This is a genomic window from Kaistella rhinocerotis (assembly GCF_030243905.1).
Taxonomy (GTDB): domain Bacteria; phylum Bacteroidota; class Bacteroidia; order Flavobacteriales; family Weeksellaceae; genus Kaistella; species Kaistella rhinocerotis.
Window position 1 is genome coordinate 692,057 of the sequence record NZ_JASSYY010000002.1, and the last position, 57,671, is coordinate 749,727.

A 57,671-nucleotide genomic window follows, 5' to 3' on the forward strand; every position below is an offset into this window, starting at 1 on the left:
ACTTTTTAATCTACGGGCATCGTCCAATGGTAGGATACCGGTCTCCAAAACCGTTGATCAGGGTTCGAATCCTTGTGCCCGTGCAAATATCAGATAATGAGTTTAGTTGATTTTATTAAAGGTAGCTATACCGAATTTAAAGACAAAGTAGAATGGCCGAAGTGGCCGGATCTGCAGTCCTCTACCATCGTGGTTACTATTGCCACCGTGATCCTGGCACTGTTTACTTTCGGGGTAGATTCACTCTTCAGCAAGGCGATCGCTAATATGATTTCTTTGTTTATCGGTATATTCAATTAAAAATTATTTCCTAAAAAGATGAGTGACTTGAAATGGTATGTGCTGAAATCTATCAGCGGCCAGGAAAATAAAGTGAAGACCTACATTGAGAACGAAATGAAACATCATGGTTTCGAAAATTTCGTTACGCAGGTGGTTATTCCAATGGAGAAAGTTATTCAGCTTAAGAACGGTAAGAAAGTTCCAAAAGAAAAGCCTTACTATCCGGGTTATCTGATGGTGGAAGCCAACCTTGTTGGTGAGATTCCACACATCATCAAGAACATTCCAGGCGTGATTTCTTTTTTAAGTCTGACAAAAGGCGGCGATCCGGTACCGATGCGTAAATCTGAAGTGAACAGAATGCTCGGCAGAATGGATGAACTTTCCGAATTTGCTGCTGAAACACACATTCCGTTCGTTGTGGGTGAAAATGTAAAAGTAATTGACGGACCGTTCAACGGATTCAACGGTACCATCGAAAAACTTCACGAAGACAAGAAGAAAGTAGAAGTTTCCGTAATGATCTTCGGACGTAAAACGCCAATGGAGCTAAGTTACATGCAGGTAGAGAAAGTATAAAAACATTATTTTAATAAATAAATCCAAACCGCTCAATCATGGGTGGTTTTTTTAATTCTGATTCAATTTTTAAACCTATTTATGAAGAAAATTTTTATCTTTTTGGTAACAATGTTGCTCCCACTGCCCTTGGTGGCACAGATGTTTTTTGAAAATGCCTACGTGATTGATTCCTGGGGAAATAGAAGACATGTACAGATTAAGAACGAAGGCTGGATAGAGAATCCTACGACTATCATTATTAAAGATGAAAGTACTGGAAAAGAATCCGCTCTTGGTCTTACGGAGATTGATGAGTTTGGTTTGGAAAACGGTATTTCCTTCCGCAAATTTACCCTGCCTGTAGCACATTACGAAGATGATCTAAATAAAATAGATTCCAATCCGGATTTTAGCCCTCAGACGCAAACTGTATTTTTAAAACAACTGACCTCAGGTGCGGTGAGCCTGTATTCCTATCACCGGGGAACCACCAAGTTTTTTATCGGTAAAAACGGGGAGACCCCAACGCAGTTATGGTACAAAAGATATTATAATAGTAACAATGATCTGCAGAAAAACAGAACATACCAGACTCAACTTTCGCAATTGATTAACTGCCCAAACACCAGTTTTAACAATATAGATTATAAAACTGATTCGCTTACTAAATTGGTAATGACCTTCAATAATGGCTGCGTGGAGCCAGAGCAGAGTATGAAGACTAAAACGAAAATCAGGGTGCATATACTTGCCGAAGGTCACATGATTTCAACCACAGCCAACGCCAACGAATACTACTTGGATAATATTGAAATGGACCCAAAACAGGTTGCAAAAATAGGTATTGAATTGGAGTATGTCTTGCCAATACTCAGCAATTCATTTTCTGTTTTTACGGCACCTAAATATTACCGGTACAAAAATGATTTTGTTCGCGAATATTCTGTTGATCCGCACACGCAAACGGTGGCGATAGATGCCTCGATCCTGGAGATCCCGGTGGGATTCCGATACTATAATTACTTTAATGGTGGTAATGCGTTGTTTTTATCGTTTGCTTATGTCCTAAATAACACGCTGAAATCTACGATGCAGGTGAATGCGCTTGAATATGATCTTGCTGCGGGCGGTGTAGGAAGTTTTCACGTAGGCCTCGGATACAGATACAGAAAGTTCATGGCCGAAATGCAGTATGAAAGATCTGGTTTTCAGTCCACCAAACGAATTCGAAATATTCGCAGCACCGGTTTTGGAGTTTCGTTGAAGTATAACATGTTCTAATATGGTTTACAGTTTGTCGAATCTATAGACTCTGAAATTCTTTCTAAAAATCAACATCTTACACTTGCCCAATTAAAATTTATTCTTAATTTTGCAGTCCGAAATGTAAAGTTGTTAGGTGAGACAACGCTTTACAGGTTTATAAATGCTTCCACATTCATAAATTTCTTAATTTTTTAAAAAACAACAATGGCTAAAAAAGTCTTTAAAATGGTTAAGCTTCAGGTGAAGGGTGGCGCTGCTAACCCATCTCCACCAGTAGGCCCGGCTTTGGGTTCTGCAGGTGTGAACATCATGGAGTTCTGTAAACAATTTAACGGAAGAACGCAAGATAAGCCAGGGCAAGTTTTACCTGTAGTTATCACAGTATACGAAGACAAATCTTTTGAATTCGTTATCAAAACTCCTCCTGCTGCAGTTCAACTAATGGAAGCTGCTAAGATCAAGTCTGGCTCCGGTGAGCCAAACAGAGCAAAAGTAGGTAGCGTAACATGGGCTCAGGTTCAGAAAATCGCGGAAGATAAGATGACAGACCTTAACTGCTTCACGATTGATTCTGCGCTTACGATGATCGCAGGTACTGCAAGATCTATGGGATTGAGAGTAACAGGAACTAAACCCACAAACGCTTAATACGAATAGAAATGGCAAAATTGACGAAAAAGCAAAAAGAAGCTTTAAGCAAAATAGAAAAAAACAAAATTTACTCACTTGACGAAGCCTCTGCTTTGGTAAAGGAAGTAAACTTTGCAAAATTTGACGCTTCTGTAGATATCGCTGTTAGATTGGGTGTAGATCCAAGGAAAGCTAACCAAATGGTAAGAGGTGTAGTATCTCTTCCTCACGGTACGGGTAAAGACATCAAAGTTCTTGCTTTGGTAACTCCGGATAAAGAAGCTGAAGCTAAAGAAGCAGGTGCAGATTATGTAGGTCTTGATGAGTACTTACAGAAAATAAAAGACGGTTGGACAGACGTAGACGTTATCGTTACTATGCCGGCTGTGATGGGTAAATTAGGTCCGTTAGGTAGAGTGTTAGGTCCAAGAGGTCTTATGCCAAACCCTAAATCAGGAACTGTTACTATGGAGATCGGTAAAGCTGTAGCAGAAGTGAAAGCTGGTAAGATCGATTTCAAAGTTGACAAATACGGTATCATCCACGCAGGTATCGGTAAAGTATCTTTCGATGCTGCAAAGATCAAGGAAAATGCTCAGGAATTAGTACAGACTTTATTGAAGTTGAAGCCTACTGCAGCTAAAGGTACTTATGTGAAGAGTATCTACATGTCTTCTACGATGAGTCCGGGTATTGCAATCGATACTAAATCTGTAAACTAAAATCTGTAAGACAATGACAAAAGAAGATAAAGTATTAGTAATACAAGAGATAAAAGACATGCTGCAGGACGCGAAAGTGGTTTATGTAGCAAATCTTGAAGGCATGAATGCTTCTGCGACTTCAGATTTCAGAAGACAGGCGTTCAAGCAGAATATTTCCCTTAAAGTAGTGAAAAACACCCTTCTGCAGAAAGCAATGGAGCAGATCGAAGGTGTAGATTACTCGGAAATGTTCGAAAGTTTCAAAGGAAACTCTGCACTGATGATTTCTGAGACAGCTAACGCTCCGGCGAAACTGATCCAGAACTTCAGAAAGAAAGCAGAGATCCCTGCACTGAAAGCGGCTTACCTTCAGGAGACTATTTATGTTGGTGATGAAAACTTAGGTACTCTTGCAAACATCAAGTCAAGAGAAGAAATGATCGGAGAAATCATCGGATTGCTTCAGTCACCAATCAGAAACGTACTTTCTGCACTTCAGAACAAAGAAGAAGCTACAGGAAAAGCTGAAGAAACGGCTCCGGCAGAAGAAACCCCAGCTGCAGAAGCTGCTCCGGAAGCAAGCGCTGACGCTACAGATGCACCAAGTGCTGAGTAATAAGAACTCAAAAAAAAATCAAAATAAATCGTTCAACAATTAAAACATTATTAAAATGTCAGATTTAAAAAACTTAGCGGAAACGCTTGTAAACCTTACTGTAAAAGACGTAAACGAATTGGCAACTATCCTTAAGGATGAGTATGGTATCGAGCCTGCTGCTGCAACTGTAGTTGCTGCTGCTGGTGGTGCTGGTGAAGCTGCTGAAGAAAAAACAGAATTCGATGTAATTCTTAAAGCTGCAGGTGCTTCTAAATTAGCAGTTGTGAAATTGGTAAAAGATCTTACAGGTGCAGGTCTGAAAGAAGCTAAAGATATGGTAGACAGCGCTCCTGCTCCAATCAAGCAAGGTGTTTCTAAAGACGAAGCAGAAGCTCTTAAGAAGCAGCTTGAAGAAGCTGGTGCAGAAGTAGAATTGAAGTAATTCATTACCTACATACAATAGAACCTCACTTTTTTAAGTGGGGTTTTTTTGTGTTCTATAGTTTTTTAACTGTTTTTTAATACTTCGGGCGTACCCGCTTCATTTGCGTAACTCATTTAATCTGAGTATATTTGCACTCCTTTTGGCGCTAATTATTGTACATAAACCGGTAAATCATTATTAATCAGCTCTTTCCGTTTCGGAACAGAGGTTTTTTTGCATTCGCCCGTTTCTTGCTTTAAAAAGTTCCCGAAGGCCCAAAGAATATTTTGCACTACTCCGTGAAAAGATATACCGGCGTTGCAGTTAGAAAGGATTAAGAGCCAAGAGCCAAGAGCCAGGAGCCAAGACCTCACCACTGTATTTCTGAAAAGCGCCAATTTTTCAAGTGAAAGTCTTCCATCTCCCGTCTCCCGTCTCTCCAACTTCATTCTCTCTGATATTTTTTAAAACAAAATATTTTTTAACCCTCATTCTTTAAAATTTTTATGAGTAAATCTAAAGCCGTCGCTAAAACTCAGGGAAATGAAAGGATCAATTTCTCCGCTGCAAAGGGAAAGATTGAGACTCCTGACTTTTTGGACATTCAGATCCAGTCATTCAAAGAATTTTTCCAGCTGGATACCCTGCCGGAACAGAGAGTAAACGAAACTCTCTACAAAACCTTTGAAGAAAACTTCCCGATCACAGACTCACGAAACCAGTTTGTATTGGAGTTCCTGGATTATTTGGTTGATTCACCACGCTACTCCATTGACGAGTGTGTGGAAAGAGGACTGACGTATTCAGTTCCTTTGAAAGCCCGACTAAAACTTTACTGTACAGACCCTGAACACGAAGACTTTCAGACCGTTGTACAGGATGTATATTTAGGTCCGGTTCCTTATATGACGCCTTCCGGCTCATTTATCATTAATGGTGCCGAACGTGTTATCGTTACACAGCTTCACCGTTCGCCGGGTGTGTTCTTCGGACAGACCTACCACGCAAACGGTACCAAGTTGTATTATTCCAGAATTATCCCTTTCAAAGGATCTTGGATGGAATTTACAACGGATATCAACAGCGTAATGTACGCGTATATCGACCGTAAGAAGAAATTACCGCTTACTACGCTATTGAGAGCGATCGGATTTGAATCTGATAAAGATATCCTTCAGATCTTTGACCTTGCAGAAGAAGTGAAAGTTTCTAAAGCAGCGTTGAAGAAAGTGGAAGGAAGAACTTTGGCTGCGAGAGTCTTGAACACCTGGTTTGAAGATTTCGTGGACGAAGATACTGGTGAAGTGGTTTCTATCGAAAGAAATGAGATCATCCTTGACCGTGAAACGATTCTTGAAAAAGAACATTTAGATCTTATCCTGGATGCTGGTGTGAAATCTATCCTGATTCACAAAGAAAATTCAAACGAATTCTCTATCATCCAGAATACTTTACAGAAAGACCCTACCAACTCTGAAAAAGAAGCGGTGGAGTATATCTACCGTCAGTTGCGTAACGCAGATCCGCCCGATGAGGAAACAGCACGTGGAATCATAGAGAAGTTGTTCTTCTCAGAGCAGCGTTACTCATTAGGAGAAGTAGGCCGTTACCGCCTGAACAAAAAATTAGGCTTAAATATTCCTGAAAATACCGAAGTTTTAACGAAAGAAGATATCATCTCCATCGTTCGTCACCTTATCGAGTTGGTGAACTCTAAAGCAGAGGTAGATGATATTGACCACTTGTCAAACAGAAGGATTAAAACCGTAGGCGAGCAACTTGCTGGTCAGTTCGGTGTAGGTCTTTCGAGAATTGCAAGAACGATCCGTGAGCGTATGAATGTTCGTGATAACGAAATCTTTACGCCAATTGACCTTGTTAATGCGAAGACTTTAACATCAGTTATTAACTCATTCTTTGGTACCAACCAGCTTTCTCAGTTCATGGACCAAACCAACCCACTTTCAGAAATCACGCACAAGCGTCGTCTTTCTGCCCTGGGGCCTGGTGGTTTATCAAGAGAAAGAGCAGGTTTCGAGGTACGTGACGTTCACCATACTCACTATGGCCGTATCTGTCCCATCGAAACTCCTGAAGGACCAAATATTGGTTTGATCTCTTCGTTAGGTATCTATGCGAAGATCAATAACCTAGGTTTCATCGAGACACCTTACCGTAAAGTAACCAGCGGTAAAGTTGACCTTAAGACACCTGCAGTTTTCTTAAACGCAGAAGATGAGGAAGACAAAGTAATTGCTCAGGCAAACGTTGAAATGAACGAAGACGGTACAATCTCTACAGACCGTGTTATTGCCCGTCTTGACGGTGATTATCCGGTCGTGGAACCACAGCAGGTTGACTTGATCGATGTGGCACCAAACCAGATTTCTGGTATCTCCGCTTCATTGATTCCGTTCCTTGAGCATGATGATGCGAACCGTGCGTTGATGGGATCTAACATGATGCGTCAGGCCGTTCCATTGTTGAAGCCTGAAGCACCGATCGTAGGTACAGGTCTTGAAGATCAGGTAGCCAGAGATTCACGTATCCTTATCAATGCCGAAGGAAACGGTACGGTAGAGTATGTGGATGCTGACAAGATCACAATTAAGTACGAAAGAAGCGAGGATGACGATCTGGTATCGTTCGAATCGGCTACTAAGACATATAAACTTACCAAATTCAGAAAAACCAACCAGAGTACTACCATTACTTTGAGACCAAACGTAAGAGTTGGTGACAAAGTGCAGAAAGGTCAGGTTCTTTGCGACGGTTATGCAACTGAAAACGGTGAACTGGCATTGGGTAGAAACCTTGTGGTTGCCTTCATGCCTTGGAAGGGTTACAACTTTGAGGATGCGATCGTAATCAACGAAAAAGTTGTGCGTGAAGACTGGTTTACTTCAATCCACGTAGATGAGTATTCTCTTGAAGTTCGTGATACCAAATTGGGTATGGAAGAACTTACGGCAGACATCCCGAATGTTTCGGAAGAAGCGACTAAGGATCTTGACGAGAACGGTATGATCCGTATCGGCGCTGAAGTGAAGCCTGGAGACATCATGATTGGTAAGATTACTCCAAAAGGTGAATCAGATCCAACTCCGGAAGAGAAACTTCTTCGCGCGATCTTCGGTGATAAAGCCGGTGACGTGAAAGATGCTTCTTTGAAGGCAGATTCTTCGTTAAGAGGTGTTGTAATCAACAAAAAACTCTTCTCAAGAAACATCAAGGACAAGAAAAAGAGAACTGAAGAGAAGCTGAAGCTTGAGGAAATCGAAAATACGTACAAAGCGAAATTCGATCAGTTGAGAAACACACTTCTTGAAAAACTTGGAACCCTTGTAAACGGTAAAACTTCTCAGGGTGTAAACAATGACCTTGATGAAGAAATCATCGGAAAAGGTGTGAAGTTTACTACGAAACTACTTCAGAGTGTTGAAGATTACGTGAATGTAAGCGGAGCAGACTGGACGGTAGATGCCGATAAAAATGAGTTGATCAAGCAGTTGATCCACAACTACAAGATTAAATTCAACGATATCCAGGGTGTTAAAAACCGCGAGAAATTTGCAATCTCAATCGGTGACGAACTTCCTGCAGGTATCATCAAGCTTGCTAAAGTTTACATCGCTAAGAAGCGTAAACTGAACGTAGGAGATAAGATGGCGGGTCGTCACGGTAACAAAGGTATTGTATCAAGAATCGTTCGCGAAGAAGATATGCCATTCCTTGAAGACGGTACACCTGTAGACATCGTGCTGAACCCACTTGGGGTACCTTCACGTATGAACATCGGTCAGATCTACGAAACCGTTCTTGGATGGGCAGGTCAGAAATTAGGATTGAAATTCGCAACGCCGATCTTCGATGGTGCGAATATCGACCAGATTACAAGCTACACAGAGCAGGCAGGTCTTCCGGAATTCGGTTCTACTTATCTGTATGATGGTGGTACCGGTGAAAGATTCTCCCAGCCGGCAACAGTAGGTGTAATTTACATGCTGAAGCTTGGCCACATGGTAGATGATAAGATGCACGCACGTTCTATCGGGCCGTATTCATTGATCACGCAGCAGCCACTTGGTGGTAAAGCGCAGTTCGGTGGACAGCGTTTCGGTGAGATGGAGGTTTGGGCGCTTGAGGCATTTGGTGCTTCAAACATCCTGAGAGAGATCCTTACCGTGAAGTCTGATGACGTTATCGGTAGAGCTAAAACTTATGAAGCAATCGCAAAAGGCGAAGCAATGCCAGAACCTGGTATTCCGGAGTCCTTCAACGTATTGCTGCATGAGCTGCAGGGCCTTGGACTTGATATAAGACTGGAAGAATAGACAAGAGATTTTTAGACAGGAGACACAAGACCAAATATGGGTCAAGAGAAAAGCTCAAATCTCCAATCTTCAATCTCTCAATCTTTTAATCTAAACAAAAAAAAATGTCAAATAAAAATAAAACAAGTAATTTCAGTAAAATTACTATCGGTCTTGCTTCACCGGAATCCATCCTTCAGGATTCGCGCGGTGAGGTTTTAAAGCCCGAAACCATTAACTACAGAACCCACAAACCGGAACGTGACGGCTTGTTCTGCGAGAAAATCTTCGGTCCTGTGAAGGATTACGAATGTGCTTGCGGTAAATACAAGAGAATCCGATACAAAGGAATCGTTTGCGACCGTTGTGGTGTAGAAGTTACCGAGAAAAAAGTACGTAGAGAGCGTATCGGCCACATCGGCCTGGTAGTTCCTGTGGCTCATATCTGGTATTTCCGTTCTTTGCCGAACAAAATCGGTTATCTTTTGGGTCTTCCATCCAAGAAACTGGACATGATCATCTATTACGAAAGATATGTCGTGATTCAGGCCGGTATTGCCAAAAAAGCCGACGGTTCTGATTTTGAGGACAAAGAATTCCTTACTGAGGAAGAGTATCTTGATATTATGGATACGCTTCCGGCAGAAAACCAATATCTTGATGATTCTGACCCGAATAAATTCGTTGCCAAAATGGGTGCCGAAGCGGTAGAAGAATTATTGAGAAGAATTGATCTTGATACGTTGTCTTTTGACCTTCGTCACAAAGCACACAATGAATCTTCAAAACAAAGAAGAACTGAGGCATTAAAAAGACTGAATGTTGTTGAAGCCATCCGTGGTGCCAACACCAGGATGATCAACCGTCCGGAATGGATGATTATGCGTGTTCTTCCTGTTATCCCACCAGAATTGAGACCATTGGTTCCATTGGATGGAGGTAGATTCGCGACATCGGATCTTAATGACCTTTACAGAAGAGTAATCATCAGAAACAACCGTCTTAAGAGACTTTTAGAGATTAAAGCTCCGGAAGTAATCCTTAGAAACGAGAAGCGTATGCTTCAGGAATCTGTAGATTCACTATTCGATAATACAAGAAAATCATCAGCTGTAAAATCTGAATCGAACAGACCATTGAAATCACTTTCAGATTCATTGAAAGGGAAGCAGGGTCGTTTCCGTCAGAACTTATTGGGGAAACGTGTGGATTATTCAGCGCGTTCGGTAATTGTTGTAGGTCCAAACCTTCAGCTTCACGAATGTGGTATCCCTAAAGATATGGCTGCCGAGCTTTACAAACCGTTTATCATCAGAAAACTGATTGAAAGAGGAATCGTAAAGACCGTAAAATCTGCAAAAAGAATCATCGACAGAAAAGAACCTGTTGTTTATGACATCCTGGAAGGCGTAATGAAAGGCCACCCGGTTCTTCTGAACAGGGCACCTACACTTCACCGACTGGGTATCCAGGCGTTCCAGCCAAAAATGATCGAAGGAAAAGCTATTCAGCTTCACCCATTGGTTACCACGGCATTCAACGCGGATTTCGATGGTGACCAGATGGCGGTACACTTACCTTTAGGCCCAGAGGCTATTCTTGAAGCTCAACTATTGATGTTAGGTTCTCAGAATATCCTTAACCCTGCGAACGGTTCCCCAATTACCGTACCTTCTCAGGACATGGTATTGGGTCTGTATTTTATGACTAAGCAGCTTGATTCTACAGATACTATGAAAGTGAAAGGTGAAGGTCTTGCCTTCTATTCACCGGAAGAAGTAGAAATTGCTTATGCAGAAGGACAGGTTTCCCTCAATGCGAAAATAAGATGTAGAGTACCGGTAAAAGAAGAGGGCGAAATTGTTGTTAAACTTACCGAAACTACTGTAGGAAGAGTATTGTTTAACCAGATTGTGCCTAAAAAATCAGGATATGTAAATGAGCTGCTTACCAAGAAATCGTTGAGAAACGTTATTGGTAGAGTATTGGCAGATACAGATTTCCCTACGACAGTGAAGTTCCTTGATGATATGAAAGACTTAGGTTATTCAAATGCATTCAAAGGAGGACTTTCATTTAGTTTGGGAGATATCGTAATTCCGGCTGAAAAGAAAACCATGATCGCACAGGCGGTTGAGAACGTAGACGAAATCAAGGCCAACTATAACATGGGTCTTATTACCGATACAGAACGTTATAACCAGGTAATTGACGTTTGGACCAACACCAACGCGGGACTGACTGAAATGATCATGAGCAGAATGAAAACCGACCAGGGTGGGTTCAATTCTGTTTATATGATGCTTGATTCCGGTGCGAGGGGTTCCAAAGAACAGATCCGTCAGCTTTCAGGGATGCGTGGATTGATGGCGAAGCCACAAAAAGCAGGTTCTACAGGCGCGGAAATTATTGAAAACCCGATTGTAGCAAACTTTAAGGAAGGTCTTTCGATCCTTGAGTACTTTATCTCCACCCACGGTGCACGTAAAGGTCTTGCGGATACCGCTCTTAAGACGGCCGATGCTGGTTATTTGACCAGAAGATTGGTAGACGTTGCACAGGATGTCATCATTACAGAAGACGATTGTGGAACATTAAGAGGTACCGAAATTTCTCCGTTAAAGAAAAACGACGAAATCGTAGAGCGACTTGCCGAAAGAATCTTAGGTAGAGTTTCCCTGCACAATGTATACGATCCGGAAACTGACGAAGTTCTGGTAAATGCAGATGAACTCATCAATGAGGCACTGGCCAGAAAAATCGAAGGTGCAGGAATTGAAGTGGTAGAAGTTCGTTCACCATTGACGTGTGAGACCAAGAAAGGTATTTGCGCGAAATGTTACGGACGAAACCTTGCGACAGGTAAACCTATCCACATGGGTGAAGCTGTTGGGGTGATCGCCGCACAGTCTATTGGTGAACCGGGAACGCAGCTTACGCTGAGAACCTTCCATCAGGGTGGTACCGCGGGTAACATTTCAGAAAACCCATCGATCGTTGCAAGACGTGACGGTATCGTGGAAATGGATGAAGTGAGAACCGTAACCTCCGAAAACGACGAAGGCAAAAAAGCTGAAATCCTTGTTTCACGTTCTACGGAATTCCGTTTGGTTGCAGACAATGCAGCACGTACACCGCTTATGGTGGCTAACGTACCTTATGGTTCAGAGCTATTGGTAAAACCGGGTGATAAAGTGAAAAAAGGCGACACCATTGCGAAATGGGATCCGTATAACGCGGTAATCATTGCTGAATCTGCCGGTAAAGTAGAGTATGAAGACATCATCCAGGGTATTTCATTCGCACTGGAGATAGATGAGCAGACAGGTTTCGAGGAGAAAGTAATTTCAGAATCAAGAAACAAGAAAGCTGTACCTACACTTAGAGTAGTAGATTCTAAAGGTGTTGAGCAGAAATCATACAACCTTCCGGTTGGTGCCCACTTGATGGTAAACGATGGTGAAAAGATTAAGGCGGGTAAAGTCCTGATCAAGATCCCGCGTAAATCTGCAAAATCCGGGGATATCACGGGTGGTCTTCCGAGAGTTACCGAACTTTTCGAAGCACGTAACCCTTCAAACCCAGCTGTAGTAACAGAAATCGACGGTGTAGTTTCTTACGGAAAAATCAAGCGTGGTAACCGCGAATTGATCGTAGAAGCGAAAACTGGAGAAATCTCTAAATATTTAGTGAAACTTTCAAACCAAATCCTCGTTCAGGAAAACGACTTCGTAACAGCTGGTTCGCCGCTGTCTGACGGATCTATCACACCGGACGATATCCTGAAAATCAAAGGCCCAACAGCCGTTCAGGAATATTTGGTGAATGAGATTCAGGAAGTTTACCGTCTTCAGGGGGTAAAAATTGATGACAAGCACTTCGAAATCATCGTAAGACAGATGATGACGAAAGTATCTATCGTTGATGGTGGTGACACCCAGTTCCTTGAAGGTGCTCTGGAGCATAAATTCGATTTCCTTGAAGAAAACAACAGGGTATTTGGTCTAAAAGTAGTGACGGAAGCCGGAGATTCAAAAGCATTCTTGCCAGGCCAGATGATCACTGCCAGAGAACTGAGAGACGAAAACTCCAAACTGAAGCGTGAGGACCTTGCACTTGTAGAAGTGCGCGATGCTCTTCCTGCAACGGCGACACCTGTTTTACAGGGTATCACCAGAGCGGCGCTCCAAACCAAATCGTTCATGTCGGCAGCTTCCTTCCAGGAGACTACGAAAGTATTGAACGAGGCGGCAGTTTCCGGAAAAGTAGATTACCTGACCGGTCTGAAAGAAAACGTAATTGTAGGACACAGAATCCCTGCAGGTACAGGTCTTAAAGACTATCAGAACATCATCGTGGGTTCTAAAAAAGAATTCGAAGACATCAACTAAGTAATTTTGAATTGTAGATTATGGATTTTGAATTTTAATCCATAATCTATCATTCATAATCCAAAATTCATAATTCATAATTAAAAAAAACATGGACAACAACCAAAACCAAAATCAGGATCCAAACAACATCAACATCAACCTGAACGAAATGATCGCTGCAGGAGTTTACTGCAACCTTGCGTTGGTAAACCACTCGCCTTCAGAATTCGTAGTGGATTTCATCCAGCTTATGCCGGGTGTACAGCAGGCTAACGTGCGTTCTAGAGTGATCCTGGCGCCGCTTCACGCAAAAAGAGTTCTTTCTGCATTGCAGCAAAACGTAGCTAACTACGAGCAGCAGTTCGGCGAAATCAAAGAAGTAGAGCCTTTCGTAGTAGGACAGAACAATAACGTTCAGGCGTAAGTCCAAACGGTTTATTACAGTAATCCCGGTTCAGTAACGAACCGGGATTTTTTTTCTCAGCATTTGTGTAAGTGTTAGAAAAAGGAATACAGCGTGAAAAGTACATCAGCTAAAATAGTAATCATACCGAATAATCCTGTGGCTAAAAATGCAGTATACACTATTTCCACCCAGTTTGTTCCCAGATAGTACCGCATAAACCCTTTTGTATACGAAAAAACAAGGTTGATCGTAACAAATCCTACCAATGCAAACTCGGCATCAGAGCGCTGCACCAGTGGAATATTTCCACTGCCGTCCGCAACTGATAAGATAAAAAATAAAACTGTCAAAACCGCCATAATCATGGCTGCCTTTTGGAAACCGTAATCCGATTCGTGGGAGATTGTTTTCATGTATGTCCTTATTTAGTATTAATTTATTTTTCAAATGTAGAACGGCTGAACGCCAAAACGCGGCGCTTTACTAAGAAATTACCTATCTGTAAAAAAAAACCGGCTCACAAAGAACCAGGTTTTTCCACGCAATTTCAGAAAGAACAGTGAGCAGGATACGAACCTAAACCCTTTCAACAAAAAAAATCTGCTTTTTAAACTTACCTATAGTAAGCCGGAAAGCAGATTCACTTTTTTTCATCATTTGTGTGGCGCAAATTTACAGTGAAAAATATGCAGTTTTTTGTACATTGCTGTACAATTTTCGCAGTAAGTAAATCAAGATACCGGTATAGTAATTAGTAATGAAACGCACGTCAGCCTCCATCCACGAGCTGCGCCTGAAAACGGTCAAAACTTTCGGAAAACAAATCGTAACCGCCACAGACTGCGAAAATCTTGCGGCCATTCTCGTCAAAAATCCTAAAGCCAATATCAGCGCACAGACTTTGCGGCGCTTTTTCGGTTTGGTCAGGACGGCCTCCAAACCCAGCCAGTTTACGCTGGACGTGCTCGCTGAGTATTGTGGTTTTACCGATTTCCCTCATTTCGCTGACGCTAATTCACACCGCGAACTGGAACAGTTCTTTGGAGCAGATGAAAACAGTGGAAAAGATTTCTGGCAAAAAAGTGAAGAACTGTGCCGGCAGATTTCAGATTCGGCTGAACTGCTGATCAGCACGCACAAGCGGATGATGCCTTACCCTTTGGCCCGCAAATATTTCATTGAAAATCACCCGATGCGCGATATGCTCGGTACCGTGTACTCACAGTATTTTCTGTGTTATCTGAAGTTCAATACGTCCAACGAAGCTAAGATTTTTGCGTACGGATTTCTTTTTAAAAGCGCTTTCTTACAGGGGAATGAAGAACTGATGAAGATTTTTTACCGTCAGATTGCAGAAACCGAACTCACGCCGGATGTTTTTGTCATTCCGGCCGGCCTCAAATACGGCACGATGCTGCTTTATGCCGATTTGGTCGGGGATGAAGCATTGTTTGCGCAGATTTTTACAGAAATGAAAGAAGTACGGGAGCGGTATATTCCTGCGTCCAGCGCGTCTGTCTGCAGTTTCGAATATACGGTCCTGGAATCATTAATCTTCACCGACAGGAAAAGTGAAATCCATTTCCTCCTGGAAAATAACACCCGCCAGCAACTCCAGCAACAGAAATTCATCCCCGCAGACCGTAAAGCGACGCACGATGAGGTGTGGAAGATCTTATGCGCGGTAGGATTTCATAAAGTAGGTGATACAGCCCGCTCTCAAAAATATTTGGAGTTCATAAACCTGGAAAACCTGGGCTTCGGCTGGCGGAAATATTACTCGCTTATTTATTATTTTTTCCTTGCCGAAATTTCGGAACCTTGTGAGCAGAAGAAAATATACCTAAAACTTCGGGACCTCGTTGATGAAACGCATTTCAGTTTCTATGGAGATCGCCTTGCAAAGATTGAAGCGGTTACCAAAGCACGGCCGGTACATAGAAAGAAAGTTTCTTTGTGAAGTAGAACATTCACACCCAACTTCGAAAAAGTTTCTTACCATATAAATCCCGGTTCATTTGAATCGGGATTTTTTTTCGCCGCTAAAATGGCAAAATTTCTAAAAAAGCTTAATTATCAGCCTGCAAAATCCAGTTCGTTGTTATCATTCTCAGTCATCTCACCAGTCGGCTTCGCCTGAATCTTTTCGAAAATGAGGAAAAAAATGAAAATAAATGCCCAAACAGCGGCTAAAATCCAAGTGCTTTGCGCTCCGTCAGCAAGAGACTCCGTTTTAATTAAACCATTAGTAGATTCAAAAGCAATGTTGGAACCCCAATGAATTCCGAAAGCCAGCCAAAGATTTTTCGTTTTCCAAACGGTAAATGCGAGCAACAAACCAAGGAAAAAAAGATAAGTTAAAACTGCAGCGCCGTCATCCAGTCGCCAAATATGGTTTAGAACGTAAACCGCCGCAGAAAGCAGCACCCAGTTTTGACCGCTCACTTTGTGCTGCAAATGTCTCCAAAGATAACCGCGCGTCAGCAAATCTTCAGCAACGGACGGTATTGCGGTCATCAGTAAAAGCATCGGCAGCGCCTGAAAAACCGCCATTATAGTTGGGATTTCCGTTATTTTCTCATAACCTAAAATCGTGGAAAGCCATGTGGAAAGTGCAAAAGCAAAAATCCCGATAACCAAACCTTTAATTAAATTGATGAACCAGGGTTTTTTCAAAGCTAATCCGTACGCACCGAAACCTTTTCCGCCCTGCCACACCGCAATTCCAAAAGCTACAAGCAGAAAACCGATTTTAAAGACCGCCATAATCCAAAATTCGTCGTAGAATTCCGGAAAATGATAAACGGCAAACAGGACAATAAAGCCCAGCAAAAATGAAAAGTAATTGTTTTGTTTCATGGTTGTTTTTTAATAGTTTATATGATTTGTATTGCAAAATGGTATTCTGTTACAGTGACTTATATAATTTTTACGTTCGTTCGTTACTAAAATTTAAAAATGATTGCAGTACATTTTTTTACTGCTAAAAGCCTATTTTTTTCTTAACTTCCACACCACACAAAAAAATGAAAAAACGCATTTAATATGAAAAAAATAACTTTACTTTTTCTCTTCTTCTTTCTTGGCATCAGTTTTTTACCGGCTTCCGGGCAGGATTTTCAGAAAACAGATCAGCTCATCCTAAAGGTAAAAGTCATCGGGATTAAAGACGGCGACACCGTTGAGGTTTTATATTATCAGCTACCGCTCGTGGTACGCCTTGAGCATATTGACGCGCCGGAAAAAAAGCAGGCTTTTGGCTCCGTTTCCAAACAGAAACTTTCCGCGCTGGCTTTCGGCAAAAACGTCACTTTGGTAAGTCAGGGCAAAAAAGGAAACTACGACGCGCGCGGCCGCTTAATCGCGGAAATTTATTTAAATGAAAAAACCTGCCTTAACAAAGAAATGTTGAAAGCAGGTTTAGCCTGGCATTATAAAAAGTATTCCGTGAAGCTGGAATATGCGAAACTAGAGATAACGGCGCGCAGAAATAAGGTCGGTTTGTGGTCAGAAAAATCGCCGGTCGCGCCTTGGGATTACCGGAAATAAGTCAAAAAAAATACCGCCTTAAAAAGCGGTATTTTTTGTTTTTCTATAGCTGAACCATTTCGGTGACTTCCACATCATAGCCACCAACCAAAGGTTTTTGGTGAACATTCTGCGAAATCACACGGAATTTATTAATGCCTAAATTTTTCAAAATCTGCGTTCCAATGCCATAATCATGGAAATTGGAAGCTAAAGTCGGTCTTTTTTCCTGCCCGTCCTGGAAATCCAAAAACTGCTGCAGTTTGCGCATGGTATTTTCCGAGTTCGAAACATTATTAATGAAAATGATCGCGCCTTTTCCTTCTTCATTAATCATCGAAGTTACCTTTTCAAGCAAAGGTTTTTCACCTGTCGTTAAACGGCTTAAAACATCAAAATAAGAATTTGAAGCCTGAACACGCACCAAAATCGGTTCGTTTTCTGCCCATTTTCCTTTGGTTAACGCAAAATGAATTTGGTCGGTGCAAGTCTCTTTAAAGGCATAAAAATCAAAATCGCCGTAGAAGGTTTTTACTTCTCTTTCTTCAATGCGCGCGATAAGGTCACCTTTTTTTAATTGATATTCAATTAAATCTTCAATGGAAACCAGTTTCAAATCGTGTTTTTTTGCCAGTTCATACAATTCCGGCAGTCGCGCCATGGAACCATCTTCGTTCATAATTTCGCAAATCACGCCGCCTTCTTTTAAGCCTGCAAGTTTAGTAAGATCGATGGCAGCTTCGGTGTGACCGGCTCTTTTTAAAACGCCGCCTTTTTTCGCTCTTAATGGGAAAATGTGCCCCGGACGCATAAAATCCGCGGGTTTCGTGTTTGGGTCCATTAAAGCTAAAATCGTTTTGCTGCGGTCGCTTGCGGAAATTCCGGTAGAAACGCCGTCGCCCAGCAGGTCTACAGATACCGTAAACGCCGTCTCTTTCGGGTCGCTGCTGCGCGTGACCATAATATCAAGACCAAGTTCGTCGCATCTTTTTTCCGGTAGCGGTGTACAGATCAGCCCGCGGCCGTGAATGGTCATGAAATTGATAATTTCCGGCGTGGTAAGTTCTGCAGCGGAAAGAAAATCACCTTCATTTTCGCGGTTTTCATCATCAACTACGATGATGATTTTTCCGTCCTTCAGGTCCTGTATCGCTTCAGGAATCGTATTAAGTTGTATATCGGGCATGTTGCTATTTTTCAGTGCTGCAAAGATACTTAGATTTAAATATTCACCAATCTTTATTTGGGCGTCTTCATCCGTCTTCCGCTCCCGCTTTTTTGCTCCGCTTCGCGTCACAAAAAGAGCTCCGCTCAAGCCGGGACGCGGGATTTTTGCTCCTTTCGAAACTGTTTTCTAAGCCCAAGACCGTTTATACAATCAAGAATCTGTGGCATTTCTTATGATCTCATAAGATTTCAATCTCGCCGCATGATCATAGATTGCCGAGGTCACCATGATTTCATCTACTTTAAATTGCTTTTGGAAATCAGCGAACTGCTTTTTCACCGATTCTTCACTTCCGATGAAACTGTAGCGCAGCATATTCATTACGTGGGCTTTTTCCATCGCATTCCAAACCGAGTCTATGTCTTCTACAGGCGGTGAATACGGTTTTCTGTCGTTACGGATGATGTTGATGAACATTTGGTAGAGCGTACCCGAAAGTCGATTGGCTTCCTCGTCGGTTTCGGCTGCAATGCCGTTGACACACGCGATGATGTAAGGTTCGGGGAATTCTTCGCTCGGTTTATAGTTTTCGCGGTAAATCTCGAAGGCGCTTTCCATCATCTGCGGTGCAAAATGTCCGGCAAAAGCATAGGGAAGTCCCATTTCTGCCGCGAGCCACGCGCTGTCGGTACTTGATCCGAGGATGTAAATCGGGATATCGCAACCCTCACCGGGAATAGCCCGCACCGCGCTGTTGGCATTTTCCACCGAAAAATACTGCTGAAGTTCGAGGATTTGTCTCGGGAACTGTTCATTGATGATCATTGGGTTTCTGCCCAGCGCCTTTGCGGTAAGCCCGTCGGTGCCCGGCGCGCGGCCTACACCAAGGTCTATCCTTTTCGGGAAGAGACTTTCAAGCGTACCGAACTGCTCCGCGATCACGAGTGAACTGTGGTTCGGCAACATCACGCCACCGGAGCCTACACGAATTGTTTTGGTTCCGTTCGCAATGAAACCAATAAGAACCGAAGTTGCAGAACTGGCGATGCTGGCCATGTTGTGATGTTCGGCCAGCCAGAATCTTTTGTAACCGAGTTTTTCTGCATGCCGGGCCAAATCCAGGCTGTCATCAAAGGTATCACTGATCGTTTTATGTAGTTTTACCGGAGCTAAATCGAGTACAGATAGATCGAATCTTTTCATAATATTGTTTTAAGACGAATACAAAAATACGGAGATTAGAAAGGTTTGCAGAATGATTGCGATATTTAAAACTAATGACCATGATATAACCGGCTTATTAAAAGTAAAACAAAGCAAAAATCTGTGTGTGGAGATTTCCAAATAATTCCTATATTTGCAAACCGAAATGGTTCTTTGGCCGAGTGGCTAGGCAATGGTCTGCAACACCATCTACAGCGGTTCGAATCCGCTAGGAACCTCAAGTAAAAGCAAATTTCTGATCTTCAGTAATTTGCTTTTTTGTTTTATAACATTTTCACAGTTTTAACGTTCTCTTAACAGGTGGTTGGTTCCGTTTTGGTGTAACCCCTCCTAAGTAAACGAAAATCTTTAGTTATGAAAAATATAATCACCGCAGGTTTTATGTCCGTTGTTCTACTGACAGCCTGTACAAAAGATAATACAGTGGCCGAAAAATCACTGGAGCAGCAAAAGATGGAATTTCAGGCTCGTCAGCTTGAGATAGAAAAGCAAAAATTAGCCATTGAAAAAGAGAAAATGGCTTATGAAACCCAGAAAAAAGCAGACAGTATTGAAGAAGAAAGAAAAGCGAAAGCTGCTGTAGCTGCTGCGCGCCCGCAGGTAATCCGCGAAACCAAAACAGTTTACGTAGATAACACACCGCGATATTCTTCAAGTGCAGGTTCAAGCGCCGGATCCAGCGCTGGTACTACACAAACAACCGCCCAAAGACAGGGGATGAGCAAAGCCGCTAAAGGTACAATCATCGGTACTGTGGGTGGTGCAGCGGCCGGAGCGCTGATCAATAAGAAAAACCGTGCGGCTGGTGCTGTAGTAGGTGGTATTATCGGTGGTGCGACAGGATATACCATCGGTAGAGCAGGTGACCGTAAAGACGGTCGGGTACAGCCACGAAACTAATTTCTTATCAAATATAGTTGCAAAGATTGCTTATTTTTAAGCAATCTTTTTTTATGCTGTATCTCCTGATTTCACTTCTGATTTTATTACCGGTATTCTCGGGATTCGGTGCAGCAGTGAACAGGTATATACACACTACCGTTACAGGAGTCGCAGCAAATGTATTAACCGGCATGCTGGGCCTTACGGTTACATTTACACTTTTGGCATTCTTTATTCCATTCAGTGTTTGGGTTGAAGTTTTCACGGTAATCATCGGCTTTTCGTTATTTTTATATCTAAAGGTTTACCGCGATATTATACTTTTTTTTAAAGTCCAAAACTTTTGGTTTTATCTTTTCAGCGTTTTAATTCTTTTTGCCGGAAGCGGTTTCCCATTCATTCTCGATCATTTCGGCTATTATGTTCCAACCTCAAAATGGCTCGCAGAAGTTGGCCTAGTCCGCGGAATTGCAAATTTGGATTTAGTGCTTGGTCAAATGTCTTTCTGGCACATCCTTCAGGCCGGATTTTCTCATTTTACCGACCCGTTTATGCGGCTGAATTCGATAATGGCAATGGCTTACCTGATTTATGTTTTCGAAAAAAAGGCCTGGTCCCACCTGATTTTATTTCCGGTTTTGTTCCTGTTTGTACAGTCGCCGTCGCCGGATCTTCCCGCGGTTGTGCTTTCACTCGTAGTTTTGAACGAAATATTAAGCAAAAACAAAAGCCACGGCTGGCTCTTCACAGTTTCGGTTTTTGCGTTCGCCATCAAACCGACGTTACTATGGCTTCCTGTTTTTTCGCTGCTTTACATCGTTTCTGATCCCAGCAGAAATTTCAAAATCTTCTTTGGCGGCGCTGCGATAGGCTTACTGTTTATCGTAAAAAATTGCTGGACATTCGGTTTTCCCGTATTTCCCGTGCAGACTTTCGATTTTGGATTCAGCTGGAAACCGCACCCTGATATCCTGCAGATCTCATCTGAAACTGCTTACCGAAAAACATTCGACATGCAGTTTTCGGTTGCTGAAATAAAAGGATTTACACTTACCCAACTGATGGCCAAATGGCTTTCATTGCCTTTTCCAAAAGGTTTCATCAATATCCTGCTTATTTTAGGATTGCTGATATTCCTGCTGTTCTGTGTTTTACAGAAACAGAAGGTTTACTGGCTGCTTTTCCTTTCTATTATCATTAAAACAGTTCTCGTACTGGCCTTTTCGGCGCAATACCGTTTTTTCCTCGAAGTCTTTTTTGTGCTGGCCGTCGTGTTTTTTTATAAAAAGGCAAATAATTCGCAGGTCTTTATTTTTAGTACAGGGCTTTCATTGATTATATTATTAATGATTTCCTTTCCCAAAACCTTACAAAAAACCCTGCCTAATTTCCGTAGTGGTACTTTCATGACTGGTCTTTCCGTAAAACAATTGATAAAACCTGCCACTTTTAAACTTGAAAGATTCCAAACGCATCAAATCGGAAACCTTAAGTTCAATATTGTAGAAGCTTATTTCTACAGTTTTGATACGCCTTTACCGGCGATCACACCTTATGCGATAAAAAAATATGATGAGGCCGGAATCTTTCCTCAACTGAAAGGCAAGACACTCAGCGAAGGTTTTGTATGGAAAAAACTTTCGAAAACGGACCAAAGGAAACTGAAGCAAATCATACAGAAAATGAACCTTGAAAAATATGGCCGGTGATCATGCTTTTGTCTTCAGTTTCAATTTAAAACCAATCTTCTGCAACTGCGGAATGACCGTTGTTTGCCCACCCAAATTCATTAACTTTGTACTATGTTCACACTCGGTAATTTTCTTACGCTATCCACCTTTGGCGAAAGTCATGGTTTAGCTTACGGCGGCATCATCACCAACTTTCCTGCGGGACTTGAGGTGGATTTTGAAAAGGTGCAGTACCAGCTCGACAGACGGAAACCGGGGCAGTCGGCAATCGTCACACAGCGGAAGGAAAGTGACACTGTTGTTTTTCAGTCGGGAATTTTCGACGGGAAAACCATAGGTACGCCAATTGGTTTTATCATTAAAAATGAAAATCAAAAATCTCGGGATTACAGCCATATTGCCGATGCTTACAGGCCCAGCCATGCAGACTTTACCTACGACCAAAAGTTCGGCCTGCGCGATTACCGCGGCGGTGGTAAATCTTCGGCGCGTGAAACCGTGAATTGGGTGGCAGCCGGTGCTCTGGCGCGTCAAGTTCTGCCCGCAGATGTTGAGATAAGCGCATATGTTTCTTCTGTTGGAGAAATTTTCTGTGAAAAACCTTATCAGGATCTCGATTTGTCTAAAACTGACGAGAGTGATGTACGCTGTCCGGATCCGGCGACTGCGGAAAAAATGATTGCAAAAATCAAAGAGATAAAAAAAGAAGGCAACACGATTGGAGGAACCATTATGTGTGTGATTAAAAATCTGCCGGCGGGAATCGGTGAACCGGTGTTTGGCAAGTTACAGGCCGAACTCGCCAAAGCAATGCTTAATATCAATGCCGCAAAAGGCTTTGAATACGGCAGTGGTTTCTGCGGCGCAAAGATGACCGGAAAAGAACACAATGACCTTTTCAATATTGATTTCAGTACGAAAACGAATTTGTCCGGCGGTATTCAGGGCGGTATATCAAACGGGATGGATGTATATTTCCGGGTCGCTTTCAAGCCGGTTGCTACTCTGTTGAGACCGCAGGAAAGTGTAGACCGTGACGGAAATATGGTTATTGTGGAAGGAAAAGGCCGTCACGATGCGTGCGTATTGCCGCGTGCGGTGCCCATCGTGGAAAATCTGGCCGCCTTTGTCCTCGCGGACCTTTATCTGATCAATAAACTTAGAAGACTTTAAAACAATATTATTTTAAAAAAGAATAAAATTATGGCTGATGATACTTTCAGTATTCAGCAATACTGGCAAACCGCACTGTCGTTCGAGGAATATATGGATGTGGCACAACGCCGCGTTACAGAAACGCCCAGTACGGACGATTATTTCCAATATTACGAACTCGGTTTACACCGCATGGAGCGCACGATGAAAACTTTTAAGTTGGATGAAGAGCTGCTCGAAAATTTAAAAGCAAAAAATTTCAAAGGAAAGATTCTGATCATCTCCGAGCCCTGGTGTGGCGATGCGAGTGCCACTGTGCCTGCTGTTGCGCTGTTTTTCGAAGCAGCTGGCGTGGAGGTTCGCGTTTTCCTGCGAGATTCTGACACTACATTGATTGACCAGTTTCTGACGAACGGCACCCAATCAATTCCGAAAATTTTGGTGTTGGATGAATTCCTTGACGTAAAAGATACCTGGGGACCGCGTCCGCAGTACGGAAATGAGCTACTCGCAAAATTCAAAGCAGACGAAAAGTCGTACCCGCGGGAAGAATTTTATAATGACCTGCAGGTTTACTATGCAAAAAACCGCGGTCAGGACGCCATTAATGAAATTTTAAAACTTGTTTAAATGACATTTTTAAGAAAGAATATTTTCTACATCATCGCGCTGGCCTTTGTCGCGGTGCTTTACCTTTTTCCATCGGTAAAACTGAAGATCAAAGACCTCTTTTTTCCGGTCGCAGCCATTGAAAATGCCGTGACACTGCAGGATGAGGATTACGATGTTCAGCTGAAAGGTCTTAATGTACCGAGCACAAACCTGAAGAACCTGAAAGGTGACAAACTGGTTTTCCTTAACTTTTGGGGAACCTGGTGCCCGCCTTGCCGGGAAGAATGGCCTACGATCGAGAAACTTTATCAGTCACGAAAAGGCGAGGTAGATTTTGTGCTGATCGCGATGCAGGATAAAGAAGAGGATGTACTGAACTTCATGAAAGACAAAGGCTATACGGCGCCGGTTTACATCGCGCAAAGCCCGGTGTCAAAAAATATTTTACCAAAAGCATTTCCCACCACATTTTTGCTTGATAAAAATGGCAGGATACTGCTTAAAGAAGATGCGTCCAAGGATTGGAACAGTAAATCTGTGCACGAATTCATCGACAGTTTTACAAAGTAATTTAACATAATTTAGTAAAACACGGTACAGAAGTTGCGATTACTTTCGGGTTTAAATATTAACACGAACGAATGAAACTATCAAAAATTGCTTTGGCAAAAGAGGCCTTCAGACACAAAGGCTTTATCGCTAAAATTCCTGTGATCATCCGGATGGTAAAATCTGTGATGTCGAAAAATGGTTACAAACCAAGTTATAAGAACGTCATATTGCCGGGGCTTGTTTTGGTTTACCTTATTTCGCCAATTGACGTCCTGCCAGACTGGATTCCTCTAATCGGCGTGATGGATGACCTCGCGCTATTGGCTTTCGCCATACCGATGCTGATCCGTGAAGCGGAGAAATTTGTGGCCTGGGAAACGGAGACTAAGGCGGGAAATAATATTTCCGACGCGGAGATTATTAGTTAAATCACATTTAATAAAGAGAATGCACCTGTTTCCAGGTGCATTTTTTATTTTAAAACGTTTAGAAAGCGACGCGGCTATAGCATGTGGAAATTTTTGGTGAAATTTGCACCGTGAAAAATCTTATTTCCATCGTCGGAACCACAGGCATCGGCAAAACGGCGCTCGCCATCGAACTTGCCAAATTTTACGGGACCGAAATTGTATCCTGCGATTCGCGGCAGCTTTTCCGCGAGATGAAAATCGGTACGGCCCGTCCTTCTGACGTCGAGTTGGCTTCGGTTCCCCATCATTTCATCGGGAATCTTTCCGTGCAGGATTATTATTCGGTCGGGCAGTTTGAAAAAGATGCGCTGGCGAAAATCGAAGATTTATTTACCAGGCACGATGTGGTCATATTGGTTGGTGGCAGCATGATGTACGAAAAAGCCGTGATTGAAGGATTGAACGACTTGCCCGAATCCAATCCCTCAAACCAGCAAAAACTTGAAAAAATATTTGCAGAAGAAGGCATAGAAAAACTTCAGCAAATCCTTGAAAAGCTGGATACGTTGTATTTTGAAATCGTGGACCGCAGCAATCCGCGGCGTCTTTTTCGGGCAATCGATATCATTTGGCAAACCGGAAAATCTTATACTGAAAATATAGCTACTCACCTTCACAAACGTCCTTTCAGCGTTACGCGAATCGGCATTTCAGCACCGCGCGAGGTCATTTATGAACGCATAAACCAACGCGTTGACGCAATGCTGGAGCAAGGTCTAGAAGAAGAAGTCCGTAATTTGATTCCTTTCAAAGACCTTGTTGCACTGCAGACGGTAGGCTACACCGAACTGTTTAAGTTTTTCGACGGAACCTGGGATTTTGATACCGCAGTGGAAGAAATCAAGAAAAACTCGCGTCGTTTTGCGAAGCGTCAGCTCACGTGGTATCGCAAGGAAACCAATATCCATTGGGTTGATTACCGCAAAGCCGTGGCAGAATCATTATCTTTGTTAAAGAATTTAAATATTTAAATAAAATGGCACAGACACCTTCAAATATGCTCGCGCTCGGAACGAAAGCGCCTTTTTTTGAACTCCCGAATCCTTCACACAGCAGCGAAATTCAGTCGCTCGAAGAACTGAAAGGCGAAAAGGGAACATTGGTGATTTTCATGTGTAATCACTGTCCATTCGTGCTGCATGTGATTGATAAACTTGCTGAGCTTTACGAAGATTATCAGGACAAAGGCATCGAGTTTATCGCAATCAACGCGAATGATGTAGAAAAATATCCGGACGATTCGCCGGAAAAAATGATTGAGTTTCAGCTTGACAAAAAGTTTGATTTTCCATATCTGTTTGATGAGAGCCAGGCTGTGGCGAAAGCATACAACGCTGCCTGCACGCCGGATTTCTATTTTTTCGACGAAAAACTGGATCTGATTTACCGCGGTCAGATGGATGATTCACGTCCCGGCAACAACAAAGAAATTACCGGTGAAGATCTGATTATCGCTTTTGAAAACCTTCTTGCCGGTGCTCCGCAGGAGGAAATTCAGCGGCCAAGCATCGGTTGCGGCATCAAATGGAAGTAGAGGCTTTTTAAAGAGGCAGGTAAAAAGTAAAAAGAGCAAAGTAAGCGCGATAATCGCAGGATTTTGCTCTTTTGTTTTGCTTAATAATTGCTACGTGGCCCCTTTTACTTTTTACTTTTCTCTTACTTTAAGAAAGGATTATACTGTTTTTCGAAACCAACGGTTGTAGGATTTCCGTGACCGCTATAAATTTTGGTCTCATCATCCATCGTGAAGAGTTTCGTGCGGATGCTGTCTAAAAGTTGTGCATGGTCACCCTTGTAAAGATCAGTGCGGCCGATGCTGCCTTCAAATAATACATCGCCGCAAACCGCGAATTTTTGGGATTTTGAGTAAAATCCCACGCTGCCCGGTGAATGTCCCGGAATATGCAGAACTTTGAGCTCATCTTCATCCAGACTTACGGTGTCGTTTTCATTTAGATATTTGATTTCGCCTTCAAAAGGCTTGAAGAAAAACCCAAACTGCTGTGCGCTCATTGGGTTCCGTTCGAGAACTTCAAAGTCAAGTTCGTGCATCAAAACCGGAACTTTATACTTGTCAAACGCCCACTGCAGGCCCAGAACGTGATCAATATGCGCGTGTGTAAGCAGGATATTCTTAATTTGAACCTTGTTTTCGGCGATGAATTTTTCAAGTGATTCGGTCTCAACCTCACTGAAATTTCCGGGATCGACCAGAAAGGCGTTTTGCCTGTCATTAAACACAACATAGGTGTTTTCAGAAAATGGGTTGAACGCAAATGATTTTATATGCAGCATCATATTTAGGTTTAAATGTCGTCAAAAATACAGATTTTAAAACCTTATCACATTTGGCTTTACAACAAACTGCGTGATATTCCGTTATCTTTAGACGTATGAAACTGAAATTTTTACTCTTTTTACTTTTTAATATCACCTTATTTGCGCAGGATATCCGCAGTGTACAGCTGTTCAATCCGCAGACAAACGATGAGACGCCTGTCATCGGTTTTGATGAGGTTCTGATTCTCCGTTTCGATGATCTTTCGAATTCAAGTAACATATACCGCTATACCATCCGCCATCTGGACCGGAACTGGAATGAAGACGGACTTTTTTTCACGGAATTTGCCACCGGCAGCCTGAACGGCATGATAGACGATTTTAAATATTCATTCAACACGCTGCAGCCGTACACGCATTACACGCTGACGTTTCCGAATGATAAGATCCGACCGAAGATTTCCGGAAATTTCGAGATGATCGTTTACAAAGATTCACCATCCAAACCATTATTCACCAGAAGGTTTTCGATGATGGAAGACGGCGCGATCGTCGGTGTAAATTTAAGCCGAACCACGGACGCCAGGCGTCCCGGCGTCAACCAGCGTGTGGAAGTGCAGGCGCTCGGCAACAGTTCGGCGCTGATGCAGAACACTAATTCGGTAAGCCTGAATGTGGTGCAAAATAATAACTGGAACGTCGCGCTGTACGGTCTGCGGCCGAGTTCCACATTAGGAAACCGGTTGCTTTTTCAGCAGATGGACCTCGCTTTTCCGGGGAATAACGAGTTTTATTATTTTGACAACAAGAACATGAGTTACGCTTTCGATATGGTGGCGGGTGCCGAAACCGTGGAAAACGTGAATTATACCTATCTCCATCCCGTGTGGGCTTTTCCGGGCAATTACCAGTTTCAGCCCGATGTGAACGGCGCTTTCTATTTTCGCCGCAATGATTTGGGCCTTGAGCGTGATCCCGATCGCGAAGCCGATTATTCCTGGGTGTATTTTGCGCTTGATTCGCACAAAACCGACAAAGAAATCTATGTGATGGGCGCTTTCAACAATTTTCAGGCGTCACCCGAAAACTTGATGTACTACGACGAAAACGCAAAAAAATACCTCGCAAAAATCTATCTTAAGCAAGGTTTTTATAATTACATTCTGGCCACAAAAAATGATGATGGCAGCCTGAATTTTGGTGAGATCAACGGAAATTTCTGGCAAACCGAAAACCTTTATCAGGCGTATCTCTATTACAAACCCTTCGGCAGCAACTACGACGGGCTGTTGGGTTACGGCGAGTTTCGAACGCCGGTAAGGTAAATTTTTCAGGAGCTTTTTCCCGCTATCCGCTGTATCCCCTCGCCGCCTTACCAGGCGACGAGGGGGATGCCGCTTCTATCGGGGCTAGGGACCCCGCACCGGAAGAAGGTCTATTTAAACAAAATAGAAATCGTTCAGCTTTTCTTCGCAAAGTGTTTTCACCACTTCAATCCAGCGGTCTTCATCATTCAGACACGGGATGTAATGAAAGTTTTCGCCGCCCGCATGCAGGAAGTCATCACGGCCTTCCACCGAGATTTCTTCAAGCGTTTCCAGGCAGTCAGACACAAAAGCCGGACACACAATTGCCAGATTTTTCACGCCTTTTTTCGGTAATGCATCCAGCGTTTCATCGGTGTACGGTTCCATCCACTTATCTTTTCCAAGCCGCGACTGAAAAGAAACAACCGTCTTTTCCCGCGGAATGTCCAGTTTTTCGATGACAAGCTCAGTGGTTTTGTAGCACTGATGTCTGTAGCAGAACTGATGACTGGGATTTTCGGCTCTTGAGCAGCAGTCGTTCAGGTTGCAGGTGTTGGTTGGGTCAGTTTTATAGATATGCCGCTCCGGCACACCGTGGTAGGAGAACTGCAGGGCATCGTAATTTTCAGGAAGTTTTTCGCGGATGCTTTCAGCCAGGCAGTCGATATAGATATCTCGGTTGTAGAAAGGCTGCACGTAGCTAATTCGGACATTTGGGAAATGTTTTTTACGCACCTCTTCAGCTTTATCCACCACAGTTTCGGTTGTACTCATCGCATATTGCGGATACAATGGAAAGAGCACGATCTCCTTAACACCTTTTTCTGTAAGGCTGCGTATCCCACTTTCAATACTCGGTTCGGAGTAACGCATCCCTATTTCCACCGGAATATCTACAAGTTTTTGCAGCTTTTGCTGAATTTGCCTGGTGATGACAATCAGCGGAGAGCCTTCGTCGGTCCAGACCGTTTTATAAGCCTCTGCAGATTTCGCCGGACGCGTTCTCAAAATAATGCCCTGAACTAGCAGCGAACGGAAAAACCAGCGGTAATCGATCACTTTTTCGTCCATCAGAAACTCGTCGAGATACTCCTTCACATCTTCAACACGTGTAGATTTCGGCGAACCGAGATTGACTAATAAAATTCCTTTCATATTTTTTTGAAATAAGTAATTGGCTGTCCAATACGCACGGCATATGTTCAAACCAATTGCTGATATATTTATCCATTTACCGCTTCCACGTGGTCTATAAGTTCGGGCACAAACTGCTTCAAAAGGTTTTCGATACCGCCTTTGAGAGTCGCTGTAGAACTCGGACAGCCTGAACAAGCGCCCTGAAGCAGCATTCTCGCGGTTTTTGAGGTTTCATCGTACTCGATAAGTGAAATTTTGCCGCCGTCACCGGCCACCGCTGGCGCCACGTATTCGTCGAGAATATCCGAAATTTTCTGCTCGGTTTCGGTGTATTCGCGGTTAATAATATTTTCGGCAGGTTTCTCGTGTTTTTGTGCGGCAATGTTCGAGATTTTACCGCCTTCCTGCAAATAATTAGCGATGAAATCACGCACTTCAATCATCACCTCATGCCATTCAACAGACACATTTTTGGTAATCGCGACAAAGTTTTCAGAGATAAAGACTTCTTTTACAAAACCGAACTTAGCAAACAACGCGGCAGCAAGCGGAACATCTCCCGAATCTTCGAGCGATTTCACTTCCACAAAACCATCGATCAGCCTGTTGCTCGAAACGAATTTCATTACCATCGGGTTTGGTGTCATTTCACTGAAAATCTGGTGTGAATCCGCCATTTTCTGACGGTAGATGCGTGGATTTTCGTGAAGGGTTTCCTGCAGGATGTTTTTAAGGCTTTCGGCTACATGTTCCCATTCTACGCCGTCCTGTTTTGCCACGGCAATGAAGTTGGCTGTGATGAAAATCCGTTCCACGAAAGGATATTTGAAAAGTTCCTGAGCCAAAGGTATTTCCGAAATGTCAGAATCGCGGTCAAGCTCCACGGAACCGGGCAGCAGCGTATAATCCGCCACGAATTTCAGCACTTTCGGGTTTTCGGTAGGTTCTATAAGGATAGGTCTCATATTATTCAGTAAATTTGAATGGCAAAAATACGGATTACAAAATTGGCAATACGCTTTTATACTTCGATTTTATAAATACCGGTCATCCCCAAAAACCATCATTAAAACAGACAGCGCATGGCAATTATTAAGACACTTTTAGATAAAACTCCACAAATTGGTGAAGGAACTTTTCTGGCTGAAACGGCCACAGTAATTGGCGACGTGACTATGGGCCGCGAATGTAGTGTGTGGTACAACGCCGTGATCCGCGGTGACGTACATTTCATCACGCTTGGGAACAAGGTAAACGTGCAGGATAACGCAATGCTTCACTGCACCTTTGAAAAATATCCTTTGGTGATCGGGAATAACGTTTCGATCGGACATAACGCCATCGTGCACGGCTGTACAATAAAAGACAATGTATTGATCGGCATGGGCGCCATCGTAATGGACGATTGCACCGTTGAAAGCAATTCGATTGTAGGCGCAGGTTCGGTTGTAACACAGGGAACGCACATCAAATCCGGAGAAGTTTGGGGCGGAATTCCGGCGCGGAAAATCAAAGATATCTCAGCGGAACTCCTCGAAGGTGAGGTGAACAGAATCGCCAACAACTATGTCAAATATTCCGGTTGGTACAAAGATTAATTACTGCACTTCGGCAACTTCACTGATCAGCACCGCCTTTCCGTCAACACATTTTATTCCGGCGGGCGGCATCACCATCCGGCAGTCAGACATCAGCTGATATTTCGTGTTAAATGTCGATTGCTTCCGGTTAAACAGATTGATCTTTTCTAAGATTTCCTTTTCCAGTGCGAGCGGATACGCAATATACGAACTCGGACCACCGCAGGGTTTAGCACCGATCGCTGCAAATTTCCATTCAGACGCGTCGCTGCAGGTTTTCGAAGTGGCGAGTGTTTCAATTTCTTTGAGCATCAAACTCAGTTCTTCACGGTCCTGCTGCTGAATCAGATTATTGTCCGGTTTCAGCGAAATGTCCTTCGGCAGGTTTGCAGTGTCTGCATTTTGCCTCGATTTGCAGGCGGTAAAAGTAAGTGCGGAAGCTAAAATTAAGATGGCAGTCTTCGTCATGATGATATTTTTAAACCAAACCCTGCAAAAATATTACCTTTTCCTAAAATTAGGGTACTAAGATTATTTTTAAATATTTCATAGCCCGTCAAAAATTCAGTCTTCAATCAGCTTTTGCGGCTATTTTCCTTAAATTTGACCGATGAACGAATCGCTGTTTAGTTTAGCCGAACACACCCACCGCAGTATCTTCCTCACGGGGAAGGCGGGCACAGGAAAAACCACTTTCCTGAACCAGTTTGTGGCTAAAACCCGAAAAAAATTCATCGTGGTAGCACCCACCGGAATCGCAGCGATCAATGCCGGTGGAGTGACCATACACTCGATGTTTGGGCTGCCTTTACGCACATTTCTACCTACTACAGAACGCATAGATACCGATACTGCAAACAACATTGCCGATCTGATGCATCATTTCCGCTACCGGAAAGACAAGCTGAAACTGCTGCGCGAAATAGAAATCATCATAATCGATGAAGTCTCGATGCTGCGCGCGGATGTTCTTGATATGATGGATTTTTCACTACGGCATGTGAGGCGGAATCAACAGAAATTCGGTGGCGTGCAGATGCTGTTTATCGGCGATCTTTATCAGCTTCCGCCTGTGGTACGCGACGAGCATATTTTAAAGCAATATTATAATTCACCGTTTTTCTTCGACAGTTACGCGCTGAAGGAACTTCCGCTGATTACACTGGAACTCACTACAGTTTATCGCCAGAAGGATGAAAAATTCCTGGAGATCCTGAATGAAATCCGTGACGGTGAGATTCGCGATATCGATTTTGAAACGCTGAATGCGAGATATATTCCCGATTTTGAGCCAAAAGACGAAGCCTACGTGTATCTGACCTCGCATAACCGAATGGCGGATGACATCAACCTAAAGAAACTGGCGGCGCTTCCGGGGAAATCTCATTTTTATAAAGCGGAGATTATTGGTGATTTTAATGAAAACCAGTATCCTAATGATGAAGTTCTTGAACTTAAAGTCGGTGCGCAAATCATGTTCATCCGCAATGACGCGAGCGGAGAGCGGCGCTATTTCAATGGAAAACTGGCTGAAGTTGTCGGTCTTTCAGAAAAGGAAATCTCGGTGATCATCGATGGTGATGATGAGATATTTAAACTTAAAAAAGAGAACTGGGACCAGAAAAGATACTCGCTGGGTGAAGACAAAAGCGTAAAGGAGGAAGTTCTTGGCAGTTTCTCACAGTTTCCGGTGCGGCTCGCCTGGGCGGTCACCATCCACAAATCTCAGGGACTTACTTTTGACCGCCTGATTATCGATGCCGGAAAATCTTTTGCTTCCGGGCAGGTGTATGTGGCACTTTCACGTTGCCGGACGTTGGAAGGCATTGTTTTAAAGTCGAAAATCACGCCTGAAGTTATTTATTCAGACCGCAGGGTTTCGAAATTTCAGGATGAAACGCATGCGAATTCGAAAATTGAGGAAATATTAAATGCTGAAAAGTACGATTACAGCATCCAGAAAATCATCAGCAAACTCGAATGTTCGTGGATCGCGCCTACGATTGACGTCTGGTTTCAGAACGCGAAACAGGCAAAACTCACGGATAAGGATAAAGTGGTTTTTCTGCATCAGACACTCCGGCCGGAAGCTGAAAATTACCGCAAAGTCTTTGAAAAATTCCGCCGTGTCATCCAGCAGATGACGCATAGCTTCATCGAGGGAAAAACGACCTGGGACGAGATAGAAACAAAAGCGAAAGGTGCGGTAAACTTTTTTTTCACCAATGTAAATTCAAAGATATTCTCGCTGCTGAAGGAATTCTATGCCGAAACCAAAGGCGTAAAAGGTCTGAAACAGTACAACGAAGATTTTCGGGTGTTCCTTGATGACCTCGAAGATTACCTGAACGACCTTAAGAAAGTGCATCTGCTGGAGAAACCACTGTTTGATTCTAAAAATGAGGAAATCATAACGACTAAGATTGCGAAAATTCCGTCGCATATCCTTACGTTTCAGCTTTTTGAAGAAGGTAAATCGATACCCGAAATCGCGCGCGAACGCGGACTGGTGCCCGAAACCATTTACGGACATCTGGCGAAGTTCGCGGAAAGAGGTTTGCTAGACCTGAAGCGGATTTTCGACAAAGACAAAATCAAAACATTTGAAAAGGAATTCAAAAAAGACGACACCCATGAAACCTTAAGTGCCTGGAAACAGGTGCTGCCAAAAGATTTTGAGTTTAATGAAATCCGTGTTCTGCTCAATCACTATACTTTCGTGAAAGAAAGCAAGACGAAATAGTTTAAATATTTAAACTTAACGGCTACTTTTTCTGGTGGTTCTGGAACTTCTTGATCAAAGTGTAAAATACCAAAAAGCCGAGCACAAATACCATCATCCTCGAAATCAGGTCGCCGGCGCGGGTGTAAAACGTGGTATGGTCATACAGATTCACTTTCGCATAAAGAGTGGTTTTGTCGCCGTAAAGTGTATCTGCCATGATGTTCCCTCGCGCATCAATGTGCGCGGAGATTCCACTGTTTGCTGAACGCGCGATCTCCCGTCTCGTCTCTATCGCCCGAAGTTTGGCATATGCCAGCAGCTGTTTGTGGCCCTGTGTAACGCCCCACCACGAGTCGTTCGTCATGATGGCGAGAAAGTTCGCTCCTTTATTAACGTACTCAGTAACGAATTCCCCGTAGATACTCTCATAGCAAATGATCGGTGCGAGTTTGCCCGCGTTGTACGGATTCGTAAAAACTTTGCGTTCATCATCCACCCCGAGGGACGCTACCGTACCGCCGAGGTCTATCATTGCATCGCCTAAGACCGGTTTCAGCACGTTGATGTAAGGGAAGATTTCAACGCCGGGAACCAACTTGCCTTTGTGATAAACTTCCACGTTGTGGTTCGGTATGATCTGCACGGCAGAATTGTAGCTGTCAACAAACGACCCTGAGGAAGTTTGATAAGCCGTGGAAGACTTTTCATTTTCGTCGCGGTAAAAGCGGTGAGATGAGATTCCGGTCGCGAATACTGATTTGGGATGTTTGCCTAAAAACTCTTTCACTGAATTCAGAAGCGTACTGTGTTCAAAGCCTGTTTCGGAAATAGAGCCGAACCCCGGCAGCGAGGTTTCAGGTCCGATGTAATAATCAATCTGGCCGGTCGAATTTTGTTCTGCAAGCGTCAGCAGGTCATTGAGTATAGTAAGGCTGTCTTTTGAATATTTTTCGGTGTATGGATCAAGCTCGGGCTGCAGCATTAACACACTGACAGAACCGGTCGGTTTTAAGTCAAAATTTTCATATTTAACCACTGAAATCAGCATTGGTAACGCGATTCCGGCTAAGATTACTGCAGAATTGATGATCAAAGACCTGCGTTTTCGTGCGGCTTCCCAAATTCTTACCGTATAAAAGATATAGACGTTTACGAGCAGAATCCAGAAACTTCCGCCGGTGGCGCCCAGGGTGTCATACCATTGGATGAGTTTCGGGTAATCTGCAAACGCGTTTCCAAGGTTTAGCCACGGCCAGGTAAGTTCCCAACTTAAATGGAATTTTTCCCAGCACATCCAGATCGCTACGAAGAACACGAGCCCGAAATAGGTTCCCTGCGCCTTCTTGTACCAGTGATAAAGTTGGAATACAAGCGCGTAAAACAGCGAATTAAACACCACTGGCAAAACCACCGCCGCGACAGAATGTGTGCCGTCCGGGTTCTTTGAGCCAAATAGCCAGCCTGTAGTGACGATGTTCCAGATGATGAAACACAGGTAGGCGAGACCAAAAACCGACCAACTTTTGTTTTTTAATTTCGAGAATTTGGTGATGTCGTGCTCCATCATGAGTAGCGGGACCAGTGCGAAAAAAAGAAAGAACGGAACGCCGTACGTAGGCCACGAGACGCTGAGTAAAACCGCCGAAAGCAGTGAAAGTATGATATATTTCATTGAATTTTTTAAAATTGAGCCGTGTGGAAGGTCGCCAGGACGGTCCTTACAAATTTAAGCAAATAAAAAAATGTAAGTGCTCAGGAGACAATACTATTCAAAGCGTTTTTCGAACTCCAAGCTTACGCCGTGCATTTCGCCCGGCATGGGCGGATTGGTCTTGGTGATTTTACATTTAATGTGGCTCACAGACGCGAATGTTTTAGCGATCCTTTCCATGATTCTGCCTGCCACATGTTCCATGAGTTCTGAGGGAATCTTCATCTCCTCGTGGATGAGGGTGTTGATTTCAGCGTAATTCACCGTATCACTGAGGTTATCGGTTTGCGTGGCTTTCCAAAGATCTGCAGAGATTTCGGCGTTTACCAGATAGTAAGTTCCGAGTATTTTCTCTTCGGGCAGCACGCCGTGGTAAGCATAGATCTTTATGTCTTCCAGGAGAATTTTTGAGGTCATCTTTAATGAATTTAGTTTAAATTAAAGCTTTATTTCAGGATCTTAATGGTTTGGAAAAGGAACAGTATCTAATCATTTAAATAAAGCATTGCATGCCCGTAATAAAACATAAGTATCTTTTACCTAAAACATGCGGGTCTTTTGGTAAAAACATACGGACGTTCTTCAAAAAACGTCCGTGTCTTTTTATGTAAGCTGTCTTCCCTTAAGTTTAAATGATAAAGGTACGCACATCCGTAGAGTATTATCTTTGCGCGAAAGCTTGCTATTTGATCATTTTGCTCATATCGAGCATCGCCTCGATGGGTTTCAGCGCGCGCAGACGAAGGTCTTCATCCATCGTGATTTCCGGAAGTTCATATTTCATGCAGAGATAGAGCTTTTCCATGGTATTTCGCTTCATGTAGAAACATTCAGAACAGTTGCAGCTCTCATCAAACACAAGCGCCGGAATGAGTTGCTTGTGAGGTGCGCGCTTGCGCATCTCGTGCAAAATTCCTTCTTCTGTAGCCACGATGAAAACGGTTGCCTCGTCTTTTTCGACATAATTGAGCAAAGCCGACGTAGAACCTACGAAGTGTGCGAGATCGAGGACCGCAGACTCGCTTTCAGGATGCGCGATGAGTTTAGCCTCCGGAACTGACGCCATTTGCTGCGCGATCCTTTCCATAGAAAACGCTTCGTGTACGATGCAGCTGCCATCCCAGAAGATCATGTCGCGACCGGTCTTCTTCGCCAGATAACGGCCGAGGTTTTTATCTGGAGCGAATATGATGGGTCTGTCTTTCGGTAAAGATTCTATGATGGTTTCTGCGTTGGAACTCGTCACGATTATATCCGATTCTGCTTTGGTTTCCGCGTTACAGTTGATGTACGTGGCGATGATGGCGTTTGGATGTTTAGCTCGCATGGCACGCAAACCTTCGCCGCTGCAGCCGTCGGCCAGGGAACATCCGGCCTGCGTATCAGGCAAAACTACCTTTTTTGTAGGGTTGAGAATTTTAGCGGCTTCGGCCATGAAGTGCACACCACAGAAGGCGATCATGTCAGCATCCGTATCTTTGGCCTGTCTCGCGAGCTGCAGCGAATCACCGAGAAAGTCTGCGATGTCCTGAATAGCGGGTGGCTGATAGTAGTGTGCGAGGATGACCGCGTTTTTTTCTTTTTTGAGGTCGAGGATGGCCTGCACCAGTTCTTCGCCCTGGGGAATGATGAGGTCGTCTATTTTTAAGAATCCTCTTACCGGAAGGTTTGATTTTGCTTTATCTAATGTCTCTGTGCTCATCTGCTGAAATATTGTGGGTTTGGATGGATAAATTTATAATTAAAATTCTGAATGAACTTTTCTGCGGAGATTATTCGGGCGCTCTTTCCGGTATTACCGCTGGGAATGTTCAGAATTTGGGCAATCGTAGGATGCTTTGGAGCTACTATGTTAAAAGTTTCCGCCTGCACATCTGACAGTAAAACCAAATGGACAGCATGCACGATATCTTCGTAGTGGATGTGGTTCACGGCTTTGTCCGGATCACTGGGTGCGCGGTTTTTGAAAAAGTTCGAAAGATTCCGTTCATCGCCCATCAGTCCGGCCAGACGGAGAATGTTGGTTTGCGGAAATTTCACCCGCACGGTTTCTTCCGAAAGTGCGAGATCGGCACGCAGACCGTCGGTATTATCTTCTGTGAATGTACCGATTGTCTGCGGATAAATTCCGGAAGAGCTGAAGAAAATGGTTTTAGGAAAATTGAGATCAAGCTGTCGGAAAGCTGCGTGCCAGTTGTCTTTCGCAGCCGGCATGCTGAATATTGCCGCATCACAATCATTTAAAAAAGTAAAATCTGTCGTTTTCCCGAATTCAAGGAGGTGTGCTTCTGCACCGCTTGCTGAAATCGGTTTAAGCTTTTCAGGCGAAGTGGTGGTTGCGATCACCTGCAGTCCCTGTTTTACGAGGTATGCTGCAAGCCGCTCACCCAGCCAGCCGCAGCCAACTACCGCCGCTTTCATGACGCTAAGAAGTTTTCGATCAGTGTTTTTATTTCGGTTTTGGCGGCATCCAGGTCATCGTTGATGACGGTTTTGTCAAATTCAGCCTGAAATTCAAGTTCCTCTTCTGCCTTTGCCACGCGCGTCCGAATGGTTTCGGCATCATCTGTAGCGCGCGAAGTGAGCCTCCGCTCCAATTCAGCGACAGACGGCGGCATGATGAAAATCGAAAGTGCTTTTTCGCCGAAATATTTCTTCAGGGAAATTCCGCCCTTTACATCGACATCGAAAATTACAACGCTGCCGCGGTTCCAGATATCTGCAACTTCAGATTTCAGTGTGCCGTAATACTTGTCGGTATAGACTTCCTCAAATTCCACAAACGCCTCTTCAGCAATCTTCGTGCGGAATTGTTCGGGCGTTAGGAAATGGTAGTCTATACCATCGGTTTCGCTTCCACGCGGCACGCGGGTAGTGCACGAAACCGAGAAAGCCAGTTGTGGAAAGGTTTCAAGGCAATATTTTACAAGTGTGGTTTTTCCGCTGCCGGAAGGAGCTGAAAATATGATGACTTTATTCATTGCGGGATGATGGATAGTGGGTGATGAACGGGTGTTGGAACTACTTTAAACTTTTTCCTGGCTCTTGACTCTTGGCTCTTGCTTCTTACAAAACGTTCAGTGTCTGTTCTTTGATCTTTTCGAGGTCGTCTTTCATCATCACGACGAGTTTCTGTATCTCAGCGTGGTTGGCTTTGGAACCTAATGTATTGATTTCCCGACCCATCTCCTGCGAGATAAAACCGAGTTTCTTGCCGTTGTAATCTTCATTTTTCATCACGTCGGTGTAATATTTCAGGTGCTGCGCAAGCCGGACCTTCTCTTCAGAAATATCAAGCTTCTCAGTATAGTAGGCCATTTCCTGATAGAATCGTGTCTCATCGATCTGCGCAAACTCCTTGAGCGTGTTTTGGCACCGTTCTTTCACTGCTTCGAGGCGCACACCTTCATAAGGCACCACCATTGAAAGATAGGTTTCGATATTGTGGATGTTGCGTTTAAGTTCTTCATGCAGAATGTCGCCTTCGGTTTTTCTGAAAGCCTCGAATTTCTGCAAAGCTTCCTTTACAAGACCGGCGAGGAAATTCCACTCCGCTTCGCTGAGGTCGTCCTGTTTTGCGGCCACCGCGTCGGGCATTCTCACGGCCATTTTCAGGTATTCAAAGTCGGGTCCGTCCGCTGCTACTTTTTTCAGTTCGGTGATATAGGCACTGATCAGATTGTGGTTAATGCTCACTTCGCCGCCTTCCTGCAGGTTTTCGAGATTGATGTAGCAATCTACTTTACCGCGCAGGATACCGTCGTTCAGTATCTTTCGGATTTCAAATTCTTTTTCCTTATACCGAACAGGCATTTTAATGTTGAGATCGAGTGATTTGCTGTTGAGAGATTTAAGGTCAATGGTAATCTTTTTACCTTCAAAAACACCTTCACTTCTGCCGAAACCGGTCATGGATAGAATCATGCGTATATTTTATGCTGCAAAGATAGGGATTTCAGGAGCTATTTTTAATATTTCAGGCGATTGCCTGCCGCTTTTTAGGTCCTTTAATATTTAAATTTAAGTATAAAAGGTGCAGATTTTAAACTGATCCGAATTAAAGTCGGAGATCACAGATTATCCGGAATATATTAAGGCTTACGCTCAAGTTTACGCGCTCCGAAAAGATTATTTTATATATTTGCAAGTCTATATTTTAAAGATTTAAAAATATGCTTAAATCGCTTTTCCACTGGAAAGTACTTCTGAATATTCTGTTGGCCGCCGCAGTTTTCACCGGTCTGGTCTGGCTGACTTTCCGCTGGTTAGAGTTGCATACCAATCACGGTAAGGAAATTCCTGTTCCGAATGTGATGAACAAGTCGGTGCATGATGCAATCCGCATCCTCGATGATTCCGGACTTGATTATGAAGTAGACAGTTTTAAATTTGATCCTAAATTCCGGCCTTTTCAGGTGCTGCAGATTTATCCTGCACCGGGCTCACGCGTAAAGGACGGCCGTACCATTATCTTGAAAGTAAACCCACGGACCTGGGCACAGGTTTCAGTTCCCGATATCTTAGACCGTTACAAAGGTCTTGCCTTCCGCCAGCTAGAACAGGTTGGGCTCAAAGTCGGCGACACCATCTACGAACCGAGCATTCAGCGCGATGCGATCTTACGGATGACTTACAACGGAACTGCGCTGAAGCCGGGGACTTTGCTGCCGCGTTTTTCCACAATCGGAGTGGTGATCGGTGCCGGCCCGAAACGGAACATCACGGTGCCAAACCTGGTCGGTCTCACGGTACAGGAAGCTAAAGCTGTTATTGCACAGAATTTATTTGAGGTTGGGCTTGTAGAAAGTGAAGACGGCAAACAGGACGAGTCTGATATCGTGTATTATCAGGATCCCGCGGCCTTTGATGTACGAGACCAGGGTATGCAGATTGATATTTGGTCGAGTAAGAAAACACCGGCTGAAATGGGCGCGAAAATCTCACAGCTCAATTCCATTTACCGCATCAGGCTGGAGGAGGTTCCGCCAATGCCGAATTATGATGATGGGCCGGTTTACACAGAGCCTGCTCCGCGCGCAGAACCGCGACAGGAGGCACCAAAAACGGAAACTCCAAGAACTGAGGCTCCGAAAACCGAAACGCCAAAACCTGCAACTAAAACGGATGCATCAAAACCAGCTGCATCCAAAACTACCGCAGACCCAAAACCTAAAACACAGACAACCACAACGCCTGCGAAAACCGAGGAAAAACCCAAGGCGCGAAAAGTTGTTGTAGAATAAGTTTTATTTAAAAACAAAATACCTGAGCTTCAGCCTGCCTGAAGCTTTTTTTATCCAATGACCGATCCAGACGAAGATTTTTTAGATGAAGACCTGCTGAATGCAGATTCTGCTGACACGGAAGCTGCGGAACTCTTTGAGCATCTGAATATCACGGTTGACGGCAACCAGCAGCCGCTTCGCATCGACAAGTTTCTGCATATTTTCAGGCAAAATTCTACGCGCAACAAGATCTCGCAGACTTGCCGGGCCGGAAATGTAGTGGTGAACGGTAAAGCCGTGAAGCAGAATTATCGCGTAAAACCCGGCGACCAAATTTCGGTTTTGCTTAGCCGTCCGCCACGTGAAAATGTCATCATTCCACAAGATATTCCGATAAATATCGTTTACGAAGATGATGACCTGGTGGTTGTAGATAAAGATCCGGGCATGGTGGTGCACCCCGGACACGGAAACTGGGACGGCACATTGGTGAACGCTTTGGCTTATCATTTTGAGAAAAACGGTGCTAAATCCGATCTCGACAGGGTAGGTTTGGTACACCGCATTGATAAAGATACTTCCGGGCTGCTGGTGATTGCAAAGACAGAATATGCATTAAGTTTCCTCGCGAAACAGTTCTTCGACCGCAAAACGCGCCGCTTATACTGGGCATTTGTGTGGGGGAATATGGCAGATGATGAAGGTACGATCACCGGAAATATCGGGCGTCACCCCAAAAACCGCCTGCAGATGTCTGTTTATGAGGACGGCAGTGCCGGAAAGCATGCGGTGACGCATTATAAAGTCATTGAACGTTTTAAATACATGACCTGGGTAGAATGTAAGCTCGAAACCGGCCGGACTCACCAGATACGTGCGCATTTTAAACATATTGGGCATACCCTTTTCAATGATGAAAGATACGAGGGTGAACAGATTTTGAAAGGCGTGAACCTTCCGAAATACCGGCAGTTCATCAAAAATGTTTTCGAAGTATTGCCGAGGCATGCACTGCATGCGCATACACTGGGGTTTATACATCCCACGACAAAGGAGGAAATGTACTTCGAGAGCCCAATGCCAGAGGATATGTCCGCGGCGGTGGAAAAATGGCGTAACTATCTTGAAAACAATTGAGTAAAAAGTTGGTATATTTGCAAAAATTTTGATTTGACCCACACTATGAGGAAATTTGGAGCCTTATTTTTTATATTTATCTGTATCAATTTCTTCAAAAGTCAGGAGACACTGCCGTTCTATCAGCAGTATCTGATGGACGGAGACTTTCTTTTCAACCCTGCGCAGTACGGGAAAACTGACGATGTTGTTCTTAATCTAAACTATCAGAAACAGTTTGCAAGCTTTGACCAGTCACCGAACGTGCAGTCTATCGGGCTTCATGCCAATGTTTTTGACAGGGTGGGTGCGGGCTTAACTTTTTTCCGCGACCAGAACGGTCCGGTTTCATCAAACGGAATCACCGGCGGTGCTTCCTATTTTATCCCGATTGACGATGACGGCGAGCGCAAGAGCCAGTTTTCGTTCGGTACTTCTGTAAGTTTGTACAACATGAACATTGACCTCGCGATGCTGAATCCTCAGGATCCGGGCGACCCGACACTTTCTGCCGATAACAGCAGTATTTTCCTGGCATACGCTAACCTGGGTATGGCTGCAACTTACCGGAATCTTTTTGGAAGCGTATCCGTAAACGACATTGCGATCACAAATGATATCCCCATTGTAAACGGTATAGAGCCTGAACCCACAAAATATATCTTCACACTTGGCTACGATTATTACCTGGCCGAAGGCTTTGCCTTAAGTCCGTCTGTGATGATGAACCTGAATACCAATTCAGCGCGGATCATGGATTTTAACCTGATGGCGACGGTTGGCGATGAAGACACCACGTTTTCCGGCGGAGCAAGTTTCCGCACGGCCAAGAACAAATTCGGCAGCCAAAATCTGGGTATTTCACCGATTATCCGCGCGAAAGTGAATAATTTTACATTTGGAGCCAGTTATAATTTCGGCCTGTCTGATGTACAGCAGTACGCGGGGAGCAGTTTTATGCTGAGTGTAGGATACAATCTCGAAAACTTCATCAATCAGCGCGGTTTCAGGTATTGATAAGGGGGAGAAGAGTAAAGAGACAAGAGCCAGGAGTCAAGAGCCGAGAACCAGGAGCCAAGAGTCAACAGCCAAGAACCAGGAGCCAAGAGCCAAGAGCCAATCCAACCTAAAGAATTCACAATCAAAAATCAGCACTTTCTAAGTCATGCTGTATATCCACATTCCGTTCTGCAAGCAGAAATGCAGCTACTGCAACTTCCATTTTTCCACTTCGTTGAAATACAAAGGCGAAATGTTGGCGGCTATAAAGAAGGAGATTGGTCTGCGCAGTCATGAACTTCAGAACAAAGAACTGAAATCGCTTTATTTCGGTGGCGGAACGCCGTCTGTTCTGGAAGTTGACGAGCTTAAAATGCTTATCGATGAGGTTTTAAAATATTTCACCTTTGCGCCAGATATCGAAATTACACTTGAAGCAAATCCCGATGATCTTAATTCGGCTTTTCTTAAAGAGCTGCGAGCAAGCGAAATCAACCGGCTTTCCATCGGAACCCAAAGTTTTTTCGATGACGATCTGGTCTTGATGAACCGTGCGCATTCTGCTGCGGAAGCTGAAAGCTCAATCAAGCGTGCACAAGATTCCGGCTTCGAAAATTTAAGTATTGACCTGATTTACGGTTCACCCACTTCCGATTTTTCGCTATGGAAAGAAAGTTTGAATAAAGCCGTGGCGCTTGATGTGCCGCATATTTCAGCTTACGCATTGACCGTGGAACCGAAAACTGCGCTCAACCAATGGATCGCGCAGAACAAAATTCAGCCGCCAAAAGAAAGCGAACAGACCGAGGATTTCTACTACATGTCAGATTTTCTGAAGTTGCACGGTTTTCAGCATTATGAGATTTCAAACTTTGCCAAACCGCGCTTTGAGTCACGGCACAACACGGCGTATTGGCAATACCGCGAGTATCTTGGCCTCGGGCCCTCGGCGCATTCCTACGACGGACGCAGCGAAAGAAGCTGGAATGTGGCCAATAATCAGAAGTATATAAATGCATTAAACCAAAATATTTTAGCAAAAGAAACCGAATTTCTGTCCGAAAAAGACCGTTTCAATGAGATGCTCATGATCGGTTTGCGGACGGCGAAAGGCGTTGATCTTTCGGTTTTAAATCAAAGTTTTAGTGCTGAGATCCAAAACCATTTAGACAAAGAAACTTCAGGGAAACTTCAGCGCGGAACGCTTGTCATTGAAAATGGATTCCTGAAGATCCCGGAAGTGCACTGGTTCCTGGCAGACGGCATTGCGGCAGATCTTTTTTACCTCGGCGGAGACTAAAACTCCGTATGCAGAGACCCGCGAATGGCCCGCGCGTTTACAAATTCCGTATTTTTGCACAAACTTCAGGCAGTTGAAAAAGAAAAAACAGGATTTCAGCCATCTTTCGGCCACGCAGCCGATCGGTATTTTTGATTCGGGCGTGGGCGGACTTACCGTTGCACGCGAGATCAAGAAACTTTTGCCCCACGAAAATCTTATCTATTTCGGTGATACCAAGCATTTGCCGTACGGCGAAAAATCGCGCGAGGCCATCGTGGGATATTCCACCAAAATTGCGCGGTTCCTGCTCGAAAAAAACTGCAAAGCGATTGTGATCGCTTGTAATTCTGCGACGGCAAATGCGCTGAAAGAAGTGCTCGATGAAGTGGCCGACCACGTTCCGGTGATCGACGTCATCAATCCTGTAGCCGAAAAAGTGGCCTACGAAATTCACAATAATGTAGGCGTTATCGCGACGAAAGCTACGGTAAGTTCGGGTCTTTACCGGAAATCAATCCGCAAGCACAACCGTTTTATCAAAGTGGACGAACTTGCCACGCCACTGCTCGTGCCGGCGATTGAAGAAGGTTTTAAAAATCATCCAATCACGCACTCGATAGTTTATAATTATTTAAGCAACAGTAAATTAAAGAATATTGAAACGCTAATTTTGGGCTGTACCCATTATCCGCTGCTCATTGACGAGATCCGTCAGTACTATGGCAACCGCGTGCGTGTAATCGATTCGCCCGGTATCGTGACCAATCAGCTTAAAATGATCCTTGATCAGCACGGATTGCTCAATTCTAAAAATCCGGAGCCTACGTACGAATTCTACCTTTCTGACCTGACGAAAACCTTTGAGAAAATCTCCAAGAAATTCTTCGGCAACAGCATCCAGTTGCAACTGAAGACACTTTAGTTAATTGTTAGTGGTTGATGGTTGATGGTTGACGGTTGATGGTTGATGGTGAATTATTAAGGGTTGATGGTTAAGTTTTCCCCCGCAGTTTCCTCAGTTGCTTCCATGTTGGCGGAATAGAACGAGAAGCTCACATTACCGTATTTGCGTGTATCGAGCAGGTTGGGATGTTCAAATTTCTGGCGGCTCTGGTGTTCGAGGATGAAGATTCCGCCCGGTTTTACGTAGGCGTTATTCAGCACCCAATCGATAAGTTCCGCATATTTTTTTGCATCGGTATCGAAGGGCGGATCCGCCATTACAATGTCATAAGATTTTCTGCCACGGTTTTTTTTCAGATAATCGAAAACGTCGCCACGCTGCACGTTTACCTGCAAAGCCATTTCAAGATCTGCGGCGGTAGTGCTGATGAAGGCCGCATGTTTGGCATTCAGTTCCACTGAGGTGACGTCCTGGCAGCCACGCGAGGCAAATTCAAGCGAAACGGAACCGATGCCTGCGAAAAGATCGAGTACGGAACTCGCGGTCATATCGATATTAAAACGGTTTTCAATGATGCTGAAGAGCGCTTCCTTCGCGAAATCTGTTGTAGGACGCACATTGAAGTTCTTCGGGGCTGATATTCTTTTGGACTTCCATCGTCCAGATATGATTCTGTACATGTTTTGTGTGGGGTGTAGGGTGAGGGGTGTTGGGTGTTGGGAGTTGAGTGTGGGGTGTGAGGTGAGGGGTGTTAGGTGTGGGTGTAGGGTGACAGATGTGATGCTGCTACTGATTTATAATATTATAATTTATTTTTAAAAGCGATCACGTGGTTGATGAGTCTGTATGATTCGCTGTATATTTCGCTAAAAGTTTCTTCCGGTATGTACTTTCTGTTTTTAGCTTTATACAGGCAAGTAACCACTTCTGCGATTGACCTAATTGAATAACTAAGAAATCTTTTAAATTCGGGATTGCTCTGCAGAATGCTTCCTTCCGCGATATTGAGTGCAATGGAATCTGCTGCGCGTCGTATCTGCGAAGTGAGATTCAATTTTTCTTCAGCCGGGAAATTAGCGGAGACATTAAAAATAGTTTCGCCAAAGGTCATTGAATTCTGCCAGATTATCAGTTTTTCAAATTTAAAACTCATCGGTATTTATTTTAGTTCAATATCCCGGTTCATCCGTCATCCAACATCCAACATCCATCATCCCGCCATCACAAAATTCTTCTTGGGCACATTATCAAAAACGATCTTTATTTTCTTTACGAATTTTCGGAGTTCTGATATAAAAGTTTCATTTTCGGTGGTTTCGCCGTAAACAAAAAACGAGGTTTCAGCGATTCCAAATTCAATTTTACTTAAAGTGAACATGATGAAATAAAGAAAATCAACTTCCGAATTGACATCAAGGTTGTTGTACAGGATGACTTTTTTATGGTCAAGTGCTACAAATTCACACTGGTTATGGTAGAGATTGATGTGAATCTCTTTCTGGTTGCGCGCCTGGAGGCTGTTCAGAAACTTTTCGCCTGAAAAATTGAAAGTGGCCGGGATGTTAAGCCCTTTTATCATTGAATAAATCGCTTTAGGCATCGTATAATAGAACTGCACGCCAAACTTTTTATTCACCGAAAGCATCAGTTCTTCCTCATCACGGTTGACCGGCGCATTAAAGGCAATCAGGTCATAGCCCAGTTCATGTTCGGCAAATCCACCCGGCATCAGCGTAAAATGGTTAAGTGCAGAAATCACCGAGATCTGACTGAACTTTTTAGTTTCTAAGAGTGTTTTGAGTGTTTCCTGAACTGAATTCTGCCCGGCGGCATCCTCAGCGTAAAAACCATGTTCCTCCAGAACGGTTTTGTTTTTCAGAATCTGGTACTGCAAACCGTCTTTGATGAATAGCAGCGAAAGTTTTTGCATAATATTGAGGTCTGCGCAAATTTAATAAAAAAATAACAGCCTCTTTTGGCGACGTATGACGGGAATCACACGTAAGGGATTTCAGAAGTTGTAATTTTGAACAAATTCAGGACACATGAAAAAGTTAATTTATTTAATGATGATTCTGCTGGGCATCGGTCTCCAGGCGCAACAGACCCAACAGAAAGTGCAGGTAGTGGAAGCTTCGTGCGGGCAGTGCCAGTTCCACATGAAAGATAAAAAAGGTTGCGATCTGGCAGTTCGCATTGACGGGAAGACGTACTGGGTGGAAGGCAGTGGCATCGATGATCACGGCGATGCGCATGGCGGGATGGGTTTTTGCAATGCGGTCCGGAAAGCCGAAGTGAGCGGGAAAGTGAAAGGGAAGAAATTTGTGGCGACGTCATTTAAACTGTTGCCGGAAGGAAAATAGATTTTTGCCTTTAATGGGATATACTATGCCGCCGCGATGCGGCTTTCTTACGTTGTAGCCAGTGAATATTCCGGCAATCCGTATTTCAATATTGCCACATTACCAAATTATCAAATGCCCACATACTCTAATTCTCTAATTCTCAAATTCTCAAATTCTCAAATTCTCAAATTCTCAAATTTTCAAATTCTCAAATTTCAAAGCCTCACCTAAACCTCACCATCACACTGCCGGTCTGGTGATAGAAAAAGTCGTGGTCTTCGAAATCGATGCCAGTCTGGCCGCGCAGGTATTCGAATACCATATTCTGCAACACACCGTCACCGATACCGTGGATGATCTCGAGTTTCTTTAACCGGTTGCGCCGGCAGTAAGCCATCGCCTCTTCCAGTTTTTCCTTTTGAATGAGCAGCCGCTCAAACGCGTTGTGCTCGGCAGGGTTTGAAACTAAGTTTTCGAAATGGAGATCCAGCATTTTATGCGTTTGCTGATGTTTCTTTGATCTTTTAAGCGTCGGTTCGGCTTTTTTAATGACCGGCTTTCCTTCGTAGAGCGACGGGTTCCGGATCACCAGTTTGTTTTTAGGATATTCATGGATAAAACCGTGCGCATCACGAAACGTAACCGTTTCCCCTTTCACGCCCGTGACTGTTCCTTTTATATCATCATCAATCAGTGAAATTCTGTCACCCGGTTTCATTTTAAATGCTTTTGGGCAAATTTAAATATTTTTAAAGGTTTCAGGCGCTTCAGAATTGCCGCTTTAAATCAAATGTAGCGGTTCAGGAGTTTACCGTTCCACTCTTTGCGATTGCCTGCCACCGGAATAAATTCCGTAAATTTGAAATTAACTATAAAAGATTAAAAAAAGACAAGTATGGATCCAATATTCGGCCTGATAGAGCAGGAAAGACAAAGACAAACCCACGGACTCGAATTGATCGCTTCAGAAAATTTCGTGTCAGACAATGTGATGAAAGCCATGGGCAGCGTGCTCACCAACAAATACGCGGAAGGATATCCGGGCCGCCGCTATTATGGAGGTTGCGAAGTGGTGGACGAAGTGGAAACACTCGCCATTGACCGTGCGAAAGAACTGTTTGGTGCGTCGTATGCGAATGTTCAGCCGCATTCAGGGTCACAGGCCAATGCCGCGGTTTATCTGTCGGTGCTGAAACCAGGTGATAAGATCCTGGGTCTGGACCTTTCTATGGGCGGACACCTGACGCATGGTTCAGCCGTGAATTTCTCAGGAATCCAGTATGAAGCGCATTTTTACGGCGTGGACCGTGAAAGTGGTCTGATCGATTATGAAGCGATGCGCCAGAAAGCGCTTGAAGTGAAGCCAAAGATGCTGATCGCGGGTTATTCGGCTTATTCCAGAGATATTGATTTTAAAAAGTTCCGTGAAGTGGCCGATGAGGTGGGCGCTACGCTTTGGGCCGATATTGCGCACCCGGCCGGACTGATTGCAAAAGGACTTTTAAGTTCGCCATTCGAGCATTGCCATATCGTGACCACCACCACGCACAAAACTTTACGCGGACCGCGTGGAGGACTGATCATGATGGGTAAAGATTTTGAAAATACCTACGGACACAAAACACCAAAAGGTGAGACCAAGATGATGAGCGCGGTGCTCGACAGCGCCGTTTTCCCGGGAATTCAGGGCGGACCGCTCGAACACGTAATCGCTGCGAAAGCGGTTGCATTCGCCGAAGCCATCGATCCAAAATTTGAAACCTACGCTAAACAGGTCATCGCGAACGCGCGGGCACTTGCAAAAGCCATGATGGGCCATGGTTTCGACATTGTGAGCGGCGGTACCGACAATCATCTTATGCTGGTTGACCTTAGAAATAAAAATGTAAACGGCAAAGAAACCGAAAAAGCACTCGTAAAAGCCGACATTACGTGTAACAAAAACATGGTGCCGTTTGATGATAAATCCGCCTTCACCACGTCGGGAATCCGTTTGGGTACGGCTGCCATCACCACGCGTGGCCTGAAAGAAAACGATATGGAAACCATTGCGGGGCTGATCAACGATGTGGTTACGAACATCAAAGACGAATCGGTGGTTGCGAATGTTCGTAAGCAGGTGAATGAGCTGATGGATTCACGGCCGCTGTTTGGGTTTTAAGTAGAGCCAAGAGTCAAGAGCCAAGAGCCAAGAATCAAGAGCCAAGAGTCAAGAGTCAAGAGCCAAGAGCCAAGAGCCAAGAGCGGAGACATGTGGGACACCAAATCTATAGTCGAAACCTGACTTCGGAGATTTTTGCGTTAAAAAATTATAGATAAGTTGCGTTAAAAAATTACCACTGTTTGAGTGGCGGCAATAGGGTGAATACACAAAAAACCATTTAGTTCCCGCCCGAGTTTTGGGAATTTTAGGATTTAATACGGATTTTTAGCCTAGAGTTTCCAGGTCTTGATTTTTTCATTCTTTTGCATCAAGGCAAAAGAACTATAAAACATAAAGTCCTTTATGGAACAGAAAAAATCCTATACTTTCCCCGAAATCAAACAGAAGATGGCAGCGTACTGCAGTTATCAGGACCGCTGTCACCAGGAAGTGGAGCAGAAGATGCGCGATTTCCTGCTGATTCCGGAGGCGAAAGACGAGATTTTGCTGTACCTGATGAGGGAGAATTATCTCAATGAGGAAAGATTCACGCGCAGCTACATCCGGGGAAAATTTTATATTAAAAGTTGGGGCCGGAACAAGATCCGGCAGCACCTTAAGTTCAAAGGCGTGCCTGAAAAGCTGATCAACCAATGTTTTGACGAGATCGATGACTCTGATTATGATAAGACGCTGCGTAAGATCTATGAGAACTATTATTCGCGACAATCGGGGAAAGAATACCAGAAAAAATCAAAGACCGTGAAGTACCTGTTGGGGCGCGGGTTTGAGTATGAAGAAATTAATAAAATTTCCGTTGGAGAAGACGAATAAGTGGCGTCGAATGGTGCCTGTTGAGTTTATGGTTTAGGGATGAGGGGTTTAGGTGAGAAATTATGCGCGAAAGCAGCGGAGCCTACAAGGAGTTAAATTTTCTTATTTAAAAATGACTTAATCACTGGTTTTCAGTATCTTTGTTAACCTATTTCAGCGCTTCCAGATTAACTGTGAAGGAAACGGGCTGAAGATCCTCCAAATCCTCTCTTTGGAATGTTCCCGTTCCATACAAATCCAACAATACAGCATTATTTCTGCATTGAATCTCCATTAAATTATTGGAGGGATTTTGCACTTATATTGGACTTATATTGGATTTAGGTAAGAGATGGCTGGTTGCCTGAAGCAATGCACAGTGTGACCAGTCGTAGAAATACTAGACGGATTTCTGTCAATACCGGATCCGGGCTATACCAAAAATATTAAACCATGGGCATTATACACCATAGCAGTGTGCTTCCAATACCGCCTGTTTGTCTGCCAGGTTTTAATCCGTTACTTTGACTTTAATTCATCAGATGCTGTCTTGATGCAGTAATCTGCCTTCTATTTATGGGCGCAAACTGAAAAAACAGTTATGCAAACCAGGTGTAGAGACTCCGTTAAATTTGCGCAAGTCTGTTTTCAATTCCGGATGATGAAAATCATAGCCGCGAAAAGGCGCACTGCATGTGGAATATGCTTACTTCCTATTTTGGTAACATTAAGTTAATGCGTAATCTGTTGCGAACCTCACAAACAAACAGTACTTTTGGAACAAATATTTATTAAATGGTGAAAAATCTATTCTCTATTTCCCTGATTGACTGTCTGCCCGTCTGCGGCTCATCCTCTTAAGCACCTGTCGTGCTGATCAATTTTACAATTTAAATATCCCTTTCGGGCTGCGTTTCTGCAGCTCCGGACTGTGTATTTGTACTGTATAAAACCTTGAAATATTAAAAACCAAACAAAGATTATGAACAAAAAGAGACTTTTTATTTTTAAACAGGCCTTAGCGCTGTTTATGGTGCTCTGCTCCGTGTGGGGGTGGGGGCAAACCTTCACGCAAGTAACAGATCTGGCGGGACTAACAACTGGAGAATACCTAATTGTTGGAGATGGTACAAACGATGGTTTGATGATTAATACCACCAGTTCAGGACCAATTATTAATTATTCAGCAATTTCGAATCCGGGAGCCAGCATAACCTCAGGCTTTACGAATGATAATATTTTTACGATTACTGTGACAGGTACAACAAGTAAGACTATTACCATCTATAATGCTTCCGTGGGATATGTTTCATGGGGAAATACCGGAACCGGAACAGGTAATCATGCAGGATTTTATAATTCAGCACCTACCAATAAAGAAGAGTGGTCCGCAACTGTTGCTACCAGCCTATGGACCTTGGCAAACGTGGCTACACCCGGGAGAATGTTTCAATGGAACCCCGGAACCCCTCGCTTTGCTGCATATACGAGTGCGCAAACAAAATTAAAATTATATAAAAAGGAAGCAAGTTTACCTTGCGACCCAGGCACACTCACCGCAGGAACAACGACCGCAAGTTCCACAGAAGTTGCTTCCGGTGGTTCTACCAATCTTTCATTAACAGGTGCTTCCACAGGTTCAGGGCTTTCTTACCAATGGCAAAGTTCATCGAATGGAAGCAACTGGACTGATATCAGCGGCGCGACGAATGCAACGTACAGCGCTACAAATATTACCACTCCTACCTATTACAGAGCAGCAGTGACATGTGGTACAACTACGGTTGAATCCGAACCAGTTATTATTACTGTTACATACTGTACGCCTACATACTCAAGTGGCGGAACGAATGATAAAATCACTAATGTAACACTAGGAACATTAAATAATTCTGCATCCGGAGCTACATCAGCACCTTATTATACTTTTTACAATACCGTAACTATTCCCGATATTACTCAGTCTCAGACAGCAAGTGTTTCTGTTACATTTGGAAGTGATACCAAGCAGTATGGGGCGGTTTGGATAGATTTTAATCAGAATAATATCTTTGAAGCTTCAGAGGGGGCAGTTTCCCCTAATGCTGGTGCGAACGGAACCTATATATTTAATATTGCTGTACCATCAGGTGCAATATTAGGAAATACCCGAATGAGAATTCGTGGTGGCGATGATTCAGCACTGACCACTGGTGACGCATGTACTACAAAAACGTACGGTGAGACCGAAGATTACATTGTAAACATTGTGGCACAAAAACCTACGGTCACTGCCGATGCAGGTTCATTAACTGTATTCACCTACGTGGAAGGAGCTGGTCCTTCTGCGGAACAGAGTTTCACAGTAACCGGCGTGAACTTGACCACAACTATTACAGCGATTGCACCCACGAACTGGGAAGTTTCATCTACTTCAGGTACAGGCTTCGGTACAACTGCAGCTCTGCCTGCTGCAGGCGGAAAAATCTACACAAGACTGGTTGAAGGATTGCCCGCAAGTACTTCTTATTCCGGCAGTATTTCCCTTGCAAGCACCGGTGCCACCACAGTGAATGTACCCGTATCCGGTTCCGTCACAGCAAATACACCTAACCTAGTTCTGTCGGGAACTCCCCTGAATCTAGGCAGTTCCTGTCCGGGAACAGCAGCAAATACCGTAACTTATACCATCACCAACAACGGTGGGGGAGCAGCCTCCAATGTGGAGGTCACTTCCAGTGATCCACAGTTTGTGGTTTCTAATTTATCATCGACCTCAATTGCAGCAGGCGACACGGCTACGATTGATGTAACCTTTACCCCTAATGCTGCGGGCGCGCAAAATGCGACCATCACCGTATCCAGTACCGGCAGCAACAGCCCTACGCTCGCCCTTACGGGGACGGGAAATGAAACTGCAAACCCTGTGGTGACCACTCAGGCTGCATCAGCCGTAGGTGATACCGGTGCCACACTGAACGGCGACGTGACCTCTTTGGGAAGCTGTTTGGCGTCCGTTTTAACAGAAAAAGGTTTTGTATACGGAACCGCATTATCACCAGAACTGAACGGCGGCACCTTTAACGCAGTGGGTACGGTAACTGTCGCAGCCTACAATCTGGCGCTCACCACCCTGATGCCTGCCACACAGTACTACTATAAATCCTATGTGAAAGACGCTAGTGGCCAATACGTTTACGGAGCTGAAAAAACCTTCACCACCTTTCTGAACGCGCCTGTGGCTACAGCCGCCACCAATGTGACGCCAGTTGGATTTACGGCCAACTGGAACGCAGTGAATGGTGCGGAATCGTATGTACTGGAAGTATATGAAGAAACCGGTGCGCCAATGACAGACCTTATTATTTCTGAGTATGTGGAAGGTTCATCCAATAATAAATATATTGAAATCTATAATGGTACCGGAGCAAGTATTGATCTTTCTAACTATAGATTAAGATCGTTTGCAAATGGCGCTTCTGACGCCGGCCAAGATATTCAATTGAGTGGAACATTGTCTAATGGTACAACTGCCGTATTCAAGAACAGTGCTGCAAATTTAAGTCTTCCCGTAGGAGTAACAGCAACTAACAATGCTGCAATGAATTTTAACGGCAATGATGCAGTAGCTTTGTACAAGGTTTCCAGTTCAGCCTATGTGGATATTTTTGGTGTAATTGGTAAAGATCCAGGTACTGCGTGGACTGGTGCAGGAGGATATACAACCCTGGATAAAACTTTACGAAGAAAAGCAACAGTGGCGAGCGGCGTTACAGTTAATCCTACCGCATTTACTACACTTACAACTGAATGGGATTTATTTAATATTGATACAGTGACTGGCTTAGGTTCTCACACAGCCAACACAATTGCGCAAGCCTTAGTATCTACCCAAAATGTTGGGAATGTTTTAACCTTCAATGTTACAGGTCTTAATCCAAACACAAATTACACCTACAACGTAAAAGCCGTAAACGGTTCAGTAACATCAGCAGCAAGCAATAGCATCGAGGTGACGACCTTAGGTATTCCAACCTGGAGCGGCACCGCATGGTCCAACACCACCGGTCCGGATGCTACAACACCTGCGATTATCGACGGCGATTATGAAGGTCCTGCAATCACCGCGCAATCGTTAACCGTAAATGCAGGTAAAACGCTTACCGTTACTGATTTTGTTTCGGCAGGCAACGTCACCAACAACGGAAATATCCTGGTGGCGGACGGAGCCAACTTTGTGCAGACCGGTACATTCACGGCGGGTGCAGGGTCTTCATTCAAAGTGAGAAAAGACACCAAACCGGTGAAGCGCCTTGCGTATATCAACTGGAGCAGCCCAATGGCAGTTTCAACCCAGACGCTGAAAGATTTCTCTTACGGCAAGAATCCAGACGGAAGCAATCAGTCGGCTACCGGAACCGTGGATAACCGTTTCTTTACGTACAACAATAACACGTTCGTAAGTATATCGCCGACGACCACATTCGAGGCCGGCGCAGGTTATCAGATCCGTACGCCGAACGATTTCACGACGACACCTCAGGTTTTCCACGGACAGTTTGAAGGTACAACGCCAAATACGGGTGCGATCAGCGTACATCACAACGGTATTATCACGGGCGACTATGTGCTGCTGGGCAACCCGTATCCTTCTGCCATTTCAATCAGTGATTTCCTAACCCACAATCCCGGGACTCAGGAAACCTTCTATATCTGGAACAGTGGAGCCGAAATGATTGATAATGCATACGGTGGAGGGAATTACAATACGTACGCGCCGAATACCGGTTCAGTGCCGGCAGGTTCAATCAACGGTTATATTCCGGTGGGTCAGGGCTTCTTTATAAAACGCGGAGCGGCCATAGCACCATTTGTATTTACTAACGCGATGCGTCAGACCATGGAAGACGGTGTCTTCAGCAAGGCAGCCACCGCCGATAAATTCTGGCTGGAGCTTACCGCGCCTTCCGGCTCAAAACCTCAGATGCTGATCGGCTTCAATGCTGCGGCAACCGCAGGATATGATGCCGGATTTGATGCGGCTTTGTTCGGCACCAATGCAGATGCGCTCTATTCAGAAGTGAACGGTACCAAACTCGTTATCGATGCACACGGGACTTTCTCTTCAAATGATACATTTGCCTTAAAGGCTGATCTCAGCGCAGCCGGAAACTACAGCATCGGCATTTTGAAGTCCGAAGGAGTATTTGCCAGCGGCCAGCAGATCTGGCTGAAAGACCAGCTTACCGGAACAACGACTTTGATTTCGGAGCAGCCGTATGCGTTCAGTGCAGATGCCGGAACCCTGGCTAACCGTTTCACACTGCAATTCAAGCCGGGTGGTGCATTGGCAACTGACAGCGCTGTCAAGTCTGACATCAGCATTTACAGTGCAGATTCAGAGGTTCATGCAAAGTCATCAGAGAACATCACGTCACTCCATGTCTATGATATGAGCGGCCGAATGATCGCAAAAGCACCGGCAGCACAGAAAGAAATCGTGCTGAATGTGGCGTACAAAGGTGTGGTGCTCGTAAAAGCGCAGCTTGCGAACGGAACCGTTAAAACAACTAAACTAATGCTTAAATAAAAGGTGATGAAGAACTTACTGATTATACTATGTTTTTTAATGGTGTCGGCGAATACCTATGCGCAGTCTGATGCCAGATTCTACGACACTGAGGGGAATTACAAGAAAGGTGTCGAGGTAGCCAACAGTCCCGGTGACGGAGGACTGGGTGGAGATGATCCAGCGCCCGCGCCTATCGATGATTACTTACCTTTACTGGTAGTCGCTGCGCTTGGCATGGCTGTGTGGTATGCACGCCGGCCTCAGGTCAAGGCAGAATAAGTTGTAAAACTGTACTATTGAAACTCCGCGTCAGCGGAGTTTTTTTATTTAGTACAGTTGATGTCGCGACCGTCGAGCGGCGTCGCCTGTTTTTTCACTTCGCTGAGATTGAATGCGTCGAACGGATTCGCTGGGTTCTTCACTCCTCTTCTGAACTACGTTCGCAGACCTTCAGTCTGTGTTCTGAAACCGAAGGTTCGGCGGAGCCAATGACAAAACGATGCTCCCTTCTGAAACCGCAGGTTCGGCGAGGCCAATGACAAAGGCGCGGATTAAACGACCCAGGAGATTTTTGCGTTAAGAAAAAATGAAATTTCTCCAGAAAGCATCTTGTTAGTTTTATTGCATTAAAATTTTCAGTGTCCGAAGCGCGGCAATCATTTGATTCGAAGAAAGGTGCATGTATCCGCGCAAGTTTGAAAATTTTCTTAGAGAAATTTCACTTTTTTAGCAAAAAGATCCAGTCTTGATTTTTTTGGTTCTTTTTTCATCAAGGAAAAAAGAATCACTAATACTTTTGTCCTCCCGACGAAGGAGGGATCTTTTTCTCAGCATTTTGTGAATAATATTAAATTAGTACTATGAAAACGCTTGGAACACACAACTACTACGTATATATACTTACCAACAAAGCCAAAACAGTTTTATATACAGGTTTTACAGGTGACTTAGCAAAAAGGCTTTATTGGCACTGCCATCCTGATTCTTTGGTTAGAATTCATTTTACATTTCGGTATAAATGTTTTTATCTTGTTTATTATGAGCAATTCCAGGAGGCTGAGCTGGCTATCAGCAGAGAAAAGCAAATTAAAGGATACTCACGGGAGAAGAAAGAGATGTTGATTCACAGTTTTAATCCTACCTGGGAATTTCTGAATGATCGTATGTGACACAGGGCATTTTTAACAAAAGTTCGGTTGTCATCCCGACGAAGGATGAATCTCTACTGACCGATGTGCAGGTTTTATGAGATTGACTCCTTCGAACCGCTTCGCTGGGTTTGACTTCGTCGAACCACTTCGTTAGGTTTCTTCACTGCGCTGAGATTCTTCACTGCGCTGCTGAACTTCGCTCGCAGACCTTCAGTCTGTGTTCTGAAACCGAAGGTTCGGCGCAGCCAATGACAAAATCCCGTCGATCCGACAGCGGTTGTCATCCCGACTAAAAAGAGATTGACTCCGTCGAACCACTTCGTTAGGTTTCTTCATTGCGCTGAGATTCTTCACTGCGCTCCTGAACTTCGTTCGCAGACCTTCAGTCTGTGTTCTGAAACCGAAGGTTCGGCGCAGCCAATGACAAAATCCCGTCCTGAATCGAAGATTCGCGGTGACAGAGCTCCGTTATGGAATCGAAGATCGACGGTGACAGAGTGCGTTGACTGGACAGCGGCTGTCATCCCGACGAAGGAGGGATCTCTGGGGTGATTCACTGAAAA

The 57,671-nt window shown here is 44.0% G+C and carries 54 protein-coding genes and 2 tRNA genes (1 of these 56 cut by a window edge); 36 read left to right on the forward strand and 20 right to left on the reverse strand.

What is annotated here, in order from left to right:
* The first annotated feature begins 12 nt into the window (after positions 1 to 12).
* The 11 genes from QEP06_RS08435 (at position 13) to QEP06_RS08485 (ending at position 13,575) form a co-directional block, all read left to right on the forward strand.
* Positions 13 to 83, forward strand: a tRNA-Trp gene (locus QEP06_RS08435).
* Positions 84 to 96: 13 nt separating this feature from the next.
* A complete protein-coding gene (secE, locus tag QEP06_RS08440) occupies positions 97 to 300 on the forward strand; it encodes a preprotein translocase subunit SecE (RefSeq protein ID WP_285269865.1) in 204 nt (67 codons plus the stop codon).
* Between the two features lie 18 nt (positions 301 to 318).
* Positions 319 to 861 carry a transcription termination/antitermination protein NusG gene (gene nusG, locus QEP06_RS08445; RefSeq protein WP_251832297.1) on the forward strand — a complete coding sequence of 181 codons (543 nt, stop codon included), beginning with the start codon at positions 319 to 321 and terminating at the stop codon, positions 859 to 861.
* A gap of 81 nt (positions 862 to 942) precedes the next feature.
* The gene (locus QEP06_RS08450; protein ID WP_285269866.1) at positions 943 to 2,124 is read left to right on the forward strand and encodes a hypothetical protein; all 1,182 of its coding nucleotides are present in this window, start codon (positions 943 to 945) and stop codon (positions 2,122 to 2,124) included.
* Positions 2,125 to 2,313: 189 nt separating this feature from the next.
* Complete coding sequence (gene rplK / locus QEP06_RS08455; protein WP_251832296.1) at positions 2,314 to 2,757, forward strand: 50S ribosomal protein L11; 444 nt, start codon at positions 2,314 to 2,316, stop codon at positions 2,755 to 2,757.
* Between the two features lie 11 nt (positions 2,758 to 2,768).
* On the forward strand, positions 2,769 to 3,461 hold the full coding sequence (rplA, locus tag QEP06_RS08460; protein ID WP_251832295.1) for a 50S ribosomal protein L1: 693 nt from the start codon (positions 2,769 to 2,771) through the stop codon (positions 3,459 to 3,461).
* 13 nt (positions 3,462 to 3,474) lie between these two features.
* Positions 3,475 to 4,059: a 50S ribosomal protein L10 gene (rplJ, locus tag QEP06_RS08465; protein WP_285269867.1), complete on the forward strand. Its 585-nt coding sequence runs from the start codon at positions 3,475 to 3,477 to the stop codon at positions 4,057 to 4,059.
* Between the two features lie 55 nt (positions 4,060 to 4,114).
* Positions 4,115 to 4,483, forward strand: a complete 369-nt coding sequence (gene rplL, locus QEP06_RS08470) for a 50S ribosomal protein L7/L12 (protein WP_285269868.1) — start codon at positions 4,115 to 4,117, stop codon at positions 4,481 to 4,483.
* A 488-nt stretch (positions 4,484 to 4,971) separates the two neighbouring features.
* Positions 4,972 to 8,799, forward strand: coding sequence for a DNA-directed RNA polymerase subunit beta (gene rpoB / locus QEP06_RS08475; protein WP_251832292.1), 3,828 nt, complete (start codon positions 4,972 to 4,974; stop codon positions 8,797 to 8,799).
* A 104-nt stretch (positions 8,800 to 8,903) separates the two neighbouring features.
* The gene (gene rpoC / locus QEP06_RS08480; RefSeq protein ID WP_251832291.1) at positions 8,904 to 13,169 is read left to right on the forward strand and encodes a DNA-directed RNA polymerase subunit beta'; all 4,266 of its coding nucleotides are present in this window, start codon (positions 8,904 to 8,906) and stop codon (positions 13,167 to 13,169) included.
* 91 nt (positions 13,170 to 13,260) lie between these two features.
* The gene (locus tag QEP06_RS08485) at positions 13,261 to 13,575 is read left to right on the forward strand and encodes a DUF3467 domain-containing protein (protein ID WP_251832290.1); all 315 of its coding nucleotides are present in this window, start codon (positions 13,261 to 13,263) and stop codon (positions 13,573 to 13,575) included.
* A gap of 74 nt (positions 13,576 to 13,649) precedes the next feature.
* Here the strand turns inward: QEP06_RS08485 and QEP06_RS08490 are convergent, their stop codons facing one another.
* On the reverse strand, positions 13,650 to 13,970 hold the full coding sequence (locus tag QEP06_RS08490; protein WP_285269869.1) for a hypothetical protein: 321 nt from the start codon (positions 13,968 to 13,970) through the stop codon (positions 13,650 to 13,652).
* Between the two features lie 344 nt (positions 13,971 to 14,314).
* On the opposite strand from QEP06_RS08490, the gene QEP06_RS08495 reads away from it, so the two are divergent.
* Complete coding sequence (locus QEP06_RS08495) at positions 14,315 to 15,517, forward strand: hypothetical protein (protein WP_285269870.1); 1,203 nt, start codon at positions 14,315 to 14,317, stop codon at positions 15,515 to 15,517.
* A 116-nt stretch (positions 15,518 to 15,633) separates the two neighbouring features.
* On the opposite strand, the gene QEP06_RS08500 is transcribed toward QEP06_RS08495, so the two are convergent.
* Positions 15,634 to 16,416, reverse strand: coding sequence for a CPBP family intramembrane glutamic endopeptidase (locus QEP06_RS08500; protein WP_285269871.1), 783 nt, complete (start codon positions 16,414 to 16,416; stop codon positions 15,634 to 15,636).
* A gap of 186 nt (positions 16,417 to 16,602) precedes the next feature.
* On the opposite strand from QEP06_RS08500, the gene QEP06_RS08505 reads away from it, so the two are divergent.
* Positions 16,603 to 17,106 (forward strand): thermonuclease family protein, encoded by a 504-nt coding sequence (locus tag QEP06_RS08505; RefSeq protein WP_285269872.1) that lies wholly within the window; start codon positions 16,603 to 16,605, stop codon positions 17,104 to 17,106.
* A 43-nt stretch (positions 17,107 to 17,149) separates the two neighbouring features.
* Here QEP06_RS08505 and ribB read toward each other — a convergent pair whose 3' ends face one another.
* Together ribB and QEP06_RS08515 are read right to left on the reverse strand one after the other, a co-directional pair.
* Entirely contained in the window at positions 17,150 to 18,271 is a 1,122-nt protein-coding gene (gene ribB / locus QEP06_RS08510; RefSeq protein WP_285270080.1) for a 3,4-dihydroxy-2-butanone-4-phosphate synthase, read from the reverse strand.
* A 192-nt stretch (positions 18,272 to 18,463) separates the two neighbouring features.
* The gene (locus QEP06_RS08515; protein WP_285269873.1) at positions 18,464 to 19,456 is read right to left on the reverse strand and encodes an LLM class flavin-dependent oxidoreductase; all 993 of its coding nucleotides are present in this window, start codon (positions 19,454 to 19,456) and stop codon (positions 18,464 to 18,466) included.
* A 168-nt stretch (positions 19,457 to 19,624) separates the two neighbouring features.
* Here QEP06_RS08515 and QEP06_RS08520 point away from each other — a divergent pair.
* The 9 genes from QEP06_RS08520 to QEP06_RS08560 all read left to right on the forward strand — a co-directional run bounded on the left by QEP06_RS08520 (position 19,625) and on the right by QEP06_RS08560 (position 26,373).
* Positions 19,625 to 19,695 (forward strand) — tRNA-Cys (locus QEP06_RS08520).
* 136 nt (positions 19,696 to 19,831) lie between these two features.
* Positions 19,832 to 20,377, forward strand: a complete 546-nt coding sequence (locus QEP06_RS08525) for a YMGG-like glycine zipper-containing protein (RefSeq protein ID WP_251832283.1) — start codon at positions 19,832 to 19,834, stop codon at positions 20,375 to 20,377.
* A 53-nt stretch (positions 20,378 to 20,430) separates the two neighbouring features.
* Positions 20,431 to 22,068, forward strand: a complete 1,638-nt coding sequence (locus QEP06_RS08530) for an LIC_10190 family membrane protein (protein WP_285269874.1) — start codon at positions 20,431 to 20,433, stop codon at positions 22,066 to 22,068.
* 93 nt (positions 22,069 to 22,161) lie between these two features.
* Entirely contained in the window at positions 22,162 to 23,223 is a 1,062-nt protein-coding gene (aroC, locus tag QEP06_RS08535; RefSeq protein ID WP_285269875.1) for a chorismate synthase, read from the forward strand.
* A gap of 51 nt (positions 23,224 to 23,274) precedes the next feature.
* Positions 23,275 to 23,835: a thioredoxin family protein gene (locus tag QEP06_RS08540; RefSeq protein ID WP_285270081.1), complete on the forward strand. Its 561-nt coding sequence runs from the start codon at positions 23,275 to 23,277 to the stop codon at positions 23,833 to 23,835.
* Positions 23,836 to 24,387 carry a TlpA family protein disulfide reductase gene (locus QEP06_RS08545; RefSeq protein ID WP_285269876.1) on the forward strand — a complete coding sequence of 184 codons (552 nt, stop codon included), beginning with the start codon at positions 23,836 to 23,838 and terminating at the stop codon, positions 24,385 to 24,387.
* Positions 24,388 to 24,458: 71 nt separating this feature from the next.
* Positions 24,459 to 24,797 carry a YkvA family protein gene (locus tag QEP06_RS08550; RefSeq protein ID WP_251832279.1) on the forward strand — a complete coding sequence of 113 codons (339 nt, stop codon included), beginning with the start codon at positions 24,459 to 24,461 and terminating at the stop codon, positions 24,795 to 24,797.
* A gap of 110 nt (positions 24,798 to 24,907) precedes the next feature.
* On the forward strand, positions 24,908 to 25,810 hold the full coding sequence (gene miaA, locus QEP06_RS08555; RefSeq protein WP_285269877.1) for a tRNA (adenosine(37)-N6)-dimethylallyltransferase MiaA: 903 nt from the start codon (positions 24,908 to 24,910) through the stop codon (positions 25,808 to 25,810).
* Between the two features lie 5 nt (positions 25,811 to 25,815).
* Positions 25,816 to 26,373, forward strand: coding sequence for a thioredoxin family protein (locus QEP06_RS08560; protein ID WP_251832277.1), 558 nt, complete (start codon positions 25,816 to 25,818; stop codon positions 26,371 to 26,373).
* A gap of 122 nt (positions 26,374 to 26,495) precedes the next feature.
* Here QEP06_RS08560 and QEP06_RS08565 read toward each other — a convergent pair whose 3' ends face one another.
* Positions 26,496 to 27,134 carry an MBL fold metallo-hydrolase gene (locus QEP06_RS08565; protein ID WP_285270082.1) on the reverse strand — a complete coding sequence of 213 codons (639 nt, stop codon included), beginning with the start codon at positions 27,132 to 27,134 and terminating at the stop codon, positions 26,496 to 26,498.
* Positions 27,135 to 27,232: 98 nt separating this feature from the next.
* On the opposite strand from QEP06_RS08565, the gene QEP06_RS08570 reads away from it, so the two are divergent.
* Positions 27,233 to 28,444: a type IX secretion system plug protein gene (locus QEP06_RS08570; protein WP_251832276.1), complete on the forward strand. Its 1,212-nt coding sequence runs from the start codon at positions 27,233 to 27,235 to the stop codon at positions 28,442 to 28,444.
* A gap of 114 nt (positions 28,445 to 28,558) precedes the next feature.
* On the opposite strand, the gene hemH is transcribed toward QEP06_RS08570, so the two are convergent.
* Both hemH and QEP06_RS08580 read right to left on the reverse strand, forming a co-directional pair.
* The gene (hemH, locus tag QEP06_RS08575) at positions 28,559 to 29,581 is read right to left on the reverse strand and encodes a ferrochelatase (protein ID WP_285269878.1); all 1,023 of its coding nucleotides are present in this window, start codon (positions 29,579 to 29,581) and stop codon (positions 28,559 to 28,561) included.
* Positions 29,582 to 29,649: 68 nt separating this feature from the next.
* Positions 29,650 to 30,528: a NifU family protein gene (locus QEP06_RS08580; protein WP_251832274.1), complete on the reverse strand. Its 879-nt coding sequence runs from the start codon at positions 30,526 to 30,528 to the stop codon at positions 29,650 to 29,652.
* 117 nt (positions 30,529 to 30,645) lie between these two features.
* Between QEP06_RS08580 and QEP06_RS08585 the strand changes: the two genes are divergently transcribed.
* On the forward strand, positions 30,646 to 31,161 hold the full coding sequence (locus QEP06_RS08585) for a gamma carbonic anhydrase family protein (protein ID WP_285269879.1): 516 nt from the start codon (positions 30,646 to 30,648) through the stop codon (positions 31,159 to 31,161).
* Here the strand turns inward: QEP06_RS08585 and QEP06_RS08590 are convergent, their stop codons facing one another.
* Entirely contained in the window at positions 31,162 to 31,611 is a 450-nt protein-coding gene (locus tag QEP06_RS08590) for a hypothetical protein (RefSeq protein WP_285269880.1), read from the reverse strand. It abuts the gene before it with no gap.
* Between the two features lie 142 nt (positions 31,612 to 31,753).
* Here QEP06_RS08590 and QEP06_RS08595 point away from each other — a divergent pair, with 142 nt between their 5' ends.
* Positions 31,754 to 33,886, forward strand: coding sequence for a helix-turn-helix domain-containing protein (locus tag QEP06_RS08595; protein ID WP_285269881.1), 2,133 nt, complete (start codon positions 31,754 to 31,756; stop codon positions 33,884 to 33,886).
* A gap of 22 nt (positions 33,887 to 33,908) precedes the next feature.
* Here the strand turns inward: QEP06_RS08595 and lnt are convergent, their stop codons facing one another.
* The 6 genes from lnt to QEP06_RS08625 all read right to left on the reverse strand — a co-directional run bounded on the left by lnt (position 33,909) and on the right by QEP06_RS08625 (position 39,503).
* A complete protein-coding gene (gene lnt / locus QEP06_RS08600) occupies positions 33,909 to 35,540 on the reverse strand; it encodes an apolipoprotein N-acyltransferase (protein ID WP_285269882.1) in 1,632 nt (543 codons plus the stop codon).
* 93 nt (positions 35,541 to 35,633) lie between these two features.
* On the reverse strand, positions 35,634 to 35,996 hold the full coding sequence (folB, locus tag QEP06_RS08605; RefSeq protein WP_285269883.1) for a dihydroneopterin aldolase: 363 nt from the start codon (positions 35,994 to 35,996) through the stop codon (positions 35,634 to 35,636).
* A gap of 265 nt (positions 35,997 to 36,261) precedes the next feature.
* On the reverse strand, positions 36,262 to 37,281 hold the full coding sequence (gene nadA / locus QEP06_RS08610; protein WP_285269884.1) for a quinolinate synthase NadA: 1,020 nt from the start codon (positions 37,279 to 37,281) through the stop codon (positions 36,262 to 36,264).
* A complete protein-coding gene (locus QEP06_RS08615; RefSeq protein WP_285269885.1) occupies positions 37,278 to 38,000 on the reverse strand; it encodes an NAD(P)-binding domain-containing protein in 723 nt (240 codons plus the stop codon). Before QEP06_RS08615 ends, nadA begins: the two co-directional genes overlap by 4 nt.
* Entirely contained in the window at positions 37,997 to 38,560 is a 564-nt protein-coding gene (gene gmk / locus QEP06_RS08620) for a guanylate kinase (protein ID WP_285269886.1), read from the reverse strand. Before gmk ends, QEP06_RS08615 begins: the two co-directional genes overlap by 4 nt.
* A gap of 85 nt (positions 38,561 to 38,645) precedes the next feature.
* Complete coding sequence (locus tag QEP06_RS08625) at positions 38,646 to 39,503, reverse strand: YicC/YloC family endoribonuclease (RefSeq protein WP_285269887.1); 858 nt, start codon at positions 39,501 to 39,503, stop codon at positions 38,646 to 38,648.
* 248 nt (positions 39,504 to 39,751) lie between these two features.
* Here QEP06_RS08625 and QEP06_RS08630 point away from each other — a divergent pair, with 248 nt between their 5' ends.
* The 5 genes from QEP06_RS08630 to murI all read left to right on the forward strand — a co-directional run bounded on the left by QEP06_RS08630 (position 39,752) and on the right by murI (position 45,123).
* Positions 39,752 to 40,822, forward strand: a complete 1,071-nt coding sequence (locus QEP06_RS08630) for a PASTA domain-containing protein (RefSeq protein ID WP_285269888.1) — start codon at positions 39,752 to 39,754, stop codon at positions 40,820 to 40,822.
* A 57-nt stretch (positions 40,823 to 40,879) separates the two neighbouring features.
* Positions 40,880 to 41,941, forward strand: a complete 1,062-nt coding sequence (locus tag QEP06_RS08635; RefSeq protein WP_285269889.1) for an RluA family pseudouridine synthase — start codon at positions 40,880 to 40,882, stop codon at positions 41,939 to 41,941.
* A 45-nt stretch (positions 41,942 to 41,986) separates the two neighbouring features.
* The gene (locus tag QEP06_RS08640) at positions 41,987 to 42,937 is read left to right on the forward strand and encodes a PorP/SprF family type IX secretion system membrane protein (protein WP_285269890.1); all 951 of its coding nucleotides are present in this window, start codon (positions 41,987 to 41,989) and stop codon (positions 42,935 to 42,937) included.
* 148 nt (positions 42,938 to 43,085) lie between these two features.
* Complete coding sequence (hemW, locus tag QEP06_RS08645; RefSeq protein ID WP_285269891.1) at positions 43,086 to 44,219, forward strand: radical SAM family heme chaperone HemW; 1,134 nt, start codon at positions 43,086 to 43,088, stop codon at positions 44,217 to 44,219.
* Positions 44,220 to 44,292: 73 nt separating this feature from the next.
* Complete coding sequence (gene murI, locus QEP06_RS08650) at positions 44,293 to 45,123, forward strand: glutamate racemase (protein WP_285269892.1); 831 nt, start codon at positions 44,293 to 44,295, stop codon at positions 45,121 to 45,123.
* A 56-nt stretch (positions 45,124 to 45,179) separates the two neighbouring features.
* On the opposite strand, the gene QEP06_RS08655 is transcribed toward murI, so the two are convergent.
* The 3 genes from QEP06_RS08655 to QEP06_RS08665 all read right to left on the reverse strand — a co-directional run bounded on the left by QEP06_RS08655 (position 45,180) and on the right by QEP06_RS08665 (position 47,035).
* Positions 45,180 to 45,785 carry an RsmD family RNA methyltransferase gene (locus QEP06_RS08655; RefSeq protein WP_285269893.1) on the reverse strand — a complete coding sequence of 202 codons (606 nt, stop codon included), beginning with the start codon at positions 45,783 to 45,785 and terminating at the stop codon, positions 45,180 to 45,182.
* A 122-nt stretch (positions 45,786 to 45,907) separates the two neighbouring features.
* On the reverse strand, positions 45,908 to 46,258 hold the full coding sequence (locus QEP06_RS08660; RefSeq protein WP_285269894.1) for a four helix bundle protein: 351 nt from the start codon (positions 46,256 to 46,258) through the stop codon (positions 45,908 to 45,910).
* Between the two features lie 57 nt (positions 46,259 to 46,315).
* Positions 46,316 to 47,035 (reverse strand): DUF3822 family protein, encoded by a 720-nt coding sequence (locus QEP06_RS08665; protein WP_285269895.1) that lies wholly within the window; start codon positions 47,033 to 47,035, stop codon positions 46,316 to 46,318.
* A gap of 115 nt (positions 47,036 to 47,150) precedes the next feature.
* Between QEP06_RS08665 and QEP06_RS08670 the strand changes: the two genes are divergently transcribed.
* Positions 47,151 to 47,468, forward strand: a complete 318-nt coding sequence (locus QEP06_RS08670) for a DUF6370 family protein (RefSeq protein WP_285269896.1) — start codon at positions 47,151 to 47,153, stop codon at positions 47,466 to 47,468.
* A 205-nt stretch (positions 47,469 to 47,673) separates the two neighbouring features.
* On the opposite strand, the gene QEP06_RS08675 is transcribed toward QEP06_RS08670, so the two are convergent.
* Complete coding sequence (locus tag QEP06_RS08675) at positions 47,674 to 48,168, reverse strand: Smr/MutS family protein (RefSeq protein WP_285269897.1); 495 nt, start codon at positions 48,166 to 48,168, stop codon at positions 47,674 to 47,676.
* A gap of 177 nt (positions 48,169 to 48,345) precedes the next feature.
* On the opposite strand from QEP06_RS08675, the gene glyA reads away from it, so the two are divergent.
* The 5 genes from glyA to QEP06_RS08700 all read left to right on the forward strand — a co-directional run bounded on the left by glyA (position 48,346) and on the right by QEP06_RS08700 (position 57,126).
* The gene (gene glyA / locus QEP06_RS08680) at positions 48,346 to 49,611 is read left to right on the forward strand and encodes a serine hydroxymethyltransferase (protein ID WP_285269898.1); all 1,266 of its coding nucleotides are present in this window, start codon (positions 48,346 to 48,348) and stop codon (positions 49,609 to 49,611) included.
* A 345-nt stretch (positions 49,612 to 49,956) separates the two neighbouring features.
* On the forward strand, positions 49,957 to 50,427 hold the full coding sequence (locus QEP06_RS08685) for a regulatory protein RecX (RefSeq protein ID WP_285269899.1): 471 nt from the start codon (positions 49,957 to 49,959) through the stop codon (positions 50,425 to 50,427).
* A 961-nt stretch (positions 50,428 to 51,388) separates the two neighbouring features.
* On the forward strand, positions 51,389 to 55,975 hold the full coding sequence (locus tag QEP06_RS08690) for a GEVED domain-containing protein (RefSeq protein ID WP_285269900.1): 4,587 nt from the start codon (positions 51,389 to 51,391) through the stop codon (positions 55,973 to 55,975).
* 6 nt (positions 55,976 to 55,981) lie between these two features.
* Positions 55,982 to 56,236 carry a hypothetical protein gene (locus QEP06_RS08695; RefSeq protein ID WP_285269901.1) on the forward strand — a complete coding sequence of 85 codons (255 nt, stop codon included), beginning with the start codon at positions 55,982 to 55,984 and terminating at the stop codon, positions 56,234 to 56,236.
* A gap of 581 nt (positions 56,237 to 56,817) precedes the next feature.
* A complete protein-coding gene (locus tag QEP06_RS08700) occupies positions 56,818 to 57,126 on the forward strand; it encodes a GIY-YIG nuclease family protein (RefSeq protein ID WP_285269902.1) in 309 nt (102 codons plus the stop codon).
* A 74-nt stretch (positions 57,127 to 57,200) separates the two neighbouring features.
* On the opposite strand, the gene QEP06_RS08705 is transcribed toward QEP06_RS08700, so the two are convergent.
* Positions 57,201 to 57,392: a hypothetical protein gene (locus QEP06_RS08705; protein ID WP_285269903.1), complete on the reverse strand. Its 192-nt coding sequence runs from the start codon at positions 57,390 to 57,392 to the stop codon at positions 57,201 to 57,203.
* 66 nt (positions 57,393 to 57,458) lie between these two features.
* Positions 57,459 to 57,671 carry the 3' portion of a hypothetical protein gene (locus QEP06_RS08710; RefSeq protein ID WP_285269904.1) on the reverse strand. It continues 153 nt past the right edge of the window, so the window shows 213 of its 366 coding nt (coding positions 154–366); its start codon lies off the right edge, out of view; the stop codon is at positions 57,459 to 57,461.

Coding starts and splice junctions, on each gene's coding strand:
- secE (WP_285269865.1), top strand. CDS start 97: ATGAGTTTAGTTGATTTTATTAAAGGTAGCTATACCGAATTTAAAGAC.
- nusG (WP_251832297.1), top strand. CDS start 319: ATGAGTGACTTGAAATGGTATGTGCTGAAATCTATCAGCGGCCAGGAA.
- QEP06_RS08450 (WP_285269866.1), top strand. CDS start 943: ATGAAGAAAATTTTTATCTTTTTGGTAACAATGTTGCTCCCACTGCCC.
- rplK (WP_251832296.1), top strand. CDS start 2,314: ATGGCTAAAAAAGTCTTTAAAATGGTTAAGCTTCAGGTGAAGGGTGGC.
- rplA (WP_251832295.1), top strand. CDS start 2,769: ATGGCAAAATTGACGAAAAAGCAAAAAGAAGCTTTAAGCAAAATAGAA.
- rplJ (WP_285269867.1), top strand. CDS start 3,475: ATGACAAAAGAAGATAAAGTATTAGTAATACAAGAGATAAAAGACATG.
- rplL (WP_285269868.1), top strand. CDS start 4,115: ATGTCAGATTTAAAAAACTTAGCGGAAACGCTTGTAAACCTTACTGTA.
- rpoB (WP_251832292.1), top strand. CDS start 4,972: ATGAGTAAATCTAAAGCCGTCGCTAAAACTCAGGGAAATGAAAGGATC.
- rpoC (WP_251832291.1), top strand. CDS start 8,904: ATGTCAAATAAAAATAAAACAAGTAATTTCAGTAAAATTACTATCGGT.
- QEP06_RS08485 (WP_251832290.1), top strand. CDS start 13,261: ATGGACAACAACCAAAACCAAAATCAGGATCCAAACAACATCAACATC.
- QEP06_RS08490 (WP_285269869.1), bottom strand. CDS start 13,970: ATGAAAACAATCTCCCACGAATCGGATTACGGTTTCCAAAAGGCAGCC.
- QEP06_RS08495 (WP_285269870.1), top strand. CDS start 14,315: ATGAAACGCACGTCAGCCTCCATCCACGAGCTGCGCCTGAAAACGGTC.
- QEP06_RS08500 (WP_285269871.1), bottom strand. CDS start 16,416: ATGAAACAAAACAATTACTTTTCATTTTTGCTGGGCTTTATTGTCCTG.
- QEP06_RS08505 (WP_285269872.1), top strand. CDS start 16,603: ATGAAAAAAATAACTTTACTTTTTCTCTTCTTCTTTCTTGGCATCAGT.
- ribB (WP_285270080.1), bottom strand. CDS start 18,271: ATGCCCGATATACAACTTAATACGATTCCTGAAGCGATACAGGACCTG.
- QEP06_RS08515 (WP_285269873.1), bottom strand. CDS start 19,456: ATGAAAAGATTCGATCTATCTGTACTCGATTTAGCTCCGGTAAAACTA.
- QEP06_RS08525 (WP_251832283.1), top strand. CDS start 19,832: ATGAAAAATATAATCACCGCAGGTTTTATGTCCGTTGTTCTACTGACA.
- QEP06_RS08530 (WP_285269874.1), top strand. CDS start 20,431: ATGCTGTATCTCCTGATTTCACTTCTGATTTTATTACCGGTATTCTCG.
- aroC (WP_285269875.1), top strand. CDS start 22,162: ATGTTCACACTCGGTAATTTTCTTACGCTATCCACCTTTGGCGAAAGT.
- QEP06_RS08545 (WP_285269876.1), top strand. CDS start 23,836: ATGACATTTTTAAGAAAGAATATTTTCTACATCATCGCGCTGGCCTTT.
- QEP06_RS08550 (WP_251832279.1), top strand. CDS start 24,459: ATGAAACTATCAAAAATTGCTTTGGCAAAAGAGGCCTTCAGACACAAA.
- QEP06_RS08560 (WP_251832277.1), top strand. CDS start 25,816: ATGGCACAGACACCTTCAAATATGCTCGCGCTCGGAACGAAAGCGCCT.
- QEP06_RS08565 (WP_285270082.1), bottom strand. CDS start 27,134: ATGCTGCATATAAAATCATTTGCGTTCAACCCATTTTCTGAAAACACC.
- QEP06_RS08570 (WP_251832276.1), top strand. CDS start 27,233: ATGAAACTGAAATTTTTACTCTTTTTACTTTTTAATATCACCTTATTT.
- hemH (WP_285269878.1), bottom strand. CDS start 29,581: ATGAAAGGAATTTTATTAGTCAATCTCGGTTCGCCGAAATCTACACGT.
- QEP06_RS08580 (WP_251832274.1), bottom strand. CDS start 30,528: ATGAGACCTATCCTTATAGAACCTACCGAAAACCCGAAAGTGCTGAAA.
- QEP06_RS08585 (WP_285269879.1), top strand. CDS start 30,646: ATGGCAATTATTAAGACACTTTTAGATAAAACTCCACAAATTGGTGAA.
- QEP06_RS08590 (WP_285269880.1), bottom strand. CDS start 31,611: ATGACGAAGACTGCCATCTTAATTTTAGCTTCCGCACTTACTTTTACC.
- QEP06_RS08595 (WP_285269881.1), top strand. CDS start 31,754: ATGAACGAATCGCTGTTTAGTTTAGCCGAACACACCCACCGCAGTATC.
- lnt (WP_285269882.1), bottom strand. CDS start 35,540: ATGAAATATATCATACTTTCACTGCTTTCGGCGGTTTTACTCAGCGTC.
- folB (WP_285269883.1), bottom strand. CDS start 35,996: ATGACCTCAAAAATTCTCCTGGAAGACATAAAGATCTATGCTTACCAC.
- nadA (WP_285269884.1), bottom strand. CDS start 37,281: ATGAGCACAGAGACATTAGATAAAGCAAAATCAAACCTTCCGGTAAGA.
- QEP06_RS08615 (WP_285269885.1), bottom strand. CDS start 38,000: ATGAAAGCGGCGGTAGTTGGCTGCGGCTGGCTGGGTGAGCGGCTTGCA.
- gmk (WP_285269886.1), bottom strand. CDS start 38,560: ATGAATAAAGTCATCATATTTTCAGCTCCTTCCGGCAGCGGAAAAACC.
- QEP06_RS08625 (WP_285269887.1), bottom strand. CDS start 39,503: ATGATTCTATCCATGACCGGTTTCGGCAGAAGTGAAGGTGTTTTTGAA.
- QEP06_RS08630 (WP_285269888.1), top strand. CDS start 39,752: ATGCTTAAATCGCTTTTCCACTGGAAAGTACTTCTGAATATTCTGTTG.
- QEP06_RS08635 (WP_285269889.1), top strand. CDS start 40,880: ATGACCGATCCAGACGAAGATTTTTTAGATGAAGACCTGCTGAATGCA.
- QEP06_RS08640 (WP_285269890.1), top strand. CDS start 41,987: ATGAGGAAATTTGGAGCCTTATTTTTTATATTTATCTGTATCAATTTC.
- hemW (WP_285269891.1), top strand. CDS start 43,086: ATGCTGTATATCCACATTCCGTTCTGCAAGCAGAAATGCAGCTACTGC.
- QEP06_RS08655 (WP_285269893.1), bottom strand. CDS start 45,785: ATGTACAGAATCATATCTGGACGATGGAAGTCCAAAAGAATATCAGCC.
- QEP06_RS08660 (WP_285269894.1), bottom strand. CDS start 46,258: ATGAGTTTTAAATTTGAAAAACTGATAATCTGGCAGAATTCAATGACC.
- QEP06_RS08665 (WP_285269895.1), bottom strand. CDS start 47,035: ATGCAAAAACTTTCGCTGCTATTCATCAAAGACGGTTTGCAGTACCAG.
- QEP06_RS08670 (WP_285269896.1), top strand. CDS start 47,151: ATGAAAAAGTTAATTTATTTAATGATGATTCTGCTGGGCATCGGTCTC.
- QEP06_RS08675 (WP_285269897.1), bottom strand. CDS start 48,168: ATGAAACCGGGTGACAGAATTTCACTGATTGATGATGATATAAAAGGA.
- glyA (WP_285269898.1), top strand. CDS start 48,346: ATGGATCCAATATTCGGCCTGATAGAGCAGGAAAGACAAAGACAAACC.
- QEP06_RS08685 (WP_285269899.1), top strand. CDS start 49,957: ATGGAACAGAAAAAATCCTATACTTTCCCCGAAATCAAACAGAAGATG.
- QEP06_RS08690 (WP_285269900.1), top strand. CDS start 51,389: ATGAACAAAAAGAGACTTTTTATTTTTAAACAGGCCTTAGCGCTGTTT.
- QEP06_RS08695 (WP_285269901.1), top strand. CDS start 55,982: ATGAAGAACTTACTGATTATACTATGTTTTTTAATGGTGTCGGCGAAT.
- QEP06_RS08700 (WP_285269902.1), top strand. CDS start 56,818: ATGAAAACGCTTGGAACACACAACTACTACGTATATATACTTACCAAC.
- QEP06_RS08705 (WP_285269903.1), bottom strand. CDS start 57,392: ATGACAACCGCTGTCGGATCGACGGGATTTTGTCATTGGCTGCGCCGA.